Here is a 51278-nt window from a genome sequence, read left to right on the forward strand (position 1 = left end):
TCTGGGTGATCAGCAGGCGAAGCCATCTGGAATAGGTGGAAAGACGATCCGGTGGCAGGACGAGGAAGACGGTGGTCTTGCGGCTCTTGAGATCGGCGAACCTAAAATCCGATTGGCTCAAGACCGAGATCATTCGAGGGCTGTCAAGAAAGTGGGTATGGCGTTGTGCCGCCGACAGAACACCTGCCGCCTCACGATCGGACTTGCCGAGATGACGGTTGGCGGCACGGGCAATCAGTCCACCGGCTTCGCTGCTTTGCTGCATCGTCGTCAACAGCGCAGCGAACGAGTCCGGCGGCAGCGTCAGATAGTGCCGCAAGGTGCCAAGATGCCGGCGGCCCAATTCCTCGTAACCGATGATCCTCAGGATCAAGCCGCCGATCAACGCTTTGGCTTCCTCGTTCCAATGCGCCTCGCCCGCCATGCCCGGTTCGTCAAAGACAAGCGCGTCCGCAAGCGTGCTCGCATCCTCGGCGATATCGACATCGGAGAGATCAAGCAGATCGAGCGGATTGAAGGCGGAAGATGTGTTGCCGGTAACGCCGAACGGATCGAGTACATGGACTGGGCCAAAGGCTTGCCGAGCACGTGCTGCGATCCTGGTATTCTCTCCCTTCGGATCAATGCAGATGACCGAGCGATCGGCGGTGAGAAGGTTTGGAATGATGGTGCCGACACCCTTGCCGGTCCTGGTCGGCGCGATGGTGAGAAGATGGGCAAAACCCAGATAGCGGATCAGCTTTTTTGACTTCGGATCCCGCCCAAGCAGAAGGCCGGTCTCAGCGCCCGTCAGCGATGAGATTTCCTTGTCGATGGCGAAACGGGCCGAGCCGTGGGTTTGCTGGTCTATATTGCCTAAATGCAAGATCAGCGAATTGGTGAGGAGGCGGAAGGCGAGGATCAACAGGACGAGCGGCAGGAGCACGTTCATCGACTGCATCACCAGGCCGTCCTGTTCGAAGCCAAGCGCATTGAGCGCCGTGGCACCGCCAAAACCGAAGACGAGTGTTACGACGCCCAAGAGAGCCAAAGCGTTGAAGATCGGGCGGATCGCGGCAAAAGGGGCGACCGAAATCGCCGCCAGCGCCCAGACCGGATCACGCAGGGCGGCACGTATCATGTTCTTGAACGCGGCCCATGCCAAGGTGACCTGGTTCATGATCTTGACCTCTGTTCACGTGGGTTGCGATCGCAGCAAGGAGCAGCCGCCCGAATGACTGGTCAGCAACGATGCGCGGTATAGCCGCGCACCCTGTGTTCCTCATCAGGAGGGCAGGCTGATGTTGCCGAAGCTTGGGTCTTGGTCTGGCGTTTCGGCCAAGACCTGCTCTGGAAACCTCCACAGTTCGGCAAACAAAGCCTGATCGGCATCGCGGCTTAAAAAACCGGGCAGTTCACGCCGAAGCCATGATCCAAGCTGCCGACAAAATTCCTCGGATTGTCGGTTCTCGAGACGATCGAGCACAAAGGCGCCGAGCAGGATCTTGCGGCGGGTATCGGCGGCGCGTTCCTGCTTGGAAAGACGCGCCTGAAGCGTCTTCTTCTGGGCCTCGAGTTGAAGAAGTCGCTCTTCGATGGTTTTCCTTGTCATAGCCTCTCCTCCTTTCGGTTCCGGCTTTGCTCGACGCCGCTTGGGCAAGACCTGCCACGGCCCCGCAGTTTTCGCATCACTCGTGCGGGACTGCAGAACCAACGAGCACATCCGGCAATCAGGAATTGATTCCCAATCTGGTTGAAATGCAGCGAAAATCTCGTCATGCGGGAATATGATAAGCAGACTTGGTGCGGTTTTGATATCCGTAAAAGTTCGTAGATTTTGATCAAATCGCTGCTTTTGTTGATGGTTGGCGACGTCTCCGCTTGCTCGGTGGCGACGGCTTGCGCTAACGTGGCGGAAACGGGGAAGGGCGCACTTACGAGTTGCTCTGCAACTCAGGCGCGCCGATCTCAGATCGGGACGAGGGCGAAGCCTTGGCGATCTATCATGCCAGCACGAAGCCGATCTCACGTAATGCCGGGCGCAGCGCGGTGGCAGCCGCTGCCTATCGCGCCGGTGAACGACTGGCCAACGAGCGCGACGGGCAGGTGCATGACTTCACCCGCAAACAGGGTGTTGAACATTCCGAGATCGTTCTGCCGACGGGCGTTGGTGCCGAGTGGGCGAGGGATCGTGCAGCTCTGTGGAATGCGGCAGAGCGCAGGGAGACACGCAAAGATGCCCGCGTCGCCAGAGAGTTCGAGATCGCGCTTCCTCATGAACTGACGCGAGAGCAGCGCCTTCGTCTGACGCGGGCCTTTGCACAGGAGCTTGCCAACCGGTTTGGGGCGGCGGTGGATTTTGCGATCCATAGCCCGCATGAACGAGGCGAACCATCCAGGCTGGGCGACATTCGCAACCATCATGCGCATCTTTTGATGACCACGCGGCAGGTGATGGAATACGGGCTCGGGATTAAGACCCATCTGGAGCGGGAAAACAAATGGCTGCTGTCGAACAATCTGCCGACCTCGCAAATGCAGCTTCGGGATATTCGCCAGCTCTGGGAGCATCACGTCAACCGCCATCTGGCAATGGCCGGTTTGGATATTCGGGTCGACCATCGCTCCCATCAGGAGCGAGGGCTTGAGATCGAGCCGACGCAGCATGTCGGCGTACATGCAAGCCAGATGGAGCGGCGGGAGCTGAGTGTGTCGCGCACGCGGCTCGACGCACATGCCGCGCGTCAAAACGCCGAATTATTTCGGCAAAAGCCGGACCAGGTCTTGTCGGTGATCACCTCCGAGAAAAGTGTGTTCGATCGCCACGATGTGGCGCGGACACTGCATCGCTACGTCGATGAGCCTGAGGCATTCCAGAACGCGTTTGCGGCGGTCATGGCATCGCCAGCCCTCGTTGAATTGCAGCCCGAACAGGCGGGCAAGCTTGCCCGCTATTCGACGCGAGAGATGGTGGCGATCGAGCATGTCATGGCGATGAGCGCTAACAAGATGGCAGGCATCGATAGTCACTTCGTCGAACGCCGTCATGTGGATTGGGCGTTGAGGGCGACGGATGCGTCGATCAAGGCAAAAACTGAACGCGGTGAAACCGGGGTGGAGGAAGGCGATCGGTCGCTTGATCCTGTGGGCTTGAGCGATGAACAGCGGATGGCGGTTCGCCACATCACCGGACCGGAGCAGATCGCAACGGTGATCGGCTTTGCAGGAGCGGGTAAGTCGACGATGCTGGCTGCTGCACGGCAGGCATGGGAGCGGCAAGGTTACCGTGTCCATGGCGCGGCTCTTGCCGGCAAGGCGGCCGAGGGGCTTGAGGCATCCTCGGGTATTCAGTCCCGGACCTTGGCGTCCATTGAATATGGATGGCAGGCTGGTCGAGGTGAGTTGGGAAGGAGCGATATTCTCGTCATCGACGAGGCTGGCATGGTTGGAAGCCGGCAATTGGCAAGGTTCATCTCAGAAGCCGAGACGAAGGGGACAAAACTCGTCCTCGTCGGCGACCACGAGCAGTTGCAGGCGATCGGGGCGGGGTCTCCACTTCGGGCGATTACCGAGCGCATCGGTGCCGTCGAACTTTCGGAAATCCGTCGCCAAAAGGCGAGCTGGCAGCGGCAGGCGTCGAGTGCGTTTGCAACGCACCGAACAGGCGAGGGGCTGAAGGCTTACAACAACCACGGTTCAATCAGCTTTGAGAAGGACCGGCAGACGGCAAGAGCAGCACTGGTGCGCGACTACGTCAATGACTACGAAGCCCGTTCCTCCGGCTCGCGCATAGCGCTTGCCCATCGACGTGTCGATGTCCGGATCATCAACACCGAGATCCGGGCTTTGCTTCAGGAGCGTGGTCGGTTGGCGGGTGGGAAACAGGCGCAGGCAATGCCTGGGCGTGAGGTGACTTATCAAACGACGGTGGGAGAGCGGAGTTTTGCTGCCGGCGATCGCATTGTACTCCTGGAAAACAATCGCGATCTTGGCGTCAGAAACGGCATGCTGGGGACGGTACTCTCCGTCGAGCCGAACGCAGTACAAGTGCGCCTCGACGGCCGGCAAGACCTTGCCCGGACCGTCTCCATACCGGTCAACAGTTACCAATCCTTTGATCATGGTTATGCGATCACGATCCACAAATCTCAGGGGACGACGGTTGATCGCAGCTTCGTCATGGGGTCGCGCACCATGGATCGTCATCTGGCCTATGTGGCGATGACCCGTCATCGCGACAGTGTGCGGCTTTATGCCGGGCGGGATGAACTGAAGGATATGAAGGTGCTGAGTGCCAGCATGAGCCGGTCGGGTGTGAAGGAGACCACTCTCGATTACACCAAGGCCTTTACTGAGCGCCGTGGACTTGCGGAGGAGCTGGGTGTTCGCAGCGAGATTGTCGTTGGTCTTCAGCCCAATCGCGTTGAAAATCGACCGACGGCTAGCACCGTTGCAAGAATGGAGTGGAGGCGCTCCTCGGCCGATGTTCCGCACCCAGCGAGTGTCGAGGCACGTCGGGATCGTCTAGGCGCCGAGGCTCAAGAAAAGACGGTCGAGCCGCTTGTGCCGGCGCTGACGAAATATTCTCGCAATATCGAGACCATCGCCCGCGAAAACGCTCGCCCGACCTTCGAACGAGCGATGCAGACAATGCGGGACCTCGCTCGCAGCATCTATGCCGATCCCGATGGTGCAGTAACAAAACTACGAGAAGCGATCGTGGAGAAAGGTCTCGACGAATGGGCTTTGCCGAGACTGATCACCGCGCAGCCCGAACGATTTGGAGAATTGCGTGGAAGATCCGGCATCTTTGGCGAGAACAGAGAGCGTCGGGAAGCGCGATCCTACACCAAGGCGTTCAGTATCCATGTTGGCTCAGCAGTTGAATCCTGGCAACGCCGGCTGGATGCTGAACGCCAATCCGAAACCTGGCTTCGCGACAAGCGTGATGTGATCGAGGTGCCGGGATTGAGTTCTCGTAGCGAGGAGATTCTGAATCAGCTTGATGCGCTCTCTCAGGCTGAGAAGCCAAGGTTCCTCGAACAGCTTTCCGGCACCTCTGAGGGGAGACTGGCGCTTGAAGAAGCGAAGAAGATCGTCCTCACGCTTGAGCAGCGGTTCGGTAGCGCCGACCTCCGAGATCTGAGAAATGACAGCCTGCGAATGGCACCGAAAGACTTGGCCAGGCTCGATCGCATCAAAGCTATCGCGGGCGTTGCTGAACGCGCACGAAACGTCGAACTGTCGCGTCCGCAGCCGTCGCGCCAACTCGAGTTAAAGCAGGATCGGGATAGAGGGATCGAGTGGGAGAGGTAGCTGAGTAGCCTGTAAACGTCACTTTACAGGTGCCACGGAGGCAACATGTCGTTCATGGCGGCTGTGTCGAGCAAATAGGGAACATACCAGCCTTTACCGCGATATCAACTGTTCGACCGACCCGGACCCACGCGGCCCGCGAAACTACGGACCGCCAGCGGCGTTGTCGTCCCGTGACGATCGATCGGGAGGCAGACGCCGGCGCCGCTCCTCGTACGACTGGAAGGATCCGCGACACCAATGGCTGACAATCTTTCGAAATACCGTGCCAAGCGCGATTTCAAGAAGACCAGCGAACCGAGCGGTGAAGCACAGGTCAAGCCGTCAAACCGGCGTCGGTTCGTGATCCAGAAGCACGACGCCACACGGCTCCATTATGACCTGAGGCTTGAACTCGACGGCGTGTTCAAGTCCTGGGCGGTAACCAAGGGGCCATCGCTCGATCCTAATGACAAGCGGCTCGCTGTCGAGGTCGAGGATCACCCGCTCGACTACGGCGACTTCGAAGGCACGATCCCCAAGGGCCAGTATGGCGGCGGCACGGTGATGTTGTGGGATCGCGGCTATTGGGAGCCAGAGGGTAGGAAATCACCCGAAGAGGCCTTGAAGAAGGGCGACTTCAAGTTCACGCTCCAGGGCAAGCGGCTGCATGGCAGTCTCGTCCTGGTGCGGATGCGCAACGATCGCGATGGCGGCAAGCGCACCAACTGGCTGCTGATCAAACATCATGACGATTATTCCGTCGAGGAGAACGGCGCGAAGATCCTGGAGGAGAACGCGACTTCCGTCGCCTCCGGCCGCAGCATGGAGCAGATCGCGGAAGGCAAGGGCCGCAAGCCACGACCGTTCATGATGGCGAATGCGGATGTAGAAGCCGATGCCGTCTGGGACAGCAAGCACGGTCTGGCGGCTGACGAGCGCAAGAAGAGATCGCGCAAGGATATCGCGACCTTTACGGCGGCTGACCTGCCGGACTTGATCGCGCCGCAGCTCTGCGAGACGCTTGCGCGGCCGCCGGCCGGCGACGACTGGCTGCATGAGATCAAGTTCGACGGTTATCGGATCCAGATGCGCGTCGCCCAGGGCAAGGTGACGCTGAAGACGCGCAAGGGTCTCGACTGGACCGCGAAATATCCAGAGATCGCCGATGCTGCATCCGAACTGCCAGATTGCATCATCGATGGCGAAATCTGCGCCCTCGACGACAATGGCGCACCCGATTTCGCCGCCCTCCAGGCCGCGCTCTCGGAAGGCAAGACCGGCAACCTTGTCTACTTCGCCTTCGACCTGCTCTTCGATGGCGGCGAGGACTTGCGGTCGATGCGCCTGGTCGAGCGGAAGAAGCGGCTCGAAGACTTCCTCGCTGCCGGAAGCGACGATCCGCGTATCCGCTACGTCGATCACTTCGAATCCGGCGGTGACGCGGTGCTGCGCTCCGCCTGCAAGCTGTCGCTCGAAGGCATCGTCTCCAAGCAGATGGATGCGCCCTACCAGTCGGGCCGCACCGATACCTGGGCAAAGTCGAGATGGGCCGAAGGTTCGATTTTCATCAAGGTGGAGGCTGCGCTCGCAAATCATCCAAAACCCGCTTCGTCACGGCAATCCGGGTACTGCCATTGGTCAGGAACGGGCAGTCTTCGTCTCCGCGTCCTCCCGAACGTGATATCCGCTAGCCGCTGATGTAAGCGGCCAGTTCTTCTGGTGTACCGATTGGGAACGCTTCTTTCAGATGGTTCATGAACGCTGAAACGCGGCTGCTTAACAGCCGGCGCGAGGGATAAAGCGCCCACAATGCGATGTCGGAACCGTCAACATCGCCCCAGTGGATCAGGCTGCCATCGGTCAGATGCCGACTGACAAGTGAGATTGGCAGGCGAGCGACACCAGCACCTGCACGCGCGGCATCGCACACCATGATAAGCGAAGACAAGGCGAGCCCCGGCATAATGTCGATTGTCTCTTCACCTCTTAGCGTCTTCATCTTCCAGCTTTGTGCACCCGCAGCTTCGCGTACAATGCCCGGGATTGGCACGCCGGCGGCCGGCCGGGTAACCTGTGGAGACGCAACGACGACCAGACGGTCGCGCAGGAACGGCTTTCCGATCAACGTTTCATCGGGATCAGGATTGACCCGGATCACCAGATCATAGCCTTCCTCAATCATGTCGACCGGGCGGTCTTCCGTTGTGATCTCCAGCCGGACCTCGGGATATTTGAGCGCAAATCCCGCAGCAATCTTGCCCATTGCGGTCTGCGACAGAAGAAGCGGTGCGCTGATCCGCAACCGGCCTCGAGGCGTCTCGCCGCCCGAGGCGATGTTTGCTGCTGTCTCGACGATTTCCGTCAGCAGCACAGTCGTGCGTTCATAAAGAGCGCGTCCCTCCTCAGTCAGTTTCAGATCGCGCCCGCCGCGTTCAAACAGACGCAAAGCCAGTGCCGCTTCCAGATCTTGAACACGCCGGGAGAGCGTGGCCTTGGGTCGGCCGGAGGCGCGCGCCGCTTTGCCGAAGCCGCCGTGGCGCGCGACGAGATTGAAATCGGACAGAGCGAGAAGATCCATATCGTTCCACCTGTGGGACGGTTCATCCAAATTGATGATCTATTGGGGCATGAATGGATCATTCATCTTCGGGTTGTCAAGCAAACATACCAACCCGGAGAAATGACAATGACCATTCTTGTAACCGGCGCCACCGGCAATATCGGCAACCAGGTCGTCCAGCATCTTGTCGCCCAGGGCGCAGACGTCAAAGCTCTGGTCCGCGATCGGTCGAAAGCCAATTTTCCCGCCGCCGTCGATTTGGTTCAGGGTGACTTTTTGAATGTCGACAGTCTTCGCAGCGCTTTCGATGGCGTATCGACCCTGTTCTTGTTGAACGCGGTCGTGGCCGACGAAGTCACCCAGGCACTGATTGCTTTGAATGTGGCTCGTGCTGCAGGCATCGAGCGCATAGTCTACCTCTCGGTCATTCACCCCGACGTCTACGTCAACGTGCCGCACTTTGCCGGCAAGTTCGCCGTTGAACGGATGATCGAGCAGATGGGCATGAAAGCGACGATCCTGCGTCCGGCCTACTTCATCCAGAACGAAATGATGATCAAGGACGCCATCACCGGCTACGGCGTCTACCCGATGCCCGTCGGCGACAAGGGCCTTGCCATGGTCGACGTGCGCGATATTGCCGAGGTGGCAGCACTTGAACTCATCCGCCGGGAAAACGCGGCAGCGCCGCTTCCCCTGAATCGGATCAACCTGGTGGGTCCCGAAACGCTGACCGGCACTGAGATCGCGGCCATCTGGTCGGACGCGCTTGGCCGGCCGACCGCCTATGCCGGCGACAACACGGACGCGTTTGAAAGCAACCTGAAGCAGTTCATGCCGCCCTGGATGGCCTTCGATATGCGCATGATGGGAGAGCGCTTCCTCACCGACGGTATGCTGCCGGAAAACGGGGACGTCGCCCGGCTTGAGGCCCTGCTCGGCCGCCCGCTGCGCACCTATCGCGACTTCGTATCGCAGATCGTCACCGCCGGCTGAACCGGTGTCCTCCTCAACCACCCGGAAAGAAGGAAAATTGCATCATGATCTATTCAACCGCCACCGTATCCGTCAATCCTGCAGGTGAAACGCCACTCACACGCGAGCAGGTGTGGAAGGGACTGGAGCTCAAGGCGCGCGATGCGCGTCTGTTCCTCCCACCGGGGCTTTGCACCCGATGCGATGTCACCGAGGAAAGCGCAACCCACTTTGTGCGCGAGGCAACCATTGCTGGCGCCGATCTTCGGGAAATCATCACGTTGGAACCGCAGCGGAAAGTGACCTTCTTCCAGGCAACAGGTCCACGTGAGGGCGCCATCGTCAACGAGCTGTTCGAGGATGAGGACGGCGAGCTTCAGCTTCGGTTCTACTGCTATATCGGGCTTCGTGGCAAACAGCCTGATGGCCCGGAAGAGCAGGCCGAGCAGGAACAGTTCGACAGTGACAGGGGCTACAAGGCCGCACTTGTGTCTACGCTTAAACGCACTCGCGAGCTGCTGGCGGCGAGCAAGCTCTAATCTCTCCGTCTCCCTTCCTGCGGGCGTCCTTCAACAAGGCGCCCCCTTTCCCAAAGGATTAAACGCGATGTCCACTTCCGAAAACCAACTGTCTCCGCTGCCGGAGATTGTCATCCTCGGCGCGACAGGACCGACGGGTCGTCACATCGTCGCGCAGGCTGTTTCCCGCGGCTATGATGTTACTGTTCTGGTTCGCTCGCCTGAAAAGGCAAAATACCTGAAAGGTGCAAACCTTGTCGTTGGCGATGCACGCGACGAGAATGCGCTGCGTAAGGCGCTGAGGGGTCGTGATGCCGTCATCAGCGCGCTTGGCACGCCGGCGAGCCCCTTCCGTGACGTCACGCTTTTGTCGACGGCCACAAGAGCGCTCGTCAAAGCCATGGAGGATGAACACATCGCCCGCCTTGTCGCCATCACCGGTGTCGGCGCAGGTGACAGCCGTGGACATGGCGGCGCGCTGTTCAATCATATCATCTTCCCGATTTTGCTGCGCAAGGTCTATGCCGACAAGAACCGTCAGGAAGACGTTATTCGCGCAAGCGGTCTCGACTGGACCATCGTCCGATCGACGATCCTCAGCAACAAGTCTGGGACAGGGGCCGTCCGTGCTATGACCGATCTCAAGGGCTTCCGCGGCGGCAGTATTGCGCGTGAGGATGTCGCGCGGTTCGTTCTCGATCAGTTGACTTCGGACGAATGGCGGCAGAAGTCGCCGCTCATTACCGCGTAACGGAAGCAACTTTGCAAACCTCTGGCTTTGCTCCAAGCAGAGCCAAGACTTTTATTGCATGTCCGGTGTTCAGGAAATGAAATTGCAAGCTGGGAGCGGACTGTGGAACCGCGGTGCGGCGTTGCGTTCAGGAATTTGGATCGATTTCCGCAGGCCCTTTGGTTTCACGCGCGCGTGAGGCGTTTTGCCGCCGACTATGATGTCCTGGATGACAAGATTGAAGTCTCGGAAGTGCTCGATCCGGCGGTCCAGCGAGCACGCGTCTCGCAGATGTGGTTGGTTCCGAAGTTCTCCAGGGGTCGGTCGTGACGGACTGGAGACTGAACCGGACTTCGCCAGGCGTGGATGCCGTCATAATAGGGCCCGCGTTGTCCCGCTTGACGAGTGTTCACGCCTGTTCCGGCGAGAGCAAGCCTCGAGCCGATGTTTGGGACAGTGGTGCAGGTGCGACCGCAGCGATTTCCGCGGCTGCTTTCATGTTCGTCATGGAGTGGCTCCCTTCAAGTTGCGAACTATGAATGCTTGCTCCGTAAATGCATCGCGAAACATTGATTTTTGTTGGACGGTTCCATCCACGAAGAACGACGATGGCGGTTGCCTTAAGGCCTGGCTTGAACCCCCTGCCGGCTCACGAACTCTCGGAACCAGCGCTGCGTGGGGTGTACGTCGTTGCGCCGGTGCCAGGACATATCGAACCTGACGGAACCCAGAGGGAGTGGGGGTTCGAATATGAGGAGGTGACTTGCCGCGTCGGACGCCTCGACGACGCCGCGCATCAAGGTCGCGACGAGATCCGAAGACGCGATCAGTTTGGGAGCCGCGTACATGTGGGGTAGGGTGAGCGCCAGCCGACGACTGAGCCCCTGTTTTGCCAGTGCTGCGTCCACAACTCCGAACCTGTCGCTCTCCAGCGAAACCAGCAGGTGGGACATCTGCAGGAAGGTGTCGAGCGTTAGTCCCTCCGAAGCAAGTGAATGATCCTTCCGGATGATGCAAACGAACGTCTCCTCGAACAGAGGTTCGCTCCGGATGCGGCCGGCCGGCGTATGAGGAACGCCAACCGTCAAGTCGATTTCACCCGAATCCAGAAGCGTGATCGCATCGTCGCGGTGCCCGAGATTGCGAACGTGCATGACCATCCCTGGAGCTTCACGCCTCAGAGCGGCCAGAAGCCTCGGGAGCAACACGAATGCCGCGTGCTCGGCCAGTCCGATCGAGATGGTCGCTGTCGATTGTAAGGGATCGAAAGTCTGGGCGAACTCAAGCGTCTTCTGGATTTGCGAAAGCGCGTATCCGATCGGCTCCGCCAGGTCGACCGCCCGCGGCGTCGGCTGCAGGCCGTCCGGGCCGCGAATGAAAAGTTCGTTCAGGAGGCTCCGCAGCCGCGACAGGGCGGCGCTCATGGCAGGTTGTGTCCTTCCGATGCGAACGCCGGCGCGGGTAACGCTCCGTTCCGCCATCAGGGCATCGAAGGCGACCAGAAGATTGAGATCAATGCCATGTAAATCCATAGCGTGGATGTTTAGCCATATCGCATATCGATTTCAATGATGAATGCACGACAGCTAAAAAACGGTGTCTCAGTTAACTGGAGCAACCCGATGAGCACCACCAACCACCCTGTCGTCAGCGGCATCTCCGAGCAGGACCTGCAGACGCTAATACGCTTCTACAACGCATTCGCTGGCCAGCCCGATGTATTAGACGAGTGCGTCACACCCGACTGGCAGGATATTCCGCTGGCCCCGGGCCAAGCGTCGGGACGCGAGGGCATGAAGCCACTGATCAAGGGCTTCGGCGCCGTGTTTGACGACCTGAAGGTCGAGGTCCTGGACGTCATCGGCGGCCCCGGGCGTGCGGCCGTCCGCGCCGTCATCACCGGCCGTCATGTCGCCGAATGGTTCGGCGTGCCGGCCACCGGGCGCGAGTTCTCCCTCGCCATCCACGAGTTCCACACACTCGAAAACGGCATGCTGACCAGGACCTACCACATGGAAGACTGGATGGGCTGGTTCGCGCAGGTCCGTGCGCAGCCGGGCGCACAGGCAGGAGAATGACGATGAAAAGCATCCTGTTGAACGCATATGGCGAGGCCCCATACCTTGCCGACGTGGCAATGCCGGAACCCGGCGCGACCGATGTGCTCGTCCGCGTGGCGGCGGCCTCACTCAATCCGCTGGATAACAAGCTGCAGGCAGGCTACCTCGACGGCGTCTTCCCACTGACCTTCCCCTCGAAGATGGGAACAGACCTTGCCGGCGTCGTTGAGAAAACCGGCTCGCTGATGTCCCGCTGGCGGGCCGGCGACCGCGTGGTCGCGCGTCTGCTTCCCACCGAGGGCGGCGCATTCGCCGAGTTCACTCTTGTTCCGGAAGACCAACTCGTTCTCATTCCGGAAAGTATCGACTTCGACCAGGCAGCCGGGATGCCGACGGCCGCGGCGACCGCATGGCAGGCTCTCTTCGAGACGGCAGGCCTGACGGCAGGTCAGACGGTTCTGATCCACGCTGGCGCAGGTGGCGTCGGCAGCTTCGCGATCCAGTTCGCCCATGCGGCCGGTGCGCGCGTTGTCGCCACCGCCTCAGGCGATGGCATGGAGATCGCCCGCCGCCTTGGTGCGGAGCAGGTCATCGACTACCGTTCGGAAGATTTTGCGTCAGTCGTTTCGGACGTTGACGTCGTGCTGGATACGATCGGCGGCGAGACACAGCAGAAGTCTTTCGGCATCCTGCGCCGCGGCGGCAAGCTGATGACCGTGGTCAGCCCTCCAGACGAGGCCCTGGCAAAAGCGCACGGCGTGGAGGCGGCATTCATTTTCCATTCCTCGGATGCGAAACGGCTGTCTGCCGTGATGAAGGAAGTCGTCTCGAAGAGGCTGTCGGTCCTGATCGACAGAAGCGTTTCGCTGGAGTCCTTCGACGAAGCCTTCGCCCGGCAGGCATCCGGAAGGGCCCACGGCAAGATCGTCGTTTGTGTCTGAGAAAAGGCCGGGCCGTTTCGCAATGATGCGGGATGACCCAGCCACCATTTTCGGACGGTGCAGCTTAACCTATGTCCAGCCTCGGACATAGGTTAGCGTTGCCACAACAATAGCGCGAGCGGTAGCTTTGCGCCTTGGGTCGCGGCCTCGTCGAAACCTGAGTTTATTAGGGTTCTATGAGACGGGCTTCCCATCGGCGGTCGCGTACGGTTGCTGCGACGAGGTCGAGCAAGAGCTGCCTGACGATCTCTAGGGCATAGGTGTTCTGCTGATCGACTTTTTCGCACAGGTAGAGTGTCCTGCTCAGTTCCGGCGCGACGATCCGGCGAAAGTGAAGTGCCCCGCTTTCGATGTGTTCCTTCATGAACAGTTTTGTGCCGATGACGCAGCCTAGGCCGGCCAGAAGTGAGTCGGCGATGGCATAAACCGAGTTCATCTGCAGCTTGGCGCGGCTTTCCAGCTTCTTGAGAAGATTGACGTCGTCCATCAAGGCGCGCGCCGAAACTCCCTGGCGCAACAGGATGACCGGCAGTTCCAATAGATCGTCGAAGTGGAGAGGCTCGTCCGTGTCGCCGATAATGTCCCGTTTGCCGACACAGATCATCTGCTCCTCAAGGACCGGGACGACCTTCAAGGCGGGACTCGTCGGTGGATTGTAGACAAGAGCGAGGTCGACTTCGGAGTTCATAAGGTGCAGCAGCGTCGAGCCTGAAAGGCTCTCGGTCAGGGAAAGCCTGAGCTTGGGATAGGTCGAAAGGACGAACTGGTTCAGTTCTGTCGCGATGGCTTTGACGACCGAATAGGCCATGCCGACCGACACGTCGCCGGAAATATCCGTGCCGGAGGACCGGATATCCCGTTCCGCTGCTTCAATGGCGCGGAGAATGGATTTGGCATGCTGGTACAGGCGCTCACCTGCGGCTGTCGGCTCCATTCCGCGGGGGCGCCTGTTGAAAAGAACGACGTCGAGACTGGCCTCCATGTTGGCCAGGTGGTGGCTGAGCGCGGAGGTGGCGACGCGGCACTCCTGCGAGGCCGCGGAAAGCGAGCGCTGCTCGTAGACGGTGACGAAGTAGCGAAGCTGGCGGCTGTCCATCTGCCTTCTGTTTTTTAGAAAGAAACGTTAGAAACATTATAATTTTACTGATCCTGTGGCAAGGCTATTGTCCTGCATGGTGAGGAGAATAGCATGACGATGGGCATAGATTTCAGGCCGCTCGAAGGCATTCGCGTCGTCGAGATGAGCCACATGATCATGGGACCTTCCTGTGGCATGTTCCTAGGATTTCTCGGTGCTGAAGTGATCAAGGTCGAGCCGCCGGAGGGTGACAAGACCCGGGACCTCGGCGGCATGGGCCGGCCGATGTTTCCGCTCTTCAACCGCGGCAAGAAATCGGTGCAACTGGACCTCAAGACCGAAGCCGGGCGGTTGGCGCTCCACAAGCTTCTCGGCACCGCCGATGTCTTCGTCGAGAATTTTCGCGATCAGTCGCTTGCTCGTATGGGGGCAGACCTCGACAGGCTACGTGAAGACTATCCAGCCCTTATCCTCGCCTCGCACAAAGGCTTCCTGCAGGGGCCTTATCAAGATCGCACGGCGCTGGATGAGGTCGTGCAAATGATGACGGGACTGGCCTATATGACCGGCCCGACTGGCCGGCCGCTGCGCGTCGGATCCTCGGCCAACGACATCATGGGCGGTCTCTTTGGCGCATTCTCCGTGCTTGCTGCACTCTTGGAGCGCGAGCGAACAGGCCATGGACGCAATCTGCGCATAGGTCTTTTCGAAAACTGTCTGCTTCTCGTCGCCCAGCACATGGTGCAGTTCGAACTCGAGGGAAAGAATCCGCCGCCCATGCCGGAACGGGAGTTTTCCTGGCCGGTCTACGACATTTTCCCGACTGCCGATGGCCTCCAGATCTTTGTCGGGGCCGTGACGGAGGGGCAATGGACTGCACTGTGCAAGCTTTTAGGCCTTGACGATCTTCTCGACGATCCGCGGCTGCAGACGCGCATGGACCAGATCGACGCTCGCGACTGGACGTTACCGATCATCGCGCAGGCAGTGCTTGCACGGGACTCGGTCGGTCTACTTTCGGCCTTCGAGAAACTCGGCATTCCCTATTCTCCGATTTCCCGGCCCTGCGACATGTACGAGGATCCGCATGTGATGAGGCCGGGCGGCCTCGCCATCTCGCACCTGCCGGACGGAAAGACCTTTCGGGCGCCCTCGCTTCCGTTCGAGGTCGATGGCACCATGCTGTCCGGCGGCGGGGACCTGCCATCGATCGGCCAGCATACCGAGGAGGTTCTGTCCGCGCTCGGCCTCGGGGAAGCGGAAATCCGGACGGCGAAGGGCGCCCGAGCGGCGAGGGCGGCATGAATAGAATTGACGCCATCTATCCTTCGGACCGCGTCAGCCTGCGCGAGGTGGGGCTGCGTGATGGACTTCAACTGGTGAAGACTTTCCCTTCGACCGCCGCGAAGGTCGAGTGGTTGACGCGCGAACGGGCCGCGGGGGTGCGCCACTTCGAGCTTGGGTCTTTTCTTCCGGCCACGCGCATGCCTCAATTTGCTGACCTTCGCGAGCTGCTTGAAGTTGCGGCAGCGCTGCCTGAAACACATACCGCTGCCCTTGCCCTCAACGAGCGCGGCGTGGTCGACGCCTTGCAGACGAGTGTGGACGAAATCGTCTGCGTGGTTTCGGCGACGGAGGAGCATAGCCAGGCAAACATGCGCCGCTCGCGCCGCGAGGCTGTCGATCTGGTGCGCTCCGCAGTCAGGCAGCGGGACGCATCCGGAAAAACCCCGCTCGTAAATGCGGGGATCGCCATGGCCTTCGGGTGCTCGATCGCCGGGCAGGTCGATCCCGACGCGGTCATTGGCCTGGTCGAGGATTGTCTGGAGGCCGGTGCGGACATCGTCGGCATCGCAGACACCGTGGGCTTTGCCGGTCCGAAGCAAGTCGAGCGAATGACCGAGCGCATGACGGCTCTTTGCGGCATGCGCCCCTATATCGTTCATCTGCACGACACGCGGGGCATGGGAATTGCCAACGCGGCCGCAGCGCTCGGTGCCGGTGCCCGCGTTCTCGACGGCTCGCTCGGCGGACTCGGTGGCTGCCCCTTCGCACCTGGTGCTACCGGAAACGTCGTCTTCGAGGATCTGGTCTTCCTCTGCGAAACCATGGGCTTTGCGACCGGAATAGACATCGAGGCCCTATCCGACATCCGCGCTATCCCGGAATCGGAGATGCCGCAAGAACAGCTTTTTGGCGCGATTGCCCGCGCGGGCGTGCCACCAAACTTGAACTGGCGCATCTGAGAGGTTGGAGGACCTCGACGATCGCCGCAATCATAACGGGAGGAAATACCATGACATATCTGACGAAAACTGCCGCGGCGGCGCTCGCGCTTTCGGCGTCCTGGGCGTCGTTCGGTCACGCCGCGGAAGCCATGCGCTGCAGCCACCAGCTTCCACCGGCTCATCATATCGCCAAGGTCATCGACCGATGGGCAGCCGAAGTCGAAACGCAGTCCAAGGGCGAAATCGACGTACAGGTCTTCGGCGCCGACAGCCTGATCAAGGCGAACGACAACATCCTTGCGGTTGCCAAGGGCCAAGTGGAATGCGCCTTCTCGCTCAATTTTCAGTGGGGCAAGACCCTGCCGCTGATGAATGTGACGGTTGGGCCATATACGATGTCGTCGATCGAAACCTGGAAGAAGTGGCCGACGTCGGAAGCCGCAGCCTTCCTGGAGGATCGCCTTGCCAAAAAGGGCGTGAAGAACATCGTTTGGATGTTCCAGACGAATGTCAGCGTATTCACCTCTAAGGGTAAGCCGCTGCTTGCGCCGGCGGATTTCCAGGGCCTGAAGATGCGCGGGCTCGGGCCGGCCTTCGACCGCGGCTTGTCCGCAATGGGCGCCACGACGGTTTCCATGCCGGGAAGCGAGGTATATCAGGCTCTCGCTACGGGCGTCATAGACGCTGCGATAACCGATGTCGCAGCCGCCTATTCACGCAAGTATTACGAGGTGCAAGACCACATGACGGTGGTGCCGGTTCTGGCGGCCTACCTGCACGGCTATGTTAATCCGGGGTGGTACGAGGGACTGTCCGACACGTCGAAAACCGCGCTGAAGACGGCCGGCGAAAAAGCGGCGCTCTGGGCCATCGAGGCTTCGGAACAAGCATCCGCGAGCGCGCCCGACGAGTTGAAGGCAAAGGGCGTGAATGTCCATATCGCGACCGGCGCCGAAAACGAGGCGTTCCGGCAGGCGATGCAACCGGCTTTCGAGGAGGGGTTTGCGGAGGAAACCGGCGAGGACGGCAAGGCGCTTCTCGAACTCATTGCGAAAATTAAATAGGCGGGCGGGCCTGATGTTGAAATCGAACCATTTGGAGGGGGCGGCGCATATGGCAACCCCACCATGGATGCGCATCGTCGGCGTCGTGCTCGGTGCCTTCAACGTGGTCGGCGCCGCGCTTATCGTTCTGGTGCTGGCTGCAACGGCGCTGAGCGTGTTTCAGCGCTACATCCTTGGAAAGTCCATGGCCGGCGTGGACGAGGCGACCGGCTTCCTGGTCGTGGCCATCGTCATGGCAGGGGCGGGTTCCGCGTTGAGAAGCGGCGATCACATCCGGATTGACATTCTCATCGATGCGGTAGGATCGCAAATGCGCCGCTGGTTCGATGTGCTTGCCTATGCCTGTGTTCTGATCTTCTCTCTCCTTCTGACCTACACGGCCTGGCACAGTGTGACCTTTTCTTACGCTTTCGAGGTCTATTCGTCCGGTTATCTGGAACTTCCTATATGGATCCCTCAGTCAGCCATGGTTATAGGCGGCGCGCTGCTCACCCTTGCGGCGGTCGAGCGCCTTGTCGTGACGCTTACGAGGACCGGCCCGTGACGATATTCTTCATCCTTGTTTTTCTTGTGATCCTGCTTCTTCTCGGCTTGCCACTCTTCGCAGCACTCGGGCTTGCTTCCATCACTGTCCTGATGATTTTCGAGGGCAGCATCAACAGCATGGCGGACACGATCTTCGCCAGCCTCAACAACCCGCTGCTGGCGACGATCCCGATGTTTGCCTTCATGGCGCATGTGATGATCAAGGCGAAGGTCGTCGATGATCTTTACGACATGTGCAACAAGCTCGTTGGCCACATCAAGGGCGGCCTCGGCTTTGCGACCATGTTGGCCTGCACGATATTCTCGACGATCTCGGGTTCGTCGGTCGCGACCGCGCTGACGATCGGCTCGACGGCCATTCCGCAGATGCAGCGCTTCGGCTACCGCAAGCGCGATACTTACGGCATCATCGCGGCTGGGGGAACGCTCGGCATCCTCATCCCGCCGTCCGGGCCGATGATCCTCTATGCCATCGTCTCGGACGTCTCGATCGGTGCATTGTTCCTGGCAGGGCTGCTGCCAGGGCTGGTGATGGCAGCAGCCTTCGCTTTCTATTCCTGGTTCCAAGCCAATCGCCATGCCGAAACGACAAGCCAGGAGCAAGCAAATATTCTGGAAGTGTTCGCAACCCTGCGCAAGGCGTCCTGGGCCGTGATGATGCCGCCAGTCATTCTGGGCGGCATTTATTTGGGAGTCTTTACCGCTGCGGAAGCTGCCGCTATCGGCGGCGTTTATGCGCTCTTCGTCGCGCTGTTCGTCTATCGCAATGTCGGACTGCGCGATCTGGCGGACTGCGTGTTTCAGACGATGCGGACAAGCGCGATGCTCTTCATGATCATCGCCGGAGCCGGAATGTTCGGACACGCCGTAACGATCATTCGTCTTCCAGCGGAGATTATGGAGGCAGTGACGGCGCTCGGCTTGTCCCAGGCTGCATTCCTGCTCGTCGTGATGGCGGCAATCTTCGTCCTCGGCATGTTTCTGGAGACGATCGCGATCATTCTCATCACGACGCCAATCATCCTGCCCGCACTTATTGCACTCGACGTAAATCTCGTCTGGTACGGTGTGATGCTGATGGTCAACCTCGAGATGGCGCTGATCACGCCGCCAGTGGGGATGAACCTCTTCGTAATAAGGGGGATTACGGGCGCTCCGCTTTTTGAAATCATGCTCGGCGCTCTCCCCTACGTCGCGCTCCTGATCGCCGGGTTGTTCGTCATGTGGCTGTTCCCGTCGCTTTCACTTTGGCTACCATACGCAGCCGGTTTCGGTCTTTAAAGCGGTCGAGAGGTTGAGAAAGCAGCGTCAATCCGTCCACACCGCCCAGAATCTAGCGGGCCGCAGGTTCATATCCATTCAAGACCTCGTACCTTCCTCATCGGGTCTGAGACATTGTAATTCGATCCGGATTGGCTGATCGCCAAGGTCATACAGTATGGTTTCATCCGCATGTGGCAGCTGGTTTAGTTGCGCCACGAGAGCGAGAGTGGTCGAACGGCGCGTCAGCATCAAGCAGGTCGAGCCGCCGCTGCGTGTTGCGTGCCAGACGCCCGGGTTCATGCATACGCCCTGTCCGGGTTCTATAAGGAAAGCTTTGGCGGTTGAACGGTCGGGAAGCCCATCGGGTCCCGATAAGGCAACAACCTGCGTGATGGAGCCGATCAACGGTGCGACAGCCTGCTCGGTCAGCAAGTGATTTTCAAAGACCCCAATCGATAGATCGGGGTTCCAATAGTTTACCCAAAGGATCTCGACTTCACCGCCCGGGCCTGCATCAAACAGGTGCTCCTGCCAGAAATCGGTCGCGGCGTTCGAGAAGGCTGCCGGATCGGGAGCTTTCGGATAAGGCTTGCCGAGCATCGTTCCGAATGGCTCGAAGTCGGTTTCAGAAAGCAGCCGAATGGCGAGAGCCATAGATCGATTGTCTTCCATTGATTTTACCCTTCAGCGACTGGATCGCGCAATTTTCATATCGAAAGATCGGCATTCACGAGGTCTGTCACCAGCATGTGCCCCGGAGCATGGGTGATCGAAAAGGCCGGCCGGGCAGTTGCGATCGCCGCTTGCGGGGTTACGCCGCAGGCCCAGAAGACCGGCACTTCGCCCGGCTCGATCCGCACGGCATCGCCGTAATCCGGGTTGGCAATATCCGCGATGCCGATCTCCGTCGGATCACCGATATGCACGGGGGCGCCGTGGACGGACGGGAAGCGGCCGGTGATCTGAATCGCCTTGATCGCATCTTGAGGCTTCATCGGGCGCATCGATACGACAAGCGGTCCGGAAAAGACGCCGGCAGGCACGGTCTCGATCGACGTCCGATACATCGGCACGTTGGTGTCGTCCTCGATATGACGGACCGGCACGTTTAAGGCGAGAAGCGCCTCCTCGAAGGAAAACGAGCAGCCGATCGCAAATGTCACGAGATCCTCGCGCCAGATGTCGCTGATGTCGTGTGGCTCGGCGATAAGCTTGCCGTTCTCCCAGACGCGGTAACGCGGCACGTCGCTGCGGATATCGAGATCGTGGCCTAGCGCCTCGATCATCGGCACGCCGGCATCCGACACGCCGACCAGCGGGCAGGGTTTGGGGTTTCTCTGACAGAACAGCAGGAAATCATAGGCGAGATCGCGCGGCAGGATCGCCAGATTTGCCTGGACGAAACCGGGCGCCAGATTGGTGGTCGGTCCGGATAACGTGCCGGAACGAGCCTCGAGCCGGGCGAGATGGGCAGCGGAACCTGCAGCGAATGTCATGTCATGCAGTCCTTGCGTTCAATGCCTGTTCGATGGCGAGGCCGACCGACAGGACTTTTGCATCCGTCATCGCACCGCCGGCAATCATCAGGCCGACAGGAGCCGATCCGGCAGTATGGCAGGGCACCGAAAGCCCACAGCCGTCGAGGAAATTGATCATCGTCGGATTGCGCAGCATCAGCCCGTTGGTGGCAAAGAAAGTCGCGTCATCGGCTTGGAGCGGCGCGACCGCGGGTGCTACTGTCGGCACTGTCGGCAAGATGACGGCATCGAAGGCTGCGAACTTTTCATTGACGCCCCGTTGCCAGGCGGTGCGTGCCTTGAGCACATCGAGATAATCCGCTGCACTGATGTCGCGTCCACGCAGGATGCGGCCACGGACACGCTGGTCATAGGTGTCGCCGCGATTTTCGAGCAGGGTACGATGCCAGTGCCAGGCTTCGGCAGCGATCAGTCCGCCCTTGGCGTTGATGGTGGCGAGCTGCGCGAATTCCGGCACGTCGATCTCGACGATCTGCGCTCCCGCCTTCGACAGGAGGCTGAGCGTCGCCGCAAAGGAGGTGGCAACATGCTTGTCAATGCCGTCGAGGACGATGGTCTGGGGCACGGCAAGCCTCAGGCCGGCAAGAGGGAGCTGCCCGATGCTGCGCTCAGTCTCACCGGAGATGATGGCGTCGATCAGGGCACAGCAGGCGACGCTTGCGGCAATCGGACCGATCGAATCAAGCGACGTAGACAGCGGCAGGACGGCGTCGCGGCTGACGCGGCGGGCGGTCGGTTTGAAACCGGTGAGGCCGCAGAGTGCTGCCGGAATACGGATCGAGCCGCCGGTATCGGTACCGATTGCGGCAACCGCCATGCCATCGGTAACAGAGACCGCAGCGCCGGAGGACGAGCCGCCGGGGATGCGACCGGTCGCCCGGTCGTAAGCGTTGAGCGGTGTGCCGTAATGCGGGTTGAGACCGAGGCCGGAAAAGGCGAACTCGCTCATATTGGTCGTGCCGGTAATGACCGCGCCGGCACGGGCAAGCGCCTGCACCACCGGCGCATCGGCGGTGGCTGGTGCCGCAGTCCTGTTGGCGACGCTGCCGGCAGTCGTGACTTCGCCCGCAAGATCGAAGAGATCCTTGACGGAGATCGCGACACCTTCAAGCGGCGATCGCACCTGGCCAACAGCACGCATCAGGTCGGAGGCATCGGCCATCGCGCGGGCGCGGGCATCGTTGCGGCGGATGAAGGTCCTTGCACCCTCGCCGGCCGGATCATCTATCGCCGCGATTGCGGCATCGACAAGCTTCCGGCTGGTGGCCTGCCCTGAGGCAAGCGATGCGGATACTTCGGCAAGCGTCGGGTAGCGGGTCATATTACTGGACCTCGGGCAGGGTTTCGATCGTGTAGCTGTGGCGAATGCTACGTTTCATGACCGGATCGAACAGTTCCATCGTGAAGCGAGCGGATGGACGAATGCCACCGATGGCGCCGACCGTTCCGCAGATCATGCCGGTCTTTTCCGGCAGCGCGGCATCGCCGCCTGTGAGGCCGAGTATCAGATCCTGCGGTGTACGCAGGCTCGACAGCGGACCTTCCTGATAGAGCGTCTCGGCGCCGTTCTCATCGATCCAGGAACGGATGATCAGTTGATCCCAGTGATCGGCAACCTCGGAAAATGGCCATGCGGTGCCGGCGATCGGTTTGGCGCAGATCTGCTTCGACAGGGCAACGCTATGGGATTCCAGCTTGCGGTCGGTATGGTCGGATGCGAGCGAGACATAGAGATCCGCGCCGGAACGGAAGATGAAGGTCTCGACCTCGCCGGAGCTTTCCGTGCCGACCGCCTGGATGACGTCCGCCTGGACGGCGCTATTGTTGGAGACGCGGTAGTAGAGCGGCACGGTGCTCGGGCGCGGCACGCCGATCGCGGCCAGTTCCGCGATATGATGGTCGATTGCGGCCCGGTCACGGCCGGCCCAACCGGCGACGACAAGCTGGTGGATCTCGATGTCGAGCTGGGAGTGGGATGATGTGGTTTCGAGCGTGAAATGCAGTTTCATGGGATGTATTCCGGATTTCAGTTCAGTCGAATGGGATCAGTTGGCGAGGCTTGGCAGATAGAGCGCGATCGAGGGGAAGATTGAGAGTAACACGATCAACAGCGCCATGGCGCCGACGAAGGGGAGCGAGCCGGTGATGACGGGCGTCATCGAGCCACTCTTGCGCAGACTGTGGACCACGAAGAGGTTCAGGCCCACCGGCGGTGTGATGAGGGCGGCTTCCACCAGAACGATGATCAGGATGCCGGTCCAGATTGGATCGAAGCCGAGCGCCAGCATGATCGGGGCGACGATCGGGATCGTCGTGATCATCATCGACAGCGATTCCATGAAGCAGCCGAGGATCAGGTAAAAGACGACAACGACCAGGATCATCGCGACCGGCGACAGGCCAAGGCCGGAAATCGAGCTGGTGATGACGTCGGTTATGCCGGTGGCTGACATGACGAAGTTGAGGAAGCCTGACGCGATGATGATCAAAAGGATCATCGCCGAGGACTTCATCGTGCCTTCGATCGATTCCGCCAGCATGGCGAAGGAAAGGCGGCCAAAGCAGGCGGCAAGGATCATTGCGCCCGTGACGCCGAGGGCCGCCGCCTCCGTCGGGGTCGCAAGGCCCGCATAGATGGAGCCGACGACGAGCAGGAAGATGCCGAGCGGTGGTGCAAGATGGACCAGGCTCGATAACCGCTTTCTCCATGTGCTGTTGACCCGCGTGCCACCCCAGGCAGGGAAGATCCCGCAGCCGCCGATGATGGTCAGCATGAACAGTGCCGTTAGCAGCAGGCCCGGAATGATGCCGGCCAGATAGAGTTTCGGTACCGACGTATTGGTCAGGACGCCGTAAAGAACCATGTTGATCGATGGCGGGATGAGAATGCCGAGCGTGCCGCCTGCTGCAAGGCTGCCGAGAAAGAGCGGCTCGTTATAGCCGTGTTTCTTGATCTGCGGGATGGCAACAGTGCCGACGGTCGCGGCGGTCGCCACGCTGGAGCCGGAGGTTGCGGCAAACAGGGCGGATGCACCGATATTGGCATGCATCAGGCCGCCCGGCAGCCAGGAGAGCCAGAGGCTCATGGCGCTGTACATGCGTTCGGCAAAGCCGGCGCGCAACAGGATTTCGCCGAGCAGGATGAACAGCGGGATGGCGACCATCAGAAATTCGTTATTGGTGCTCCAGGCCAGTTCGCCTATGGCGCGCGTCAATGGCAGCATCGAGAAACTCGGGTCGAGAACCAGACCGAGCACGCCGAGTGCGGCGCCGACAGGGATGGAAAGGCCGATCAGGACGAGGAGAAGGACGAGCGTGGTGGCAATCATTTGCGTTCTCCCTCGATCAGTCGCTCGCCGGTTGCGGCTTCTTCCTCTGCTTCTTCCTGGGTGGAGCGCACGCCGGTAATCGCCTTGACCGTCTCGATATCGCCGGTGACGAGAGCAACGGAGGCACGCACGAGCATCAGTGCGAGGATCAGGCACATGAAGACGAGGCCTGCGAACCAAAGACCCTGCGGAATGGCAAGCGGGGTGCCGAGCGGCGTGTTGGCCTGGGAATTATTGCTAATAGACTCAGCCACGACGCCGTAGCCGTAGTAGGTGACGAAGCCGATGAAGATGCCGAGGCAGACGAGCGACAGCCAGTCCAATACCGCGGAGACCCTGACCGGCAGATATTGGTAGATGACGTCGACGCGTACATTGGCGCGCTGCAGCGTCGCATAGGCAAGCGACCAAGTCGTGCTGATGGCGAAAGCATAGCCCGACAGTTCATCGGAGCCGCCGACAGTCCAGCCGATGAACTTGCGAAGCAGCACGTCGACGGTGATCAGCAAGACGCTGCCAATCGTCAGGGCGCCGCTGGCAAGCACTGCCCAGCGGGCAGCTTTCTCGGCATAGCCGTAAAGGCATGTGAAGAAGGGGAGGGATCCTGTCATGATTGTCGGTCCGGCTCGAAGAGAGAGTGGCATGGCCGCGCATCCGCAGCAGCCATGCCCTGTAACGGGTGAGGCTTATTTCGCGACGGTCAGGCCGAGCGTCTGGCCGATCGTGTCGTTGAAGCCCTTGACGCAATCGGCCGAGCAACGGGCGGCCCAGGTCGGCAGGATCTTGTCCTTCAGGGTCGCATTGAGCAGCGCCTTGTCGTCTTCGGTCGGCACGACGAGCGTCATCTTGCCCTTTACGGCTTGCGTGCAGGCAGCAGCACCGGTGTTGCAGTCGTAGCCTTCCTGGGTCTGGGTGTCGGCTGCCTTCCAGATGTCATCGACCATCGTGTTGATGTTTTCCTGGAGGAAAGCCTGGATCTTCGGGTCTAGCTTGTCCCAGACGGCCTGGTTGACCGCGTGGATCTGCTGGTTCCAGTTGATCGGCAGGGCCAGGAGATGGGTCGATACTTCATACCACTTGGCGGAATAGCCCGACAGCGAGCCGGTGATGGCGCAATCGACGACCTTGTTTTGCAGTGCCGGAACGACTTCGCCGAAGGCCATCGTCACGCTGGTACCGCCGAAGGCTTCGACGAATTCAGCCTGAGTGCGGCCCGAGGTGCGGACCTTCTTGCCCTTGAGGTCGACGAGACCCTTGATGTCTGCGTTGCAGAAGATCACCTGGGCCGGATAGGTCGAGATGCCGAGCAGCTTGACCTTCGAACCTTCGCCATAGAACTTTTCATAAACCGGCTGGAAGGCTTCCGTCACCTTGCGGGCGGTGGCGACATCGGGGGCGAGGCCGGGAAGGTCGATCGCCTCGTTGATCGGGTTGTCGCTGGCAAAATAGGAGAGCGTTGCCGTACCGAATGGAACGACGCCCTGCGACATCAGCCGCATCAGTTCCGGCCCCTTGAGGCCCATTTCGTTAAAGCCCTTGATCGTGGCCGTAACCCGGCCGCCGGATTTTTCCGGAATGGTCTTGGTCCAGAAGGGCTGTTCGAACTGCTGGTAGGCGGTGAGGTTGCTGAGGCCGCCGACGATCTGCAACTGCGTCTTGGGCAGTTCCTGGGCAGCGGCCGCGCCGGCGACGAGGAATGCGGTGGCGAAGGAGATTAGCTTCATGTCGTTCCCTTTTCTCTTTTGGTTCGATCCGTCAGAACACGAGAAAAGGCGAGCTTTAGTTCGAGACGAGGAAATGCGACGAGACGACGTCCCGATTGCCTCTGACCCGGCGCGATGTCAGCCTGTTCCCATGCGTGCGATTTATATCGCTTTTGTTTTCAGGGATTAAATGTCGGTGCAGACGGCTTGTCCAATCGTATGTTTGGAAGTAGGATATAAATATTATTTATACCTCTTCGCTGGCCAGATCGGTGATGAGCACATTGCCTGCGCTGTTGCGGGCGACCTGTTGGGCCATATGCGTGATGACCCGGGCGGCATGGCTGTCCGGCCCGTCTATCCAGCTTGCCGTAAAGTGAAGATCGTTGAGAGGATCTGCATCGACGTTCAGTATCTCCAGCTCGCCGCGCGCGATCTCGGCGCCGAGAAATACGGGCGTGATGACGGCCGTACCGATGCCGTCCAAGGCCATCCTGGCGATCATCGACAGGGATGCGCTGCCATACATGCGCGGTGTGGGAAAGCGGTAGCGCTGCAGGATGTCGCGCACCTGGCGATAGGGCGTACTGTTGGAACCGTAGGTGATGACCGGCAGGGCGCAGATCGTCTCCACCGAAACGCTCTTTTCTGAAGAGTAAAGACCCGGCTTTGCAATCCACGCCAGCGGATAAGTGCAAAGCGGCCGGTTGGCGACACGCGGTTCCAGAACCGGTCCCATCAGGAACGCAAGATCGATCCGCCGGCTCATCAGGTGAGACTGCAGCATTTCACTGGTATCGACTTCGATCTCCAGTGTCAGGTCGGGATAGGCCATGTGGATCCCGGCTATCAGCTTTGGCAACCATGTCTGGACAATCGTCTCGGCCACGCCGAGATTGAGCCGGCCACTCATGGTCGTGCTATCCCGCGCCGCCTCGATCAGCCCGTTGCGGGCCTGGATGAGTTGTTCAGCATGAGCAAGGAGTTCTTGTCCCTTGGCGGTCAACCGAACGCCTCGTGCCGCTCGATCGAACAGTTTTACGCCGAGCGCAAGCTCGAGCGCGGCAATGCGCTGGGAGACGGCCGGTTGGGTTGTCCCGAGTTTTTCCGCTGCGGCGCGCAAACTGCCCAGTGCGGCAGCCCAGAAAAAGGTCTCAATGTTGCGGAGATCGATCATCGTCGCAGCTAACCCCAAAGCATGTCTTTCGTCTATCGATCGTTGGACGAACAGGGAATTAAGAGTTTCGCCCGTCGATTTTTCAAGGATGATTGATCCTAAGTTATTGAATCTCAAACCTCTACGCTAAAATAAAATAGCTGGTGGAAGGTTCGAAACTCATCAAGGCGGAGGCTACGGCGGCTTTGCGCAATCAGTGGACATCCTGCCGTGGATCGCGGTTCTAGATAATTCTTTCAGATCAGCGAAAAGCTCTGGGGCAGCGGCCCGCCGCCCTCCTTCAGAACCTTCAGGCAAGAAAGTGTAATGTCTAACGCCCCGCTCAAGACCTCGAACTTGCAATGAGGGATGTGTTCGCATGCCCGCTCACTCGAACAATTGCGACACCGACACTTGTCGGATGCGCCGTTCGTCCGACGTGAAGCTTAGAAGCATCCGCTTGTCTCCAGCACCCAGCGATCGTTTTCAAACTACCGCGGCTGCTCCATTCCGGCTCTCCGGACTTTGCTCGCGCCTGCTCCCGGGTAACGGTCATATCGAGATCGAAAGGTGTTCCATCGATCGGCCTTCCTGCTTCCTCCGGAAGAGCGAAGAACGCACGCAGAACCAACTCCCCTTCCGCAAAGCGCGTCCCGTTCGGCAACTCGCTTCCGAGAGTAAAGACCAGTTCAATCTGTTGACCGGGGACCTCGACGTTTGTTTCCTTCTCGCCGCGTGGCGGCCGCTTGAGCGGGAGCGTCGCACCCAGCGACTTCAAGTAGTCTACGACCGCTGCGTCGATTTCCGACTTTCCCAGCAATGCTAGCGCGCCGTTGTAGATTGCCATGCAACAACTCCAATGCTTACTTGCGACGATTGGCATGAGTATCGGTACAGGGACACCGCGAAGACCCTGTCAATAATGAGCAACGACGATTGGGACAAGTGGCTCAAGAAGATGATCCGGAACAATTGAGAAGGCAGGAGAAAACATGAATGTAGATCGACTGTCTACCCAAACTGAATTGCACGGTAAACCGGCCGATCCGTTCATCCAGGACGGCGGACATTCATTATCGATCAGCTTGATTAAGCGAAATCGATTTCCTTGTAATCATACAGCTTCCTATCTGCGACTATCAGTGACATCCTCCTGATTGACCGGAATGCGCCCAAAAGCTGACACGCGTCCTAAGCGGTCGCCGCAGCGAAGATCGATCCTCTCGCAACAACGATTGTTTAGCTGCAAACTTGCTCTACCTGCATATTTGGCTGAACCCGTAGTAAAGCTCGACATAGAATTGGAGATGAAGAGAGCCGGATTTGCCATCTCTTTGGGTTACACGCTGCGCTGAAGGATTGGGCTTGCTTCAGCGCCAGCAATAATAGTCAGGCCGGCAAATCCATCGCTCGTGCCGACGGGCTCGATGATGCTGCCGCCATCTGCGCTAAACCGCGTGTCAGTTTCACGATTGATCGATTACGAACCCGGCGGTTCTACAAGGGTTGCAGCAAAGCCTCTTGCCCGTTCAGAGAAGTCAAGTTCCAGCTCCGATTGTGGATTGAGGCGTGTTACATAGTCCTCGATACCCGTGAGTGCGCGTTCCCTAAGATGCGGATCAGTTTGGCTTGCATGATCTACCAAAGCCCAGATCACGGTGTTGAGCGCAAGCCGGTACGCGCCCTCGGCCGTGCCAAACTTGTCCGACTGTTCATCTATCGGCATGTGATCTTTCCTCGTCAGTTATATGGCAATTGGGTGGTGCGAGCGTTTCAGCAAAACTGTGCTCGGTGTTGCGTTTGAAATTGCTCTAGTATTCTCCACGCTTCCGTCTGATCTCGCGGAGCATCCTCAGGTTTTCCCTGGCCTGCTGCGAACTGATCAGTGCTCTTTCCTGGTTCATCAGCTGTTCGCGATCGCGCTGGAACTGTTGCTGATTCATACACCCGGCATAGTGTCGCGAACCGTAGCAGGCTCCGCTGTCTTCGTAGTGTTGATCTTGAGCGGATGCATCCAGCAAGTGCGAGCGCGATGAGGCTACCTCCGCAGATCGTCGTCGTGGCTTTGAGCATAGGCTTGTAGGATCTCGTCATTTTTCATTCTCCTTTTGATCGCTCATTTCACAGGTTTGATCTTCAATCCCGTCCAGTAGGCGGCGAATGAATAGAGGTCGGCGTTCTGCGCGACAGCCTTGTCGACCGGCAGGCCGCTCCCATGGCCCGCGCGGGATTCGATGCGCACCAGCCGCGGCTTGGGCCCGAGGTCGGCCGCCTGCAGGGCCGCAATGTATTAGAAGGTGTGAGCGGGAACGACGCGGTCGTCGGCGTCGACTGTGGTTGCCAGGATCGCGGGAAAGTCCTCGCCATCCCTGATCGTATGATAGGGCGAGTAGGTCAGGAGGTTGCGGAAGGACTTCTCATAGGCAGGCTTGCCGTATTCGCCTGTCCAGAGCGCGCCGCCTGTGAATTTGTCGTAGCGCAGCATGTCCATGACCCCGACACCTGGCAGCGCGACGTCAAACAGGTCGGGGCGCTGGTTCGTAACGGCGCCGACAAGCATGCCACCGGCGGATTCGCCCTGGATGGCAAGTCCCTTCGGCGTCGTGATGCCCGCGCGCTTCAGGAATTCGGCGGCGGCAATGAAGTCGTCGAGCGCGTTCTGTTTCTTTTCGAGCTGACCGGCGCGATGCCAGGCCCGGCTATATTCGCCGCCCCCGCGAATATTGGCGATCGCCAGCACGCCGCCCTGTTCCACCCATGCGAGTTGCATGGGATTGTAGATGGGAATCTGGCTGATGCCGAACCTCCCATAACCATAGAGCAGGGTGGGAGCCGGCCCGGTCACATCCTTGCGCCGGATGATAAACATCGGCACTTCGATCTGGTCCTTCGAAAGAAAGACCGGGAGATATGTCAGGCGGCACGACGACCTCGTGCCGTCAACGATAATCTAGAAACGCAAACGGCATCATTACCGTTCAACTCTGGCATGCAACATAGTCGTGCATGACATCACCAAGTTTCGTGAGATTTGCTTTCAGCATGTCGTAGCCGGAAATCTTTTCGCGGGTTTCCTCGTCCATGTAGAGCTTGCGGTTAAGCTCGATCTGGATGCTGTGCCGATTGTTCGCCGGCGCGCTGTAGGCCGAAATCAGTTCGGCGCCCCGGAAAGGCACGTTCAGCGACACCGAGTAGCCGAAGCCTTCCAGCGTTTCGATGACAAGCTTCACGAAATCCGGCTCGCTTGACTGTCCGTCATAGTCGCCGATCACTACATCCTTGCGGACCGTGCCCGGAGGATCGGGTGAAAGCACATGGCCGATCGCCGGCATGGAATGGCAGTTGACGTGATAGACCTTGCCGAAGGCGGCATAGGTTTCATCGAGCAGCCGGACGATCTCTCGGTGATAGGGTCGCCAGTAGGTTTCGATCCGCTCTTCCAGTTCCTTCACCGTTAACTTGCGGCCATACATTGGCGTGTCGCCCCAGGCGTAACGCCAGGCGAGCCCCATGCCGCGACGGGCGGCGGCGCTGTCGCGGGTCGGGTGCGGCCATTGGCCTTCGATCATTTCGACGTCAACGTCCTTCACCGATCGGTTGAGATCGAGGAAACTGCGTGGGAATTGGGCGATCAGCAATGGCGCACCAATCGAGGGTGCGAAGCCAAAAAGATCGTCTACGTAGGTATCGGCCGCAACCCGCACCAGTTCATCGGAAACCGTCCGTTCAAAGTCTGGGATCGTCAGTCCGCTATGAGGTGAATCGAAAACAAGCGGGACGGCCGGCGCCGTTGGCGGAATAATCTTTAATACGCCGTCTATCTCAACGGCTGCAAATAGCGGGTCGGTCATGAGGGGCTCGTTCAGGCTGTGGCAGCGAAGGCGGCCGGATAAGTGACGTCGGGCATTCCGACGAACGATGCTCCGCGACGGCCGACCATGCCGGGCGCGGCGAAGGGGCGGGGATAGACGACGGCTGCCGCCGGCCGGACCTTAGCGATCTTTTCGAGCGCTTCTATCTGATCGGCAGGCATGTCGATGTTGAAGATGATGTCGCTATGCGGACCTGTCGTCATACGCGGGGTGTTCATCGCGTCCTCGATATCAAGGCCCGCATGCACGATCATGCCGCTCAGCTGGGCCAGCGATGGGACGATCTGGTTGCCGCCAGCGGCACCGTAGGCGGCGAATGGACCGTTCTCGTCGGTGATCGCCACCGGGCACATATTGCTCGGTGCATAGGCATTCGGCCTCAATGAATTGGCGCGGCCGGGCGTCGGATCGAACCAGGACATGCCGTTGTTGAGCAGGATGCCGGTGGATTGCGATAGGGCACGGGCGCCGAACCGGTTGAGCAATGTGAATGTGATCGCCACCATGCGACCTTCCGAGTCCACCGCGTTGACCTGGGTTGTGCTGGTCTTGCCGTTCGTCTCGGCCGGATTGAGGCGCTTGCGGTGGGCGCCGAAACTTTCCCACAATGCTTCGGCCATGGCTGTAAAGAAACCGGCGTCGACCGGGCCCCTGCCGCGCTTCCTGTCGAAGTGATCGAGCGCGTCGAAGAGCCGCTGACCGGCACTGGTTTCTCCGGCGACGTGCACGGTCTTCCCCTGCAGGGACATGGTCCGCGACGGATAGAGAAGGGGCGCATAGTTCGCCATGTCCTCAAGCGTGATCGAGCTGCCGCTGGCATTCAGGTCAGCAACGAGCTTCTCGCCGATCGCACCGCCATAGAGTGCGCCGGGGCCGTCATTGGCGAGCTGTTCCAGTGTCCTGGCAAGTTGATCGAGAGGCAGCGTCGCTCCCGGTTCGGGCGCATGGCCGCCGGGCAGGAAGATGGAGCGAGTGCCGGGGTCCATGGTAAGCTCGCCTTCGGCGATGGCGATCGCCAGTGTCGTGTGCCAGTCAACATACATGCCCTTGCGGGCACGTTCGATCGCGGGCGCCAGAGCCCTGTCGAAACCGATCGTGCCGTGGCGTTTCAGCGCCTCCGCAAAACCGCGCACGCAGCCCGGCACGACGGCGGCGGTGAAGCCTCGGACATTGCGGTTGTCGATCGAAGCCGGATGGCCGATGAACGTCTTGATCGTCGGATCCGGCTTGTAGAATTCCTCATCGAAAGTGGACGGCACGCGTCCGGTGAACTCGACCACCTCGACCTTGTTGTCCGGCTCGGCGATGAGCATGTAGCCGCAGGCGGCGAGGCTCGTCATCCAGGGCTCGACGGTCTGAAGCGTGAAGGCGGCGGTGACCGCCGCATCGACGGCATTGCCGCCAGCGGCAAGAACCGCAGCGCCCGCCTCAGCCGCCGCATAATGTTGTGACGTGACGACGCCATGTTCGCTGACACCGGCCACCTTGCGATAGATGCCGCGCTCGACGCGCAAATGGTTATATTGCGGGTTTTCCATTATTGGCTCTCCAGCGCGGCAGCCACCATGCGGCTTGCGCCCGAAAGATCGCCGAGCTTTTCACCCGCCTCGATCCTGTGCTTGTTGCGTCCGGCACGCGCTTGCCGCGCCATTGCCTCTTCCACGACTTCGTCCGCTTCATCGGCGGAGATAACCACGATGCCGCTCGCATCGGCGACCACAACATCGCCCGGCAGGACCGGTACGTTGCCACACGAAACAGGAAGATTGAGCGATCCACCCAGGTCGTTGAGCCGTGTGGTGATGCCGGAGACGCCGCGGCACCACAGCGGCAGGCCGAGTTCGACGATTTCCTCGACATCGGTGCATGGGCCATCGATCGCAACACCGATCGCACCAGCCGTCCTGATGGCAAAGGCGACACCGCCGCCGATACAGGCGTGCCGGTCGTCGCCAAGCCGGTCGACCAACAGGAAATCGCCGGGACGCAGGAGGCCGATCGCATGATGGAGCAGCGTGGAGTCGGTTCCGGGGATTGCGACCGTTATCGCCGTGCCAACCAATGTGTTCTTCGGCTCGACAACGGGTGCAATTGAATGGCGCAGGAAACCGCGATGGCGGAAATGGCCGATCGTTGCGACCTCGACGCTCTCGAATTTCCGGATGAGTTCGGCATCGACCTGCTTCGGCACAGGCCCGATCTGGTATTTCTTCATGGCGCTTCCTTCCGGAGTCTCTGTTCTCCGGCCTTGTTTTCGGCCGAGTGATGCTGCCAGCCCTTGCCGGGCACGGCGGCAAGCAGTTCCTTGGTGTAGGTTTCCTTCGGCGCGCCGAAGAGCGAAGCCGGGTCGCCACGTTCGACGATTCTCCCGTTCTTCATGACAGCGATGTTGTCGCAGATCTGGCTTGCGACCCGCAGGTCGTGAGTGATGAAGAGGATGCCGAAACCGAGGCGGGCCTGCATGTCGGCAAGCAGTTTCAGGACCTGCGCCTGCACCGATACGTCGAGCGCCGAGACGCTTTCGTCGGCAATCAGGAGTTCCGGTTCGACCGCCAGCGCACGGGCGATGCAGATGCGCTGCCGCTGGCCGCCGGAGAATTCATGCGGGAAACGGTCCGCTGAACTGCGGTCGAGCCCGCAGGCTTCGAGGAGGTCGAGCGCGCGAGCCATGGCAGCCTTGCGATCAAGCCCATGAATGATGGGTCCTTCGGCGATCGCGTCGCCGACCTTTTCGCGCGGGTCGAGAGCGGTATACGGGTCCTGGAAAACGATCTGCACCTTGCGGCGGGCTTCGCGCAACGCCTTGCCGGAGAGACCCGCGAAATCGCCGCCGGATATCAGGATATCGCCACTTTCCGGTTGCACGAGGCGGATGACGCATTGGGCAAGGGTCGATTTGCCTGAGCCGGATTCGCCCACGAGGCCGAGCGTTTCGCCGCGGCGGATGGTGATGTCGACATTGTCGACCGCCTTCACGGTGCGGCCGCCACCGAAAAGGCCGGAGCGGGTAAAGGTCTTCACGATGTTCCTGGCGATCAGCACCGGATCGCCGAGCCCCTGGCGCTCCTTGCGCGGCGTCAGCGTCGGTACAGCTGCGAGCAGCCGGCGGGTATAATCCTGACGCGGGTGATTGAGGATCTGGTCACGCGTGCCGATCTCCACGAGGCAGCCGATCTGCATCACCGCGACGCGATCGGCGATTTCCGCCACAACGCCGAAATCATGGGTGATGAAGATGATGCCGGTGTCATGCCTGGCCCGCAGGTCCAGCATCAGCTTGAGGATCTGCGCCTGGGTGGTGACGTCGAGCGCCGTTGTCGGCTCGTCGGCGATCAGCACCGATGGATCGAGCGCGAGCGCTGTAGCAATCATGACGCGCTGGCACTGGCCGCCGGAAAGCTGGTGAGGATAGGAGTGGTAGATCTGTTCGGGATTGGGAAGCTGCACCTCGCGGAAGAGGTCGATCACCTTCCCGCGGATCTCCGCCTGCGACAGTTTGGTGTGGATGCGGAAGGTTTCCGACACCTGTTCGCCGACACGGAAGATCGGGTTCAGCGCCGCCATCGGCTCCTGGAAGATCATGGCGATGCGCCGGCCCGTAATGCTGCGCCGGGTCGCATCGTCGATGGTCAGCAAGTCCTTGCCCTCGAACATCACCCGGCCGGCCGGCTGTCCGAGATTGCGGGGCAGGAGGCCCATTGCGGCAAGCGCCGTCAGCGACTTGCCGGACCCGGACTCGCCGACGATGCAGAGGATTTCGCCCTTGCTCACCGTCAGCGACAGATCCTCGACCGCAAAACGCCGGTCGGCGCCTTCCGGAAGCGGCACGTTCAAATGTTCGATCGAAAGCCGCTCGCTGCTCATGAGGCCTCCTTTGTGCCGTCGGGAATGAAACCGGCTACCGAGCGCATGTCGCAGCTGCGCATATGTGCCACGAAGCGGGCGCAGAACCCCACGAGATATTCGACCATTCTCGCACCTTTCTCCGCACTGGCGAGCAACGGATCGCCGCCCAGCATGCCATCGGCATTCACCTCGTGGCAGTTGAGCTGCACATGCACGGGCATGCCCTCGAACTGTACGTTGTTGACGCCGCCGGTCGGTAGGCCGAACGCCTTGGCGCGCATCGATGGTCGGGCGAGGTCCATGCGCATCAGTTCGGGGCAGAGATGCAGGTAGATGGAGGTCAGCGGCTCGCCACCATGGCCGCGCGCAGCGGCGACGGAACTGCCGTGCAATTCCTTCCAGAGCGCGTCGGGGATCGATTGCCAGAGATTGACGAAGGGGATTGAAACCCCGCGTTCCGTGCGAATACGGCGAAGTGTCTGATCGAAGAGCGGTGCGTTGCTGGTATGGCCGTTCAGGATCAGAATATGCTCGATACCGTGATCGAGGAAGGCGGTCACGGTATCTTCGACGACGGCCGAAAACGTCGAAGGCCGCAGCTGGATGCCGCCCGCAATGGTCTTGAAGAAATCCGCATAACCGAAGGGAATGGTCGGCGCGACGATCGCGTCGGCAGCTTCCGCCACTTGCCCCGCAACCGCTTCGGTCAGCATGAAATCGCCCATCGGGGCGTGGGGGCCTTGTTCCTCCTGGCTACCGAAGGGCAGCAGGATGACCGGCTTGTCGGAAAGACGCTCGCGAAATTCCGCGAACGTCATGTCCTTCAGCGCATGCTTGCGTATCCTGGTCATCATACGAACTTGAAATAATCGCCGTAGATGCGCATTTCGCCGTTCGGCTTGAATTTGAATTCGATGCCGGTGCGATGGGCGCAGTTGTAGACGCTCTTCCACAGGTAGTAGCCGGGCGTCACGCGCTGCCATTCTTCCGAAAGCGCCAGATAGGCCTTCTTGCGTTCCTCAAATTCGGTTGTGGCGTCGAACTTCTTGCCCAGCTCGACGAATTCCGGCGTCGGATCCCAGGTCTTCCAGTTGGCCGTCGAGCGTGATGCGGTCGGGCCCCAGTCGAGCCAGAGCGGCTGGTAGGGATCACCGGGGATGAAGTCCGAACTCATGGACATGTTCATGAGATGGTAGGGACGGCGATAAACGAGTTCGAAATTGTCGAGTACCTGCGCCTCGACGTTGACGCCGATCTCCCGCCATTGCTCGACCATGATTTCGGCCGCCGCCTCGTAGTTCGGATAAAACTGCCGGGTGATATGCCAGAGCAGCTTCTCGCCCTTGTATTTCGTCTTGGCGACCAGCGCCTTGGCGGCGGCGACGTCGTAGGGCAGTTTCACCGGCAAGTTAGGATCATAGAACTTGCCGTATTCCTTGAAGTTAAACGGAACGGCCGGATGTTCGGTCGTGCCATTAAACAGCGCCTGGACAATCGAATCCATGTCGATCGCCTGGACCATGGCGTAGCGCAAGTTGGCGTCGACCAGCGGATTGTCTGCCGGATCGGGGCGGGTGTTGAAGGCGAAGGCCGGATAGTTGTCGGCGAGCACGCGCTTCAGCACGACGCCCTTGTAGCTTTCCAGCGTTTTCTCCTGATCGGTCGGGATGTTGACCATGAAGTCGAATTCGCCGGAGACGAGGCCCGCCATTCGGGCGGCGAATTCCGGCACGATCTTCCAGGAGATCTGCTTGACCGGCGGCGCGCCGTCCCAATAATCGTCGAAGGCCTCCAGCACCATGATCTCGCCTGAACGGAAGGTCGTCACCTTGTAAGGACCCGTGCCGATCGGCTTCTGGCCGAAGCCGTCGACGCCCACTTCCATGTAGTATTTTTTCGGCACGACGAAGCCGATATAGCCGGTCAGCTTTGCCGGAATGTTCGGGTCGGGGCGTTCGGTTTCGATCTCGAACGTATATTTGCCTGTCGCCTCGACCCGCTTGAAGCCAGCCGTGAAAGTCTTGCCGCGCGGTTCGAACGGCTTCGGCCCCCATAGTCGCTCGGGCGACAAGGTAAAGACGGCATCCTCCGATGTCATCTCGGTGCCGTCGTGGAATTTCACGCCTTCGCGGAGCTGGATGCTCCAAACATTGCCGTTCTGCTCCCACTTCGTCGCAAGTTTCGGTGCGAAGAGCAGGCCGTTCTCATCCTTGATGTAGTCACGGTCGACGAGCGTGTCGTAGAAGTTGGGGAAGATGCGGCGCGACGTGGTCGAGATACCGTTGATCGTCGCCATGTTGGCCCAGAGATTGTCGACGGCGATCGTCAACGATGGCCGGTCCGCGGCATTGGCCCGCGGCATGCGGCCGGCGAGCGACAATGCACCGGCTCCCAGAATGAGACTTCCCACTTCGCGTCTGGTATACATGGTTCCACCTTCTCCAATTATGATTATACGGTTCTCTTCATGCGGTTCTGACACGCAGCATCGGATCGAGCCGGTCACGCAACCAATCGCCGACGATGCTCATCGAAAGAGTGACGAGGAAAATGATCGATCCGGGCACGACCGAGATCCACCATGCAGTCGACAGGTAGTCGCGTCCGTCCCCGAGGATCTGGCCGAGGCTCGTCTGTGGAGGCTGGATGCCCAGGCCCAAGAAACTGAGCGAGGTTTCCAGAAGGATGATCTGTGGAAAGGTGAGGGTGACCTGTACGATCAGCGCGCTCGCGACATTCGGCAGGACATGCTTGAGATAAAGCCGGCCGTTGCCTGCGCCGAGTGCGACGATCGCCTTGGCATAGGGCTGGCTGATCGCCGACAAGACCACGCCGCGGGAGAGGCGGGCATATTTTTCCCAGCCGAACAGGCCCATCAGGATGACGAAGAGCGTCATGCTGTTGCCGAAGAAGGCAAGCAACGTCAAGGTGATGAGAATGAAGGGGAGCGATGCCTGGAAGTCCACGAGCATCATCAGGACTTCTTCCACCCATCCCCTAAAATGCGCGGCGATGAAGCCCACCGCAGAGCCGAAGACCGCTCCGATGATCGTGCCGGCGATCGCGACCGAGAGCGACATGCGCAGTCCGGCGATGACCCTTGCCACCATGTCGCGGCCGATGCGGTCGGTGCCGAGCGGAAAATCCGAGTTGCCGCCGGTCAGGAAAGCCGGTGGCCTGAGGCGCGCGAGCAGGCTCTGCTGCGACATGCCGTAGGGCGTGAAGACGTTGCCGACAATGGCGACCAGCGCGGCGATGACGAGCACTGCGATGGCAAGGACGAGGATGGGGGAGACGCGTTTCATCCTTCAATCCTCAGTTTCGTACGCGGATGCGGGGATCAAGCAGGCCGTAGAGCAGGTCGACTACCAGATTTGCGAGCACCATGGTGACGGCCATGACCAGGACGAGCCCCTGGACAACCGCCAGATCCCTGGACGAGACGGCGGTCACCAGCAGGCGGCCGACCCCCGGCCATGCGAAGACTGTCTCCACCACGATCGCACCGCCGATCAATTCGCCAAGGTTGAGGCCGATGATCGTCACGAGGGGAATGCTGGCGTTCGGCAGGGCATGGAAGATGATGCGCTTCCAATAGCCTACTCCCTTTGCAGCGGCGGCCCGGATATAGAGTTTATCGAGCACTTCCAGCATGGCCGAGCGGGTGAAGCGGGCGAGCGTGCCCGCCGTGAACGTGGCGAGCGTGATCGCCGGCATGATCAGGTGCAAGATGGAGCCGGTGCCCGAACTCGGAAGCCATTGCAGGCTCAGCGAGAAGAGCAGAATCAGGAGGACCCCGAGGAAGAAGTTCGGCAGCGCGAAGCCGAAGACTGCGGTGGCCATGATGAGATTGTCGAAGGTCGAGCCGCGCTTGATGGCGGCGACAATACCCGCTGGAACGCCGATCAGGATGGCGCCGAGATAGGAGAAAAGCCCCAGCATCAGCGTCCAGGGGAGGCGCTCGGCGATGATGTCGATCACCTCGCGACCGTCGCGATAGGAAACGCCGAACTCACCGATCGCCATTTGCATGACGTAGCGCAAGTATTGGACCCATAGCGGGTCATCGAGGCGCCAGAGCGCACGGAACTGTTCGATTTCCTCCGGGGTGGCGTCGGCCCCGACAAGTGCGACGACCGGGTCGCCGGAGGTCCTCAAGACCACGAATGTGAACGTCACGACGAACCAGAGCGTCAGCGCGGTTCGCAGAATCTTCAGCAACCAGACACGCGTCATTAATGCCCCGTTTCGGGGCCTGTTGGCCCCAGCCGTTCCAATTATTGTGTCATTTTTTTTGAAAACTAATCACGGGAATAGATTATTATCTATTACAAAATCACGGGATCATTGATATGGTTTAAATATGAAATACGGTATCGAATTCCGTCATCTCCATTATTTTGCATGCGTGGCGGAAGAACTGCATTTCAGCCGCGCGGCCGACAAGCTCGGCATGGCCCAGGCACCTCTCAGCCAGCAGATCCGCCAGCTCGAAGAGCGGCTCGGTACCCGGCTCTTCCACCGCACAACGCGCCGTGTGAAGCTCACGCCGGCGGGCGAGATATTCCTGCGTCACGCGCAGGAAATCCTAGGCGGTATCGACAGGGCGGTCACGCATACCCGTTCCATTTCCGGCGAGGACAGTGGAACGATTTATGTCAGTGGTGTGCATGTGGCGCTATCGCATGTCCTGCCGCCGGTCATTTCGGAGTTTCGAAAGCGCTATCCGGCAATGACTGTCGATGTACAAGTGCTGGGCACGGCCCAACAGCTTGAACTTTTGCAGAGTGGCAAAGTCCAGGTAGCTTTCATCCGCCCTACCAATCCCGCCGGTTTCCTGAAGGCCGAGCATATCCGGCAGGAGGGCTTCGTCGCCGTTTTGCCGAAGGATCATCGGCTGGCGGGGCAGAGAGACCTGAGTGTCAAGGATTTCGCGGGCGAGCCGATCATCACCTATGCGCCGACGATCGGCGCGAGCTATTATCATGCGATCATGGACGCATTCCGTCGGGCCGGCGTCTATCCCGTCATCGTCCAGGAGGTCTCGCATACGTTGGCGATTGGGACGCTCGTGGCAGCAGGTGTCGGCATAGCCATCGCGCCTGCCTGGCTTGCGCACAATCCAAGCCCCTATGTCGCATACCGGTCGCTCGACGACATCCCGCCCGAGGTGGAACTACTCGTTGCCTGGCAGGCAGAGGAGAAATCGAAGGTCGTGCTCGACTTCGTCGAGACGACACGCCGGATTTCCGTAATGAAGGAGCTGTCTGGATCCCTAGCCTGACGATGGTTCGATCCAGGTCAAGAATTTAACCCTCTATGCGAATTCATGACGGCGTTTGCTGTAGGGCGTTCGGATCATTTTGTTGTCCGATGTTGTGTGGCATCGAAGGGTGGCGTCGCCTTAACCGGCCGGTGCGGTTCGGGTCGATAATGTAGCTGTATGACCGAATCCCTGCTCACCCGTTTTGAACGCCATCGCTTTCCAGCCGAGATCATCGCGCATGCGGAATGTGAAGTCTGTGAAGGTCATGCGTCAATCGTAGAAACGCGCAAGGGTTGATGCCGTCTTTGGGCCGGCATCTCATCCTAGTCGGAATGGCCGAGCTGCCGACCAGGACTATTCATTTAAAACTCTTCCCAGCTGTCGTTGCTGACGGCTGCCGCTGTTGCGCTCTTGCCGTTGAAGGCGCGGGCCAGCCTGTTGACCATGCCGCGCGCGGGCGAGGGAGCCGGTGCTGCGGGCGCTGCGCGCCGTGCCGTGTAGCCGGAATCGGCGCCGCCGAGCTGAAACCGGAAGACCAGTTCGCGCAGCTTCCCTGCCTCGTTGGCAAGCGTTGCCCCAGCCGCGTTGGCTTCTTCCACCATCGCGGCGTTCTGCTGGGTCACTTGGTCCATCTGGTTGACGGCGGTGTTGACTTCGGAAAGACCCACCGACTGTTCGCGCGACGACGTCGCGATCGCATCCATGTGCTGGTTGATCGTGACGATATAACTCTCGATAGTCTTCAGCGCTTCCCCGGTATCACTCACCAGCTTGACCCCGTTGCCAACCTCAACAGACGAATTGCGGATGAGGTCCTTGATCTCCTTGGCAGCTGTTGCTGAGCGTTGGGCAAGTTCGCGCACTTCCTGTGCAACGACCGCAAAGCCCTTGCCGGCTTCCCCGGCGCGTGCCGCTTCCACGCCGGCGTTAAGCGCCAGAAGGTTGGTCTGGAAGGCGATGTCGTCGATCACGCCGATGATATTGGAGATCTGGTTCGACGACTGCTCGATCCTGCCCATGGCATTTACGGCGTTCGCCACCACCGTGCCGGACTGCTTGGCGTTCTCGTTAGCCTGGATTGCCACCGTGCGCGCCTCTTCGGCGCGCTTGGAGGAGTTGGCGACATTCGTGGTGATCTGGTCGAGCGCGGCGGCGGTTTCCTCAAGCGAGGCGGCCTGCTGCTCGGTACGCTTCGACAGGTCCTCCGCACTCTGGCTGATCTCGCGCGATCCGCTGTCGATGGAGCTGGTGGATTCGGCGACCGAGGTCATTGTCTCGCGAAGCTGCGCCACCGCCTGGTTGAAGTTGGCCCGCAGGCTTTCGAACTCCTCCGCAAAATGCTGGTTGAGCTCGAAGGTGAGGTTGCCTGCGGCGAGCTGCTGCAAGCCGTCAGCAAGCCCTGAGGTTGCCCGTGCCATGGCTTCGGCGCGCACACGTTCCTGTTCGGCCGTTCGACGGCGCTCTTCTTCCACCTGCGACCGCTGGGAATTGGTCTCCTGTTCGAGTGCCCTGGCATGGAGGGCATTATCCTTGAACACGTTGACCGCGCGCGCCATAGCGCCGACCTCGTCCGGCCGGCTTTCGCCCTCGATGAGAGCATCCAGGTCGCCACTGGCAAGCCGAGACATCGTCCCGGTGAGGCCGGCAAGGACTCCTCCAAGCGAGCGGGCAAAGACGAAAAAGCCGATGAGCGACAGAAGCGAGACGACGCTAGTGCCGGCAACTGTGGTCCATAGCGCGGTCTGGGCATCCTCAAGCACGGAGGTCACGTCGGAAGCGATTTCCAGCACGCCGATCTTGGAACCGGAGAAATTGTTGAAGGGGACCGTCCTGACGACGTAGCTGCCGGTTTCTGTGGTGATCTGCTGCTGCTGTTGCATCGCTGTGCCGTCGAAGGCGGCCTTGAGCGCGTCGGGCGACAGGAAACTCGTTTGCGACGTGGTGGCCTGCTTTTCAAGCTTGCCGTCAACCATGATGTGCACGGAAACTTCGCCCCCAATACGGTCTGCGAGGGGTCCGAAATAGGCGTTGGTCAGGCTTGTACCAACATCCACGACACCAACCGTCTTGCCGTCGCGAACCACCGGCGCAGAGGCGAACATGCTGACGGCTGTCCGGCCGGGCTCTGTACCTGCAACCAGCTTTCCTGTTGCCAGCGCATCAACTACGGTTTTGCGACGCGTCTTCATGTCGTCACCGAACTTGTCCGGCGCATGGATGCGCGCAACCGCTTCCCCGCTGACATTGGCGAAGGTGATGAGTTGCAGCCCCCCTTCGCTGACGATGGACGGCATTGCACCTGAAAACCGTCCGATGATCTCGTCGCGGGCGTTGCGTTCAATCAATCCCGCGATGTCCGGCTGGCCGGCGATCGCTAACGCAAGGGCCGAAGCCGCCTTCTTCTGCGCCGCCATGTCGGTTTGGATGAGGGCAAGATCACCCGCTGCTTCGCGATCGAGCGCATCGCTGGTTGCAACCGATTGACGATACCAGGCCGTACCTCCGATGGCGACGCTCGAAAAAAGAACGGCAGCAAAGCCGCATGCCGTAATTATCATCCACAATGGGCGTTTAATGTGCGCTTCCGACATGAGTGTCCCCTGTTACCCCATGACAGGCAGCTAAAGGACTAAATGTTCAATTAGCTTTAAATCTGCCGCGAGAAAATGCACCCCTACTTCTTGTAGTGCTCGACCTGCAAAGGATCAAAACCCGCGCTGGACCGAGACGGTTCGCCAGTCCCAACAGATCCTTGGGCCATCTTTCGGTATATCCCATTGACATATCAGGGTAATGCATAAACAGTTGATAAATTCGGAGGGGCGCAGATGGCAAGGTGCAGTATTCCAGAGCAATTGAAGCCAGGCGGTGCGTCTGCTCAAGGCTGTCGCATTGGCGGATGATGTAAAGCGCGTCGATATGGTTGCCGTTGGGCGCATGCGCATTATCGCCCCTGCTGGCGAGATCTGGAACAGCTGGTTTGAAGGAGCGGCGGTGACATCCGACTTTATGAATGAGCGTGATCAGCCGGCTTCCCAGGAGCGCGAGGCATTTTAATGCTGAAGTACATGTTGGACACCAACATCTGCATTTTTACGATCAAGAATAGACCGCAGCAGGTGCGCGAGGCGTTCAATCGTCATCATGATCAGTTGTGCATCAGCCCGGTTAGCTGATGGAGCTGATTTACGGGGCGGAGAAGTCGGCCAGTATGGGAAGAATATTACCGTTGTAGAGGGCTTTGCCGCGCGCCCCGAGGTGCTACGTTACGACGAAATGGCGGCCAGCCATACAGGTCAATTGCGCGCCGAGTTGGCGCGAAGTGGAAATCCAGTCGGTCCCTATGATCAGTTGATCGCAGGCCACGCTCGCTCGCGAGGGCTGATTATGGTGACAAATAATCATCGTGAATTTGATCGAGTGCCCGGTTTGCGGGTCCAAGACTGGAACGCCTAGTCCCGAACGATTGATCGCGATATCCATGGGTAAACATGGTGGAAAATTCTTAAAGCCTTCAGCACCTGGGTCCCACCCTCTGCGTAAGCACGACGCTTCTTCTCCAGGCTGAAACGGAGCGACCAGATTTGCATGATTCTTCGATTCCCATCAGGGCGAAATGTCAAATTTTTCCGGGCACCACGGACTGCGTCGTGATCGATGCGGCCAGCAGCTGCTGGTCACGCTACTAAAGAAACAAGGCCTGGCACCGAAGCGCATCATTACCGATAAAGATGTGTCCCTGTGGCGACGACGGACCGCGCGTCAGCAATCAAGGTCTCATCGATGTCGTCTTCGCCGAGTGCCATATCAGCACAATTTTCACGATAGAAGATCAGGGGAACTGTTCCTCGTCCCGAATGCCGAGGATGACGAGCGCAGTCAGTCGTTCATGGTCATCGCCACTCCACGGACATCGACGCCCTCACGCACCAACTGCTCGCGAATAAACCGGCGCATATGCTGATCACCAACCTTAGTGATCAGCGCGCTCCTCAGGCCGAGACGAGCGGCTCCGCAAGCAATATTGGTGGGTTCCCACCCATGGACTTGTTGGAAGAGCCCATGTCTTCAAGCCGACCACCGACCTGAGCGCCGTATAGATCGACTGATGAGCGCCCAATCGTGATGACAGCAAGTGTTGTGTCCATGTGTGTCTCAAATCGGTTAGGGGTAGGCACCGGCCAGCCCCATCCTCCCTGCGGTAGGCTTTGCCGAGGATGCGTTTTATCCTGAAGTCGATCGACCGCCTCTGGGTGCTTAGATCGCCTGCGGTTTGAAGTCAGCTGCGGCGCTTGGCATTATGCCCTGCAGGAGGGCAACGGATTTCTCCAAGCCTTCCAGGGAATTCAAGAGGACATCCTCGTGCTCAATCGAAAGCCACCCGTCATATCCGGCCATCTTCAGACGATAGCAGAATTGACGCCACCACTCTTCCCCATGACCGAAGCCCAACGTGATATATGACCAGCTACGCGCAGGAATATCCAACAGGCTTCCGTTTTCAAGAAGGCTTGTGACCGCCTGCTTAGGCGTATTGAGGAACGTATCCTTGGCGTGGACATGGTAGATCGCGTCGCCGAGAGCTTCGGCGGCAATCAGCGGATCCGCCCCCATCCAGAACAGATGAGAGGGATCGAGGTTGGCGCCGATGGTCAGTCCGACGGCGTGACGCAGCTTCAGGAGCGATGGCACGTTATAGACGCACTGATTGCCGTGGAGCTCAAGAGCGATCCGCTCGACACCATTCTCCTTCGCGAGCAAGACGATTTCTTCCCAGAACGGTAGCAGTTTTTCGTCCCACTGATATCGGAGAATCGCCTGCGTCTCAGGTGGCCAGGATGAGACAACCCAGTTCGGCATCGTGTCGTTGGCGCTGCCGGCGGGCAGGCCCGACATTGTACAAACGGTCTTGATTCCCATCTCGCCGGCAACCCGGATCGTATCTTTCAGGCCTTCCCCTTGCGTTGGGTCTGTCGGATGCAAGGGGTTGCCGTTCGCATTGAGGCTGATGACCTCAAGGCCGCGGTCGGCAAACCCCTGGAGGAAGGACTTCTGCGCATCCCGGTTACCCAGCATGGCTTTGAGATCGAAGTGCGGCGCGGTAGACCATCCGCAGGTGTTGACTTCCACCCCCGATACGCCCATGCGCTTGGCATGGTCGAGCAGTTCGTCGATTGGCACGCCGCCAAGGCTGTCGGATACGAAACCCAGTTTCATGCATAGAACTCCGGCTTGTTCATCATTTCGACGGCGACTTTCCGCCCTTCGTTCAAAGCTCTGACACCCGCTTCGGCGACGATTGCGGCGCAGTAGCCGTCCCAGCAGCTGGACGCGACCTCCGGGAATGTCCCGGTTTCGACGAAGCGCAAAAAGGCGCGGTTCTGACGGCGATAGGCGTCATAATACCGGCCGCGCCAATCGGCGTCATAACCGGTATGTTGGCTCAGACGCCGGTCTATCCGCGTGAACGCAACCTGGTTCATCGCGATTGAGGCTTTTTCACCAACGAGTTCGGCGCGAACATCGTAGCCATAGGCAGCATTATTGTTGATTTCGATGTTCACCAGCTGTCCATCGGCGGTTTCCAGAACCATGAGGACAGGAGCGACCAGAGCATCCGAGCGTTTCGGTTGAAACGCCGAAATCGAGACGTATTCTGTGCCCAGTACATGACGGACGACGTCGAATTCGTGGGGCGCCGAATTGGTAATCGCCATTGCGCCCGTAAAGTCAGACGCAGGCGTTTCGACGTTACGATGGAAATTATGCATCATCAGAGGGCGGCCGACCGCCCCGCTTTTCAGTGCCAGCTTCATTTCAACGTAGGACTGATCATATCGACGCATGAAGCCGAGCTGCACAGAGCGCGCACCTGCCGCCATCTCGGCATTCATCACCTTCAGGCATTCTTCCGACGATTGTGACAGGGGCTTCTCGCAAAGAACCTTCTTTCCAGCGGCGATGCAGGCAAGCGAAAGTGGAGCATGCGTGAAATCCGGGCTCGCCACGATCACCGCATCGATGTCGGCACGGCAAATAGCAGCCTCCGGATCGTTTCCGACGCCAGCCGCGCCATATAAGTTGGCGACTTTGCGGGCACGGCTCTCGTCCATGTCGCAGACAAGTTGCAGCGTGGCACCCTGCATCTCCTCTGCAACGATCTTCGCGTGATCCGCCCCCATCAGGCCTGCGCCGATAACTGCAATTCTAATTGTCATGTTTTTTCCTGTGTTTCGGACACCGGCTGATGGACAGTAGAAAGGTTCGACGTGCCGGGAACGGATCCCCGACACGCCCGGGAGGAATCACTTATTGATGAACTGGTCGACGTTTTCCTTGGTGATGGAAGCGAAGGGAACCAGCTTCTCGGCCGGCGGCTGTTCGCCCTTCTTAATCCCCTCAACAACCTCGAAGGCGGCCTTCGCCTGACCAGTTGCGTCCTGGAAAATCGTCTGGGACATTTCGTCGGCCTTAATGGCGGTCAACGCATCCGGCACACCATCGACGCCGGAGATGAGGACACCATTGAGGCGGTTTGCACCCTTGAGGGCTTCGAGAGCGCCCAGCGCCATTTGGTCATTGGCAGCGATGATGCCATCGAACTTCGGGAAGCTCTGGATCCAGTCTTCAGTTACCTTCATGCCTTCTGCGCGATCGTAATTTGCCGACAGGCTGGCGAGCGTGGTTACGTCAGAGCGACCTAGGGCTTCGTCGAAGCCTTTCTTGCGCTCTTGCGTATGCGACAGGCCCGGTGTGCCTTCGAGATAGAGGATCTTGGCATCCTTTGGCAGGTTAGCCTTCATGAACTCACCCTGAAGGCGACCGGCGTCGATGTTCTTGGAACCGACGAAGGTATACTTCCCGCCAGCCGACTGGATTCCGAGTGCTATGACTGGAATGCCTGCCGCGTTAGCCTTTTCCACGCCAGGGACGATGCCCTGATAATCGACGGGAACGACAACGATGGCGTTGACCTTCTGGGCGATGAAATTATCGATCTGGTCGAGCTGCTTGCTGGCGTCATTGTTGGCATCAGAGAAGTTGACTTCGATATCCGCATCGGATTTGGCGGCCTCGATGAAGGCGTTCTTACGTGCCATGACGAAGACGTCGGTGTCGGCCATGTTCGCATAACCAACGACGAATTTGTCAGCCGCAAAGGCAGCACCTGCCGACAGAGCTGAGACGGAAACAGCGCAGGCAAGAGCGAGTTTAGCGATGAGTTTCATAGGTTCCTCCCAATTGAGACTAGGTTACGTTTTGCGTCGTGAAGCGCACGCACAGTTGGTCCTGGCCGCAAATCGTGGTGCGGCCTCGAACAGTCAGGCCTTCTTTTTGCTGCGGGCCGATTTTGTCCAGACATCGAGGATGACGGCGATCGCAATGATCAGTCCCTTGATGATCTGCTGCCAGTACGAGCTGACATTGAGGAGATTGAGGATGTTGTTGATGACACCTATGATCATTGCGCCGATGATCGTGCCGGTGATCGTGCCGGTGCCCCCCATCAAGCTTGTGCCACCGACGACGACAGCGGTGATGGCGTCGAATTCGTAGCCGACGCCCCCTGCCGGCTGGCCGGAATTGATGCGCGACATAAGAACGATCCCGGCAACCGCGCAGAGTATCCCGTTGAAAATAAACGCCTTGACGACGATGCTATCGGGATTGATGCCAGAAGCTCTGGACGCCCGCTCGTTGCCGCCGACGGCATAGACATAGCGGCCGAACTTCGTCTTGTTGAGAAGGACCCATGAAAGGATGACAAAAGCCGCCAGGATGAGCACGGAAATCGGAACCGGACCGACCGAGCCCTGACCGATGACCTTGAAGTCGCCTAGACCGGTGACTGGTGAGCCGCCGGTGTAGAGAAGCACGGCACCGCGGGCGACCGTCGTCATCGCAAGCGTCATGATGAAAGACGGAATCCGGAAGAACGTGATGACAAAGCCATTGATCAGGCCGGTAAAGATACCGACCGCGATCCCTGCGCAGACCGCAAGAATGACGCTGCCAGTCATCGCCATGACGCTTGTTGCGATCACGCCGCAAAGCGCCAGCACCGAACCAAGAGACACGTCGATATGGCCAAGGATGATGATGAAAGTGACGCCGCAAGCAAGTAGGCTGACGACCACGACCTGCCGCAACACGTTGGTCAAGTTGGCTTCGGTAAGGAACGTCGGGCTGAGAAGCGATGCCAGGATACAGATGCCTATGAAGATGAGCACCGTCCCGTATTTGCGGTAAATCTGCGCAAAGTCCAAATTGCTCAGCGGCGACGGCTTGGTGCCTTGCGTATCGCTCTTCGTTGCGGTTTCCATCCTCATCAGTGTCCTCCCGTTGCAAGGCGCATGACGCTTTCCTGCGACGCCTCGCTTCTTGTCAGTTCGCCGGCAACTCGGCCTTCGCTCATCACAACCACGCGATCGCTCATTCCGAGAACCTCGGGCAGCTCCGACGAGATCATGAGGATCGCCAGGCCCTGGCGGGCAAACTCAGTCATCAATTTGTGAATTTCGGACTTGGATCCGACATCTATGCCGCGCGTCGGCTCGTCCAGGATCAAGAGCTTGAGATCGCCCAGAAGCCATTTTGCCAGGACGATCTTCTGCTGGTTGCCGCCACTCAGATTTTCGACGATCATCTCCGTGTTCGGCGTTTTGATCTGCAGCATCTTGATCATACGCTGGGCGGCTGTTTCCTCCTGCCTTTCGCTGATGAACAGCCCGGAGGCGAATTTCTTCAAATTGGCGAGCGAGATGTTTTCGCCGACCGATCGGCAAAGCACGAGGCCTTCAGCCTTGCGATCTTCCGACACCATGGCGATTCCCTGCCGGATTGCATCCGTGGGGGAGGCAATCTTGATCGGTGCACCATTCAGGCGGATCGTGCCGCCGTCACTTTGGTCCAAGCCGAAAATCACCCGGGCGACCTCTGTTCGACCAGCGCCGATCAATCCGGCCAATCCGACAATCTCACCGACGCGCACCGTGAAGCTGACATTGTCGAAGACGCCCGCGCGGCTGACATTGTCCAGCGAGAGCACCACATCGCCAATGGTTACCTCTTCCTTTGGGAAGATGCTCGAGATCGTCCGGCCGACCATCTGGGAAATCAGCTTTGTTTCTGTGTAGTCGCCGGATGGCCCTGTGGCGATGAACTGACCGTCGCGAATGACGGTAATGTCGTCGGCGATCTGGAAGATCTCGTCCATCTTGTGGGTGATGTATATGATCGCAACGCCGTTTACCTTCAGGTCGGCGATCTGCTGGAACAGCATGGCAACTTCGGTGTCGCTGATCGCGGACGTTGGCTCGTCCATGATGACGAGCGATGCCTCCCGCGAAATTGCCTTGACGATCTCGACCAGTTGCATGGCGGCGATGGAAAGATCGCGCATCTTGGTGTCGGCCGAATATCTAAGGCCCAGCCGATCAAGAAGTTTTTGTGTGTCGGCATTCATGCGGTTGAAGTCGACGAAGGAGGCGAAAACGCCCTTCTTTCCAACAGTAGGCTCACGACCGAGGAAGATGTTCTCGGCGATCGTCATATCGAGGACGGGGCTGAGCTCCTGATGGATCATCGAGATGCCGCGATCCAGCGCTGCGGCTGCATTTTGGTGGTCGAGCTTTTCGCCTTGAAAGAAAATCTCCCCGTCGTCGATCGCGTATATACCACTCAGAATCTTCATGAGCGTCGATTTGCCGGCGCCGTTTTCACCGACCAGGACGTGAACGCTGCCCGGACGCACCTTCAGGTTCATGCCGTCAAGTGCCTTCACACCAGGGAATGACTTCGTAATCCCCCGCATTTCGAGGACATAGCCGTTTGCAGCGGCAGCCACCGCGGTGGCGGTGCCGTTCGTCAGTGTCATATGAGTATTTCCTCCGAAATTTCAGGCTCTCCCAAGCCCGCGCGACAAGGCGACTTGTCGATGCACGATCATTGGCCACTTCTTCAAAATCTGTCAATTTCGGTCTATCCTTTTCTTTCAAAAACGTTCAGAATGGCTTTCACGAAATGGGAGAATATGACTTGTCGCGACCGACGATTGCCGACCTGGCTAAAGCAGCAAATGTGGGGATTTCAACCGTCGACAGAGTGCTTAACGGACGACAACCCGTCCGCCCCAAGACAGCAGACCTGGTGCTGGAGGCTGCTGAACGAATTGGCTTTCATGGCCTGACGGCGATCAAGCGGCGTATCGAGGCGGACAAGCCGGTTATCAAATTCGGCTTTCTGCTCAAGCAGCAGCACCGCAAACTTTACCAGATGTGGAGTGAGCTTCTGACAAGATCGGTGGAGGCATTCCCTGATGCTCACGGGCGGGCGATCGTACGCTTCATGGACGATCTGAGCCCCGACAAGGCGGCAGCAGCCATTCATGCACTCAGCCGGGAGGCCGACGTCATCGGAATGATCACATCCGACCATCCTCAGGTCAATCACGCCATCGCGGACCTCTCTGCAGACGGCATCCCAGTGGTGACGATGATCTCTGACGTGTCGGCACCCGAGCGGGCCGGCTTCGTGGGAAACGATTGTGCCAAGAAAGGGCGAACGGCAGCCTGGTTCATTGCCCACCTAAATTCTAAACCGGGCGAGGTCGCTGTCTACGTTGGCAGCCACCGCTATCTCGCTCAGGAACTATGTGAAATGGGCTTCAGGTCCTACTTTCGCGAAGCTGCACCGAAGTTTCAGATGCTTGAGACATTGGCTACGATGGAGGAGCCTGAGTCTGCTTATCAGTTCACCAAGAGGCTTCTAGCTTCGCAGGATCGGTGGGTCGGTCTTTATGTTGCAGGAGGCGGTGTGACAGGGGTCATGCGAGCCCTGCGGGAGGACCGCAGCCCGAAAGCTCAGAGATTGGTCGTCGTGGCCCATGAACTGACAAACGAAACACGTGCTGGCTTAGCGGAGGGGTTGCTAAAGGCTGTTCTTTCTCATCCTGCACGTCAATTGACAGAGACCCTAGTACGGACCATGGGAGATGCGGTGCTCAATAGATCAGACTCATTTCCAATGACACAAAATTTGCTTCCATTTGACATTTACACCGCTGAAAACATTTGAGAAAAGCCGCTTGAACTGTCCGGGGCAATGACTGCGGACTGCGAGCTGAGGTCCATAAATTGCATCTACGCCACACACACTGCGATCGAATGGTTAAAGCACTCGTGATTTCAGTAGGTTGAAACACGTGACGGACGGGTTGCTGGTTCGATTCCCGTCACATCAGGTTTTTTGTCAATGGTTCATCTTGGTGGCATCACGAGCCTCCTTCGTTCGCGGATCCACGGTCTGAGCCCACCGCTTTACCGGCTC

Annotated in this window: 45 protein-coding genes and 4 pseudogenes; 17 read left to right on the top strand and 32 right to left on the bottom strand. The window is 59.4% G+C overall.

Going from position 1 to position 51278, the window contains the following annotated elements; all coding sequences use genetic code 11:
* Both EDE09_RS25700 and EDE09_RS25705 read right to left on the bottom strand, forming a co-directional pair.
* Positions 1-1159: type IV secretory system conjugative DNA transfer family protein (locus tag EDE09_RS25700; protein WP_132413230.1), on the bottom strand; the 1159-nt coding region annotated here is incomplete at its 3' end.
* A gap of 105 nt (positions 1160-1264) precedes the next feature.
* Positions 1265-1591 carry a mobilization protein gene (locus EDE09_RS25705; protein ID WP_245505237.1) on the bottom strand — a complete coding sequence of 109 codons (327 nt, stop codon included), beginning with the start codon at positions 1589-1591 and terminating at the stop codon, positions 1265-1267.
* 380 nt (positions 1592-1971) lie between these two features.
* On the opposite strand from EDE09_RS25705, the gene traA reads away from it, so the two are divergent.
* Together traA and EDE09_RS25715 are read left to right on the top strand one after the other, a co-directional pair.
* Positions 1972-5295, top strand: coding sequence for a Ti-type conjugative transfer relaxase TraA (gene traA / locus EDE09_RS25710; RefSeq protein ID WP_132413232.1), 3324 nt, complete (start codon positions 1972-1974; stop codon positions 5293-5295).
* A 240-nt stretch (positions 5296-5535) separates the two neighbouring features.
* Positions 5536-6822, top strand: a pseudogene (locus EDE09_RS25715) (DNA polymerase ligase N-terminal domain-containing protein); the annotation flags it as partial.
* Between the two features lie 142 nt (positions 6823-6964).
* Here EDE09_RS25715 and EDE09_RS25720 read toward each other — a convergent pair.
* Positions 6965-7855, bottom strand: coding sequence for a LysR family transcriptional regulator (locus EDE09_RS25720; RefSeq protein WP_132413234.1), 891 nt, complete (start codon positions 7853-7855; stop codon positions 6965-6967).
* Positions 7856-7963: 108 nt separating this feature from the next.
* Here EDE09_RS25720 and EDE09_RS25725 point away from each other — a divergent pair, with 108 nt between their 5' ends.
* The 3 genes from EDE09_RS25725 to EDE09_RS25735 all read left to right on the top strand — a co-directional run bounded on the left by EDE09_RS25725 (position 7964) and on the right by EDE09_RS25735 (position 10081).
* The gene (locus tag EDE09_RS25725) at positions 7964-8833 is read left to right on the top strand and encodes an NmrA/HSCARG family protein (RefSeq protein ID WP_132413236.1); all 870 of its coding nucleotides are present in this window, start codon (positions 7964-7966) and stop codon (positions 8831-8833) included.
* A 44-nt stretch (positions 8834-8877) separates the two neighbouring features.
* Positions 8878-9351 carry an AtaL-like protein gene (locus tag EDE09_RS25730; RefSeq protein ID WP_132413238.1) on the top strand — a complete coding sequence of 158 codons (474 nt, stop codon included), beginning with the start codon at positions 8878-8880 and terminating at the stop codon, positions 9349-9351.
* A gap of 67 nt (positions 9352-9418) precedes the next feature.
* A complete protein-coding gene (locus EDE09_RS25735; RefSeq protein WP_132413240.1) occupies positions 9419-10081 on the top strand; it encodes an SDR family oxidoreductase in 663 nt (220 codons plus the stop codon).
* 599 nt (positions 10082-10680) lie between these two features.
* Here the strand turns inward: EDE09_RS25735 and EDE09_RS25740 are convergent.
* Positions 10681-11592 (bottom strand): LysR family transcriptional regulator, encoded by a 912-nt coding sequence (locus EDE09_RS25740; protein ID WP_132413242.1) that lies wholly within the window; start codon positions 11590-11592, stop codon positions 10681-10683.
* A 90-nt stretch (positions 11593-11682) separates the two neighbouring features.
* On the opposite strand from EDE09_RS25740, the gene EDE09_RS25745 reads away from it, so the two are divergent.
* A complete protein-coding gene (locus EDE09_RS25745) occupies positions 11683-12138 on the top strand; it encodes an ester cyclase (RefSeq protein WP_132413244.1) in 456 nt (151 codons plus the stop codon).
* Between the two features lie 2 nt (positions 12139-12140).
* On the top strand, positions 12141-13061 hold the full coding sequence (locus EDE09_RS25750; protein WP_132413246.1) for an NADP-dependent oxidoreductase: 921 nt from the start codon (positions 12141-12143) through the stop codon (positions 13059-13061).
* Between the two features lie 166 nt (positions 13062-13227).
* On the opposite strand, the gene EDE09_RS25755 is transcribed toward EDE09_RS25750, so the two are convergent.
* Positions 13228-14157, bottom strand: a complete 930-nt coding sequence (locus tag EDE09_RS25755) for a LysR substrate-binding domain-containing protein (RefSeq protein WP_132413248.1) — start codon at positions 14155-14157, stop codon at positions 13228-13230.
* 93 nt (positions 14158-14250) lie between these two features.
* Between EDE09_RS25755 and EDE09_RS25760 the strand changes: the two genes are divergently transcribed.
* Genes EDE09_RS25760 through EDE09_RS25780 form a run of 5 tightly spaced genes read left to right on the top strand, consistent with a single transcriptional unit; the run spans position 14251 to position 19258 of the window.
* Positions 14251-15444, top strand: a complete 1194-nt coding sequence (locus tag EDE09_RS25760) for a CaiB/BaiF CoA-transferase family protein (RefSeq protein WP_245505238.1) — start codon at positions 14251-14253, stop codon at positions 15442-15444.
* Complete coding sequence (locus EDE09_RS25765; RefSeq protein ID WP_132413250.1) at positions 15441-16385, top strand: hydroxymethylglutaryl-CoA lyase; 945 nt, start codon at positions 15441-15443, stop codon at positions 16383-16385. The genes EDE09_RS25760 and EDE09_RS25765 overlap by 4 nt, the downstream gene beginning before the upstream one ends.
* Positions 16386-16435: 50 nt before the next feature.
* The gene (gene dctP, locus EDE09_RS25770; protein ID WP_132413252.1) at positions 16436-17431 is read left to right on the top strand and encodes a TRAP transporter substrate-binding protein DctP; all 996 of its coding nucleotides are present in this window, start codon (positions 16436-16438) and stop codon (positions 17429-17431) included.
* Positions 17432-17480: 49 nt separating this feature from the next.
* Positions 17481-17975 (top strand): TRAP transporter small permease, encoded by a 495-nt coding sequence (locus tag EDE09_RS25775; RefSeq protein WP_165924269.1) that lies wholly within the window; start codon positions 17481-17483, stop codon positions 17973-17975.
* Entirely contained in the window at positions 17972-19258 is a 1287-nt protein-coding gene (locus EDE09_RS25780) for a TRAP transporter large permease (protein WP_132413256.1), read from the top strand. The genes EDE09_RS25775 and EDE09_RS25780 overlap by 4 nt, the downstream gene beginning before the upstream one ends.
* A 78-nt stretch (positions 19259-19336) precedes the next feature.
* Here the strand turns inward: EDE09_RS25780 and EDE09_RS25785 are convergent, their stop codons facing one another.
* The 20 genes from EDE09_RS25785 to EDE09_RS25875 all read right to left on the bottom strand — a co-directional run bounded on the left by EDE09_RS25785 (position 19337) and on the right by EDE09_RS25875 (position 38920).
* Positions 19337-19912, bottom strand: coding sequence for an ureidoglycolate lyase (locus EDE09_RS25785; RefSeq protein WP_207914887.1), 576 nt, complete (start codon positions 19910-19912; stop codon positions 19337-19339).
* A 35-nt stretch (positions 19913-19947) separates the two neighbouring features.
* Positions 19948-20736, bottom strand: coding sequence for a putative hydro-lyase (locus EDE09_RS25790; protein WP_132413258.1), 789 nt, complete (start codon positions 20734-20736; stop codon positions 19948-19950).
* 1 nt (position 20737) lies between these two features.
* Positions 20738-22099: an amidase gene (locus tag EDE09_RS25795; RefSeq protein ID WP_132413260.1), complete on the bottom strand. Its 1362-nt coding sequence runs from the start codon at positions 22097-22099 to the stop codon at positions 20738-20740.
* Between the two features lies 1 nt (position 22100).
* Positions 22101-22787 carry a DUF2848 domain-containing protein gene (locus EDE09_RS25800; protein ID WP_132413262.1) on the bottom strand — a complete coding sequence of 229 codons (687 nt, stop codon included), beginning with the start codon at positions 22785-22787 and terminating at the stop codon, positions 22101-22103.
* Positions 22788-22823: 36 nt separating this feature from the next.
* On the bottom strand, positions 22824-24107 hold the full coding sequence (locus EDE09_RS25805; protein ID WP_132413264.1) for a TRAP transporter large permease: 1284 nt from the start codon (positions 24105-24107) through the stop codon (positions 22824-22826).
* Entirely contained in the window at positions 24104-24718 is a 615-nt protein-coding gene (locus EDE09_RS25810) for a TRAP transporter small permease (RefSeq protein ID WP_132413266.1), read from the bottom strand. Before EDE09_RS25810 ends, EDE09_RS25805 begins: the two co-directional genes overlap by 4 nt.
* 75 nt (positions 24719-24793) lie before the next feature.
* Positions 24794-25831 (bottom strand): TRAP transporter substrate-binding protein, encoded by a 1038-nt coding sequence (locus EDE09_RS25815; protein WP_132413268.1) that lies wholly within the window; start codon positions 25829-25831, stop codon positions 24794-24796.
* Between the two features lie 226 nt (positions 25832-26057).
* On the bottom strand, positions 26058-26987 hold the full coding sequence (locus tag EDE09_RS25820) for a LysR family transcriptional regulator (protein ID WP_132413270.1): 930 nt from the start codon (positions 26985-26987) through the stop codon (positions 26058-26060).
* Positions 26988-27309: 322 nt separating this feature from the next.
* Positions 27310-27813, bottom strand: coding sequence for a hypothetical protein (locus EDE09_RS25825; RefSeq protein ID WP_132413272.1), 504 nt, complete (start codon positions 27811-27813; stop codon positions 27310-27312).
* A gap of 633 nt (positions 27814-28446) precedes the next feature.
* The gene (locus EDE09_RS25830) at positions 28447-28692 is read right to left on the bottom strand and encodes a hypothetical protein (RefSeq protein ID WP_132413274.1); all 246 of its coding nucleotides are present in this window, start codon (positions 28690-28692) and stop codon (positions 28447-28449) included.
* Between the two features lie 390 nt (positions 28693-29082).
* Positions 29083-29208, bottom strand: a complete 126-nt coding sequence (locus EDE09_RS28910) for a hypothetical protein (RefSeq protein WP_281033684.1) — start codon at positions 29206-29208, stop codon at positions 29083-29085.
* Positions 29209-29256: 48 nt separating this feature from the next.
* Complete coding sequence (locus tag EDE09_RS25835; protein ID WP_245505239.1) at positions 29257-29835, bottom strand: prolyl oligopeptidase family serine peptidase; 579 nt, start codon at positions 29833-29835, stop codon at positions 29257-29259.
* 109 nt (positions 29836-29944) lie between these two features.
* Complete coding sequence (locus EDE09_RS25840) at positions 29945-30817, bottom strand: N-formylglutamate amidohydrolase (RefSeq protein ID WP_132413276.1); 873 nt, start codon at positions 30815-30817, stop codon at positions 29945-29947.
* Between the two features lie 11 nt (positions 30818-30828).
* Complete coding sequence (locus EDE09_RS25845) at positions 30829-32376, bottom strand: gamma-glutamyltransferase (protein WP_132413278.1); 1548 nt, start codon at positions 32374-32376, stop codon at positions 30829-30831.
* Positions 32376-33053, bottom strand: coding sequence for an RraA family protein (locus tag EDE09_RS25850; RefSeq protein ID WP_132413280.1), 678 nt, complete (start codon positions 33051-33053; stop codon positions 32376-32378). The genes EDE09_RS25845 and EDE09_RS25850 overlap by 1 nt, the downstream gene beginning before the upstream one ends.
* The gene (locus EDE09_RS25855) at positions 33050-34702 is read right to left on the bottom strand and encodes an ABC transporter ATP-binding protein (RefSeq protein WP_132413282.1); all 1653 of its coding nucleotides are present in this window, start codon (positions 34700-34702) and stop codon (positions 33050-33052) included. Before EDE09_RS25855 ends, EDE09_RS25850 begins: the two co-directional genes overlap by 4 nt.
* Positions 34699-35535 carry a creatininase family protein gene (locus EDE09_RS25860; protein ID WP_245505240.1) on the bottom strand — a complete coding sequence of 279 codons (837 nt, stop codon included), beginning with the start codon at positions 35533-35535 and terminating at the stop codon, positions 34699-34701. The genes EDE09_RS25855 and EDE09_RS25860 overlap by 4 nt, the downstream gene beginning before the upstream one ends.
* A complete protein-coding gene (locus tag EDE09_RS25865) occupies positions 35535-37112 on the bottom strand; it encodes an ABC transporter substrate-binding protein (RefSeq protein WP_132413286.1) in 1578 nt (525 codons plus the stop codon). Before EDE09_RS25865 ends, EDE09_RS25860 begins: the two co-directional genes overlap by 1 nt.
* A gap of 37 nt (positions 37113-37149) precedes the next feature.
* Positions 37150-37989, bottom strand: a complete 840-nt coding sequence (locus EDE09_RS25870) for an ABC transporter permease (RefSeq protein ID WP_132413288.1) — start codon at positions 37987-37989, stop codon at positions 37150-37152.
* A 10-nt stretch (positions 37990-37999) separates the two neighbouring features.
* Positions 38000-38920: an ABC transporter permease gene (locus EDE09_RS25875; protein WP_132413290.1), complete on the bottom strand. Its 921-nt coding sequence runs from the start codon at positions 38918-38920 to the stop codon at positions 38000-38002.
* Between the two features lie 127 nt (positions 38921-39047).
* Here EDE09_RS25875 and EDE09_RS25880 point away from each other — a divergent pair, with 127 nt between their 5' ends.
* On the top strand, positions 39048-39968 hold the full coding sequence (locus EDE09_RS25880; protein ID WP_132413292.1) for a LysR substrate-binding domain-containing protein: 921 nt from the start codon (positions 39048-39050) through the stop codon (positions 39966-39968).
* Between the two features lie 344 nt (positions 39969-40312).
* On the opposite strand, the gene EDE09_RS25885 is transcribed toward EDE09_RS25880, so the two are convergent.
* The gene (locus EDE09_RS25885; RefSeq protein WP_132413294.1) at positions 40313-42541 is read right to left on the bottom strand and encodes a methyl-accepting chemotaxis protein; all 2229 of its coding nucleotides are present in this window, start codon (positions 42539-42541) and stop codon (positions 40313-40315) included.
* 277 nt (positions 42542-42818) lie between these two features.
* Between EDE09_RS25885 and vapB the strand changes: the two genes are divergently transcribed.
* The 3 genes and pseudogenes from vapB to EDE09_RS25900 all read left to right on the top strand — a co-directional run.
* The gene (gene vapB / locus EDE09_RS25890; RefSeq protein ID WP_245505241.1) at positions 42819-43007 is read left to right on the top strand and encodes a type II toxin-antitoxin system VapB family antitoxin; all 189 of its coding nucleotides are present in this window, start codon (positions 42819-42821) and stop codon (positions 43005-43007) included.
* Positions 43007-43406: pseudogene (gene vapC / locus EDE09_RS25895) on the top strand (tRNA(fMet)-specific endonuclease VapC). The gene vapB and the pseudogene vapC overlap by 1 nt, the downstream one beginning before the upstream one ends.
* A 190-nt stretch (positions 43407-43596) precedes the next feature.
* Positions 43597-43680: pseudogene (locus tag EDE09_RS25900) on the top strand (IS6 family transposase); the annotation flags it as partial.
* Here the strand turns inward: EDE09_RS25900 and EDE09_RS25905 are convergent.
* From EDE09_RS25905 to EDE09_RS25930, 6 genes and pseudogenes are all read right to left on the bottom strand, one after another.
* Positions 43679-44098: pseudogene (locus EDE09_RS25905) on the bottom strand (PfkB family carbohydrate kinase); the annotation flags it as partial. The pseudogenes EDE09_RS25900 and EDE09_RS25905 overlap by 2 nt on opposite strands.
* A gap of 109 nt (positions 44099-44207) precedes the next feature.
* On the bottom strand, positions 44208-45167 hold the full coding sequence (locus EDE09_RS25910) for a sugar phosphate isomerase/epimerase (RefSeq protein WP_132413296.1): 960 nt from the start codon (positions 45165-45167) through the stop codon (positions 44208-44210).
* Positions 45164-46168 carry a Gfo/Idh/MocA family oxidoreductase gene (locus EDE09_RS25915; RefSeq protein ID WP_132413298.1) on the bottom strand — a complete coding sequence of 335 codons (1005 nt, stop codon included), beginning with the start codon at positions 46166-46168 and terminating at the stop codon, positions 45164-45166. The genes EDE09_RS25910 and EDE09_RS25915 overlap by 4 nt, the downstream gene beginning before the upstream one ends.
* An 87-nt stretch (positions 46169-46255) precedes the next feature.
* Positions 46256-47179, bottom strand: coding sequence for a sugar ABC transporter substrate-binding protein (locus tag EDE09_RS25920; RefSeq protein WP_132413300.1), 924 nt, complete (start codon positions 47177-47179; stop codon positions 46256-46258).
* A 93-nt stretch (positions 47180-47272) separates the two neighbouring features.
* The gene (locus EDE09_RS25925) at positions 47273-48274 is read right to left on the bottom strand and encodes an ABC transporter permease (protein ID WP_132413308.1); all 1002 of its coding nucleotides are present in this window, start codon (positions 48272-48274) and stop codon (positions 47273-47275) included.
* Between the two features lie 5 nt (positions 48275-48279).
* Positions 48280-49827, bottom strand: a complete 1548-nt coding sequence (locus EDE09_RS25930) for a sugar ABC transporter ATP-binding protein (protein WP_132413302.1) — start codon at positions 49825-49827, stop codon at positions 48280-48282.
* Between the two features lie 161 nt (positions 49828-49988).
* Between EDE09_RS25930 and EDE09_RS25935 the strand changes: the two genes are divergently transcribed.
* Positions 49989-51026: a LacI family DNA-binding transcriptional regulator gene (locus EDE09_RS25935; protein WP_132413310.1), complete on the top strand. Its 1038-nt coding sequence runs from the start codon at positions 49989-49991 to the stop codon at positions 51024-51026.
* Positions 51027-51278: the final 252 nt, after the last annotated feature.

Source organism: Neorhizobium sp. S3-V5DH (assembly GCF_004343065.1).
GTDB classification, from domain to species: Bacteria; Pseudomonadota; Alphaproteobacteria; order Rhizobiales; family Rhizobiaceae; genus Neorhizobium; species Neorhizobium huautlense.

Excerpts from the sequence above, each read along its gene's own strand:
- EDE09_RS25705 (WP_245505237.1), bottom strand. The coding sequence starts at position 1,591 with ATGACAAGGAAAACCATCGAAGAGCGACTTCTTCAACTCGAGGCCCAG.
- EDE09_RS25720 (WP_132413234.1), bottom strand. The coding sequence starts at position 7,855 with ATGGATCTTCTCGCTCTGTCCGATTTCAATCTCGTCGCGCGCCACGGC.
- EDE09_RS25725 (WP_132413236.1), top strand. The coding sequence starts at position 7,964 with ATGACCATTCTTGTAACCGGCGCCACCGGCAATATCGGCAACCAGGTC.
- EDE09_RS25730 (WP_132413238.1), top strand. The coding sequence starts at position 8,878 with ATGATCTATTCAACCGCCACCGTATCCGTCAATCCTGCAGGTGAAACG.
- EDE09_RS25735 (WP_132413240.1), top strand. The coding sequence starts at position 9,419 with ATGTCCACTTCCGAAAACCAACTGTCTCCGCTGCCGGAGATTGTCATC.
- EDE09_RS25740 (WP_132413242.1), bottom strand. The coding sequence starts at position 11,592 with ATGGATTTACATGGCATTGATCTCAATCTTCTGGTCGCCTTCGATGCC.
- EDE09_RS25745 (WP_132413244.1), top strand. The coding sequence starts at position 11,683 with ATGAGCACCACCAACCACCCTGTCGTCAGCGGCATCTCCGAGCAGGAC.
- EDE09_RS25750 (WP_132413246.1), top strand. The coding sequence starts at position 12,141 with ATGAAAAGCATCCTGTTGAACGCATATGGCGAGGCCCCATACCTTGCC.
- EDE09_RS25755 (WP_132413248.1), bottom strand. The coding sequence starts at position 14,157 with ATGGACAGCCGCCAGCTTCGCTACTTCGTCACCGTCTACGAGCAGCGC.
- EDE09_RS25760 (WP_245505238.1), top strand. The coding sequence starts at position 14,251 with ATGACGATGGGCATAGATTTCAGGCCGCTCGAAGGCATTCGCGTCGTC.
- EDE09_RS25765 (WP_132413250.1), top strand. The coding sequence starts at position 15,441 with ATGAATAGAATTGACGCCATCTATCCTTCGGACCGCGTCAGCCTGCGC.
- dctP (WP_132413252.1), top strand. The coding sequence starts at position 16,436 with ATGACATATCTGACGAAAACTGCCGCGGCGGCGCTCGCGCTTTCGGCG.
- EDE09_RS25775 (WP_165924269.1), top strand. The coding sequence starts at position 17,481 with ATGGCAACCCCACCATGGATGCGCATCGTCGGCGTCGTGCTCGGTGCC.
- EDE09_RS25785 (WP_207914887.1), bottom strand. The coding sequence starts at position 19,912 with ATGGAAGACAATCGATCTATGGCTCTCGCCATTCGGCTGCTTTCTGAA.
- EDE09_RS25790 (WP_132413258.1), bottom strand. The coding sequence starts at position 20,736 with ATGACATTCGCTGCAGGTTCCGCTGCCCATCTCGCCCGGCTCGAGGCT.
- EDE09_RS25795 (WP_132413260.1), bottom strand. The coding sequence starts at position 22,099 with ATGACCCGCTACCCGACGCTTGCCGAAGTATCCGCATCGCTTGCCTCA.
- EDE09_RS25800 (WP_132413262.1), bottom strand. The coding sequence starts at position 22,787 with ATGAAACTGCATTTCACGCTCGAAACCACATCATCCCACTCCCAGCTC.
- EDE09_RS25805 (WP_132413264.1), bottom strand. The coding sequence starts at position 24,107 with ATGATTGCCACCACGCTCGTCCTTCTCCTCGTCCTGATCGGCCTTTCC.
- EDE09_RS25810 (WP_132413266.1), bottom strand. The coding sequence starts at position 24,718 with ATGACAGGATCCCTCCCCTTCTTCACATGCCTTTACGGCTATGCCGAG.
- EDE09_RS25815 (WP_132413268.1), bottom strand. The coding sequence starts at position 25,831 with ATGAAGCTAATCTCCTTCGCCACCGCATTCCTCGTCGCCGGCGCGGCC.
- EDE09_RS25820 (WP_132413270.1), bottom strand. The coding sequence starts at position 26,987 with ATGATCGATCTCCGCAACATTGAGACCTTTTTCTGGGCTGCCGCACTG.
- EDE09_RS25825 (WP_132413272.1), bottom strand. The coding sequence starts at position 27,813 with ATGGCAATCTACAACGGCGCGCTAGCATTGCTGGGAAAGTCGGAAATC.
- EDE09_RS25830 (WP_132413274.1), bottom strand. The coding sequence starts at position 28,692 with ATGCCGATAGATGAACAGTCGGACAAGTTTGGCACGGCCGAGGGCGCG.
- EDE09_RS25835 (WP_245505239.1), bottom strand. The coding sequence starts at position 29,835 with ATGTTTATCATCCGGCGCAAGGATGTGACCGGGCCGGCTCCCACCCTG.
- EDE09_RS25840 (WP_132413276.1), bottom strand. The coding sequence starts at position 30,817 with ATGACCGACCCGCTATTTGCAGCCGTTGAGATAGACGGCGTATTAAAG.
- EDE09_RS25845 (WP_132413278.1), bottom strand. The coding sequence starts at position 32,376 with ATGGAAAACCCGCAATATAACCATTTGCGCGTCGAGCGCGGCATCTAT.
- EDE09_RS25850 (WP_132413280.1), bottom strand. The coding sequence starts at position 33,053 with ATGAAGAAATACCAGATCGGGCCTGTGCCGAAGCAGGTCGATGCCGAA.
- EDE09_RS25855 (WP_132413282.1), bottom strand. The coding sequence starts at position 34,702 with ATGAGCAGCGAGCGGCTTTCGATCGAACATTTGAACGTGCCGCTTCCG.
- EDE09_RS25860 (WP_245505240.1), bottom strand. The coding sequence starts at position 35,535 with ATGACCAGGATACGCAAGCATGCGCTGAAGGACATGACGTTCGCGGAA.
- EDE09_RS25865 (WP_132413286.1), bottom strand. The coding sequence starts at position 37,112 with ATGTATACCAGACGCGAAGTGGGAAGTCTCATTCTGGGAGCCGGTGCA.
- EDE09_RS25870 (WP_132413288.1), bottom strand. The coding sequence starts at position 37,989 with ATGAAACGCGTCTCCCCCATCCTCGTCCTTGCCATCGCAGTGCTCGTC.
- EDE09_RS25875 (WP_132413290.1), bottom strand. The coding sequence starts at position 38,920 with ATGACGCGTGTCTGGTTGCTGAAGATTCTGCGAACCGCGCTGACGCTC.
- EDE09_RS25880 (WP_132413292.1), top strand. The coding sequence starts at position 39,048 with ATGAAATACGGTATCGAATTCCGTCATCTCCATTATTTTGCATGCGTG.
- EDE09_RS25885 (WP_132413294.1), bottom strand. The coding sequence starts at position 42,541 with ATGTCGGAAGCGCACATTAAACGCCCATTGTGGATGATAATTACGGCA.
- EDE09_RS25910 (WP_132413296.1), bottom strand. The coding sequence starts at position 45,167 with ATGAAACTGGGTTTCGTATCCGACAGCCTTGGCGGCGTGCCAATCGAC.
- EDE09_RS25915 (WP_132413298.1), bottom strand. The coding sequence starts at position 46,168 with ATGACAATTAGAATTGCAGTTATCGGCGCAGGCCTGATGGGGGCGGAT.
- EDE09_RS25920 (WP_132413300.1), bottom strand. The coding sequence starts at position 47,179 with ATGAAACTCATCGCTAAACTCGCTCTTGCCTGCGCTGTTTCCGTCTCA.
- EDE09_RS25925 (WP_132413308.1), bottom strand. The coding sequence starts at position 48,274 with ATGGAAACCGCAACGAAGAGCGATACGCAAGGCACCAAGCCGTCGCCG.
- EDE09_RS25930 (WP_132413302.1), bottom strand. The coding sequence starts at position 49,827 with ATGACACTGACGAACGGCACCGCCACCGCGGTGGCTGCCGCTGCAAAC.